General features: G+C 40.2%; 41 protein-coding genes, 2 tRNA genes and 3 pseudogenes. 22 read left to right on the top strand and 24 right to left on the bottom strand.

Features of this window, described 5'->3' with window-relative positions:
• Positions 1 to 139: pseudogene (locus FTT94_RS16540) on the bottom strand (hypothetical protein); the annotation flags it as partial.
• A gap of 132 nt (positions 140 to 271) precedes the next feature.
• Positions 272 to 1,114 (bottom strand): annotated as a pseudogene (locus FTT94_RS00380) (MBL fold metallo-hydrolase); the annotation flags it as partial.
• A gap of 261 nt (positions 1,115 to 1,375) precedes the next feature.
• Here FTT94_RS00380 and FTT94_RS00385 point away from each other — a divergent pair.
• From FTT94_RS00385 to lon, 3 genes are all read left to right on the top strand, one after another.
• On the top strand, positions 1,376 to 1,750 hold the full coding sequence (locus FTT94_RS00385; RefSeq protein WP_168378310.1) for a diacylglycerol kinase: 375 nt from the start codon (positions 1,376 to 1,378) through the stop codon (positions 1,748 to 1,750).
• 305 nt (positions 1,751 to 2,055) lie between these two features.
• Complete coding sequence (locus FTT94_RS00390; protein ID WP_168378311.1) at positions 2,056 to 2,643, top strand: 5-formyltetrahydrofolate cyclo-ligase; 588 nt, start codon at positions 2,056 to 2,058, stop codon at positions 2,641 to 2,643.
• 147 nt (positions 2,644 to 2,790) lie between these two features.
• Entirely contained in the window at positions 2,791 to 5,217 is a 2,427-nt protein-coding gene (lon, locus tag FTT94_RS00395; RefSeq protein ID WP_180170018.1) for an endopeptidase La, read from the top strand.
• A gap of 461 nt (positions 5,218 to 5,678) precedes the next feature.
• On the opposite strand, the gene FTT94_RS00400 is transcribed toward lon, so the two are convergent.
• A complete protein-coding gene (locus FTT94_RS00400) occupies positions 5,679 to 6,641 on the bottom strand; it encodes a M20/M25/M40 family metallo-hydrolase (protein WP_373686005.1) in 963 nt (320 codons plus the stop codon).
• Positions 6,642 to 6,793: 152 nt separating this feature from the next.
• Between FTT94_RS00400 and rlmH the strand changes: the two genes are divergently transcribed.
• From rlmH to FTT94_RS00415, 3 genes are all read left to right on the top strand, one after another.
• Entirely contained in the window at positions 6,794 to 7,276 is a 483-nt protein-coding gene (gene rlmH, locus FTT94_RS00405; RefSeq protein WP_078189858.1) for a 23S rRNA (pseudouridine(1915)-N(3))-methyltransferase RlmH, read from the top strand.
• Positions 7,277 to 7,412: 136 nt separating this feature from the next.
• Complete coding sequence (locus FTT94_RS00410) at positions 7,413 to 8,189, top strand: dioxygenase (protein ID WP_180170019.1); 777 nt, start codon at positions 7,413 to 7,415, stop codon at positions 8,187 to 8,189.
• 168 nt (positions 8,190 to 8,357) lie between these two features.
• Positions 8,358 to 9,134 (top strand): META and DUF4377 domain-containing protein, encoded by a 777-nt coding sequence (locus tag FTT94_RS00415; protein ID WP_180170020.1) that lies wholly within the window; start codon positions 8,358 to 8,360, stop codon positions 9,132 to 9,134.
• A gap of 618 nt (positions 9,135 to 9,752) precedes the next feature.
• Here FTT94_RS00415 and gdhA read toward each other — a convergent pair.
• The gene (gene gdhA, locus FTT94_RS00420; RefSeq protein ID WP_227591817.1) at positions 9,753 to 11,099 is read right to left on the bottom strand and encodes an NADP-specific glutamate dehydrogenase; all 1,347 of its coding nucleotides are present in this window, start codon (positions 11,097 to 11,099) and stop codon (positions 9,753 to 9,755) included.
• Between the two features lie 330 nt (positions 11,100 to 11,429).
• On the opposite strand from gdhA, the gene FTT94_RS00425 reads away from it, so the two are divergent.
• Positions 11,430 to 12,224 carry an RnfABCDGE type electron transport complex subunit B gene (locus FTT94_RS00425; protein ID WP_180073237.1) on the top strand — a complete coding sequence of 265 codons (795 nt, stop codon included), beginning with the start codon at positions 11,430 to 11,432 and terminating at the stop codon, positions 12,222 to 12,224.
• 2 nt (positions 12,225 to 12,226) lie between these two features.
• On the top strand, positions 12,227 to 12,916 hold the full coding sequence (nth, locus tag FTT94_RS00430; RefSeq protein ID WP_180003965.1) for an endonuclease III: 690 nt from the start codon (positions 12,227 to 12,229) through the stop codon (positions 12,914 to 12,916).
• 56 nt (positions 12,917 to 12,972) lie between these two features.
• On the opposite strand, the gene FTT94_RS00435 is transcribed toward nth, so the two are convergent.
• The 5 genes from FTT94_RS00435 to FTT94_RS00455 all read right to left on the bottom strand — a co-directional run bounded on the left by FTT94_RS00435 (position 12,973) and on the right by FTT94_RS00455 (position 17,390).
• Positions 12,973 to 13,170: a hypothetical protein gene (locus tag FTT94_RS00435; protein WP_180164050.1), complete on the bottom strand. Its 198-nt coding sequence runs from the start codon at positions 13,168 to 13,170 to the stop codon at positions 12,973 to 12,975.
• A gap of 86 nt (positions 13,171 to 13,256) precedes the next feature.
• Entirely contained in the window at positions 13,257 to 13,916 is a 660-nt protein-coding gene (gene adk / locus FTT94_RS00440; protein ID WP_078189866.1) for an adenylate kinase, read from the bottom strand.
• Between the two features lie 84 nt (positions 13,917 to 14,000).
• Complete coding sequence (locus FTT94_RS00445) at positions 14,001 to 15,317, bottom strand: hypothetical protein (RefSeq protein ID WP_218953198.1); 1,317 nt, start codon at positions 15,315 to 15,317, stop codon at positions 14,001 to 14,003.
• Positions 15,318 to 15,381: 64 nt separating this feature from the next.
• The gene (locus FTT94_RS00450) at positions 15,382 to 15,900 is read right to left on the bottom strand and encodes a hypothetical protein (protein ID WP_180164052.1); all 519 of its coding nucleotides are present in this window, start codon (positions 15,898 to 15,900) and stop codon (positions 15,382 to 15,384) included.
• Between the two features lie 185 nt (positions 15,901 to 16,085).
• The gene (locus FTT94_RS00455) at positions 16,086 to 17,390 is read right to left on the bottom strand and encodes an RNA-guided endonuclease TnpB family protein (protein ID WP_180164120.1); all 1,305 of its coding nucleotides are present in this window, start codon (positions 17,388 to 17,390) and stop codon (positions 16,086 to 16,088) included.
• A 57-nt stretch (positions 17,391 to 17,447) separates the two neighbouring features.
• On the opposite strand from FTT94_RS00455, the gene tnpA reads away from it, so the two are divergent.
• The 3 genes from tnpA (at position 17,448) to rsmD (ending at position 20,608) form a co-directional block, all read left to right on the top strand.
• Positions 17,448 to 17,846: an IS200/IS605 family transposase gene (tnpA, locus tag FTT94_RS00460; RefSeq protein WP_180164054.1), complete on the top strand. Its 399-nt coding sequence runs from the start codon at positions 17,448 to 17,450 to the stop codon at positions 17,844 to 17,846.
• Positions 17,847 to 18,010: 164 nt separating this feature from the next.
• A complete protein-coding gene (gene mrdA / locus FTT94_RS00465; protein WP_180170021.1) occupies positions 18,011 to 20,053 on the top strand; it encodes a penicillin-binding protein 2 in 2,043 nt (680 codons plus the stop codon).
• 3 nt (positions 20,054 to 20,056) lie between these two features.
• Positions 20,057 to 20,608 (top strand): 16S rRNA (guanine(966)-N(2))-methyltransferase RsmD, encoded by a 552-nt coding sequence (gene rsmD / locus FTT94_RS00470; protein ID WP_180170022.1) that lies wholly within the window; start codon positions 20,057 to 20,059, stop codon positions 20,606 to 20,608.
• A 56-nt stretch (positions 20,609 to 20,664) separates the two neighbouring features.
• On the opposite strand, the gene FTT94_RS00475 is transcribed toward rsmD, so the two are convergent.
• The gene (locus tag FTT94_RS00475; RefSeq protein WP_180170023.1) at positions 20,665 to 21,162 is read right to left on the bottom strand and encodes a hypothetical protein; all 498 of its coding nucleotides are present in this window, start codon (positions 21,160 to 21,162) and stop codon (positions 20,665 to 20,667) included.
• A 199-nt stretch (positions 21,163 to 21,361) separates the two neighbouring features.
• Between FTT94_RS00475 and FTT94_RS00480 the strand changes: the two genes are divergently transcribed.
• On the top strand, positions 21,362 to 22,099 hold the full coding sequence (locus FTT94_RS00480) for a sulfite exporter TauE/SafE family protein (RefSeq protein WP_180170024.1): 738 nt from the start codon (positions 21,362 to 21,364) through the stop codon (positions 22,097 to 22,099).
• Positions 22,100 to 22,289: 190 nt separating this feature from the next.
• Complete coding sequence (locus FTT94_RS00485; RefSeq protein WP_180170025.1) at positions 22,290 to 22,619, top strand: hypothetical protein; 330 nt, start codon at positions 22,290 to 22,292, stop codon at positions 22,617 to 22,619.
• 79 nt (positions 22,620 to 22,698) lie between these two features.
• Here FTT94_RS00485 and FTT94_RS00490 read toward each other — a convergent pair whose 3' ends face one another.
• Positions 22,699 to 23,277: a 1-acyl-sn-glycerol-3-phosphate acyltransferase gene (locus FTT94_RS00490; protein WP_180170026.1), complete on the bottom strand. Its 579-nt coding sequence runs from the start codon at positions 23,275 to 23,277 to the stop codon at positions 22,699 to 22,701.
• A 281-nt stretch (positions 23,278 to 23,558) separates the two neighbouring features.
• Here FTT94_RS00490 and FTT94_RS00495 point away from each other — a divergent pair, with 281 nt between their 5' ends.
• Positions 23,559 to 24,041 carry a copper resistance protein NlpE gene (locus FTT94_RS00495; RefSeq protein ID WP_180170027.1) on the top strand — a complete coding sequence of 161 codons (483 nt, stop codon included), beginning with the start codon at positions 23,559 to 23,561 and terminating at the stop codon, positions 24,039 to 24,041.
• Between the two features lie 94 nt (positions 24,042 to 24,135).
• On the opposite strand, the gene FTT94_RS16545 is transcribed toward FTT94_RS00495, so the two are convergent.
• Entirely contained in the window at positions 24,136 to 26,025 is a 1,890-nt protein-coding gene (locus FTT94_RS16545; RefSeq protein ID WP_257230954.1) for a YadA C-terminal domain-containing protein, read from the bottom strand.
• Between the two features lie 510 nt (positions 26,026 to 26,535).
• Here FTT94_RS16545 and FTT94_RS00505 point away from each other — a divergent pair.
• Positions 26,536 to 26,910 (top strand): hypothetical protein, encoded by a 375-nt coding sequence (locus FTT94_RS00505; protein ID WP_180024135.1) that lies wholly within the window; start codon positions 26,536 to 26,538, stop codon positions 26,908 to 26,910.
• A 427-nt stretch (positions 26,911 to 27,337) separates the two neighbouring features.
• Here the strand turns inward: FTT94_RS00505 and groL are convergent, their stop codons facing one another.
• The 4 genes from groL to FTT94_RS00525 form a co-directional block, all read right to left on the bottom strand.
• Positions 27,338 to 28,972, bottom strand: coding sequence for a chaperonin GroEL (gene groL, locus FTT94_RS00510; RefSeq protein WP_180170028.1), 1,635 nt, complete (start codon positions 28,970 to 28,972; stop codon positions 27,338 to 27,340).
• Between the two features lie 73 nt (positions 28,973 to 29,045).
• Positions 29,046 to 29,336 carry a co-chaperone GroES gene (gene groES / locus FTT94_RS00515; RefSeq protein WP_078192966.1) on the bottom strand — a complete coding sequence of 97 codons (291 nt, stop codon included), beginning with the start codon at positions 29,334 to 29,336 and terminating at the stop codon, positions 29,046 to 29,048.
• A 183-nt stretch (positions 29,337 to 29,519) separates the two neighbouring features.
• Positions 29,520 to 30,305 (bottom strand): metallophosphoesterase, encoded by a 786-nt coding sequence (locus tag FTT94_RS00520; RefSeq protein WP_180170029.1) that lies wholly within the window; start codon positions 30,303 to 30,305, stop codon positions 29,520 to 29,522.
• The gene (locus FTT94_RS00525; RefSeq protein WP_180170030.1) at positions 30,286 to 31,224 is read right to left on the bottom strand and encodes a diacylglycerol kinase family protein; all 939 of its coding nucleotides are present in this window, start codon (positions 31,222 to 31,224) and stop codon (positions 30,286 to 30,288) included. The genes FTT94_RS00520 and FTT94_RS00525 overlap by 20 nt, the downstream gene beginning before the upstream one ends.
• 413 nt (positions 31,225 to 31,637) lie before the next feature.
• Here FTT94_RS00525 and FTT94_RS00530 point away from each other — a divergent pair, with 413 nt between their 5' ends.
• Positions 31,638 to 33,470 (top strand): phosphoenolpyruvate carboxykinase (GTP), encoded by a 1,833-nt coding sequence (locus FTT94_RS00530; protein ID WP_180007483.1) that lies wholly within the window; start codon positions 31,638 to 31,640, stop codon positions 33,468 to 33,470.
• Positions 33,471 to 33,550: 80 nt separating this feature from the next.
• Here FTT94_RS00530 and glpD read toward each other — a convergent pair whose 3' ends face one another.
• Positions 33,551 to 35,068: a glycerol-3-phosphate dehydrogenase gene (glpD, locus tag FTT94_RS00535; RefSeq protein WP_180170031.1), complete on the bottom strand. Its 1,518-nt coding sequence runs from the start codon at positions 35,066 to 35,068 to the stop codon at positions 33,551 to 33,553.
• Positions 35,069 to 35,423: 355 nt separating this feature from the next.
• On the opposite strand from glpD, the pseudogene FTT94_RS00540 reads away from it, so the two are divergent.
• The 3 genes and pseudogenes from FTT94_RS00540 to FTT94_RS00550 form a co-directional block, all read left to right on the top strand.
• Positions 35,424 to 35,600, top strand: a pseudogene (locus tag FTT94_RS00540) (alpha-ketoglutarate permease); the annotation flags it as partial.
• Positions 35,601 to 35,887: 287 nt separating this feature from the next.
• Positions 35,888 to 37,207: an MFS transporter gene (locus FTT94_RS00545; protein WP_078190125.1), complete on the top strand. Its 1,320-nt coding sequence runs from the start codon at positions 35,888 to 35,890 to the stop codon at positions 37,205 to 37,207.
• Between the two features lie 198 nt (positions 37,208 to 37,405).
• Positions 37,406 to 37,834: a hypothetical protein gene (locus FTT94_RS00550; protein ID WP_180170035.1), complete on the top strand. Its 429-nt coding sequence runs from the start codon at positions 37,406 to 37,408 to the stop codon at positions 37,832 to 37,834.
• Between the two features lie 66 nt (positions 37,835 to 37,900).
• Here FTT94_RS00550 and FTT94_RS00555 read toward each other — a convergent pair whose 3' ends face one another.
• The gene (locus FTT94_RS00555; protein WP_078189884.1) at positions 37,901 to 38,569 is read right to left on the bottom strand and encodes a methyltransferase; all 669 of its coding nucleotides are present in this window, start codon (positions 38,567 to 38,569) and stop codon (positions 37,901 to 37,903) included.
• Positions 38,570 to 38,834: 265 nt separating this feature from the next.
• Complete coding sequence (folD, locus tag FTT94_RS00560) at positions 38,835 to 39,683, bottom strand: bifunctional methylenetetrahydrofolate dehydrogenase/methenyltetrahydrofolate cyclohydrolase FolD (RefSeq protein ID WP_078192972.1); 849 nt, start codon at positions 39,681 to 39,683, stop codon at positions 38,835 to 38,837.
• Positions 39,684 to 39,835: 152 nt separating this feature from the next.
• Here folD and FTT94_RS00565 point away from each other — a divergent pair.
• Together FTT94_RS00565 and FTT94_RS00570 are read left to right on the top strand one after the other, a co-directional pair.
• Positions 39,836 to 39,909, top strand: a tRNA-Cys gene (locus FTT94_RS00565).
• 10 nt (positions 39,910 to 39,919) lie between these two features.
• Positions 39,920 to 40,005: transfer RNA gene (locus tag FTT94_RS00570), tRNA-Leu, on the top strand.
• A 155-nt stretch (positions 40,006 to 40,160) separates the two neighbouring features.
• Here the strand turns inward: FTT94_RS00570 and FTT94_RS00575 are convergent.
• Positions 40,161 to 41,153, bottom strand: a complete 993-nt coding sequence (locus FTT94_RS00575) for an NAD(P)H-quinone oxidoreductase (RefSeq protein ID WP_180170032.1) — start codon at positions 41,151 to 41,153, stop codon at positions 40,161 to 40,163.
• A gap of 131 nt (positions 41,154 to 41,284) precedes the next feature.
• On the opposite strand from FTT94_RS00575, the gene FTT94_RS00580 reads away from it, so the two are divergent.
• The gene (locus FTT94_RS00580) at positions 41,285 to 41,635 is read left to right on the top strand and encodes a co-chaperone YbbN (RefSeq protein WP_180020679.1); all 351 of its coding nucleotides are present in this window, start codon (positions 41,285 to 41,287) and stop codon (positions 41,633 to 41,635) included.
• 13 nt (positions 41,636 to 41,648) lie between these two features.
• On the opposite strand, the gene FTT94_RS00585 is transcribed toward FTT94_RS00580, so the two are convergent.
• The 4 genes from FTT94_RS00585 to FTT94_RS00600 form a co-directional block, all read right to left on the bottom strand.
• On the bottom strand, positions 41,649 to 41,909 hold the full coding sequence (locus FTT94_RS00585) for a DUF2798 domain-containing protein (protein ID WP_168378390.1): 261 nt from the start codon (positions 41,907 to 41,909) through the stop codon (positions 41,649 to 41,651).
• Positions 41,902 to 42,243, bottom strand: coding sequence for a DUF3861 domain-containing protein (locus FTT94_RS00590; RefSeq protein ID WP_180123718.1), 342 nt, complete (start codon positions 42,241 to 42,243; stop codon positions 41,902 to 41,904). Before FTT94_RS00590 ends, FTT94_RS00585 begins: the two co-directional genes overlap by 8 nt.
• Positions 42,240 to 42,761, bottom strand: coding sequence for a PadR family transcriptional regulator (locus FTT94_RS00595; protein ID WP_180123717.1), 522 nt, complete (start codon positions 42,759 to 42,761; stop codon positions 42,240 to 42,242). Before FTT94_RS00595 ends, FTT94_RS00590 begins: the two co-directional genes overlap by 4 nt.
• Before the next feature lie 55 nt (positions 42,762 to 42,816).
• A partial coding sequence (locus FTT94_RS00600) for a hypothetical protein (protein WP_218954276.1) occupies positions 42,817 to 43,123 on the bottom strand: 307 nt, incomplete at its 5' end.

Genomic DNA, 43,123 nt, shown 5'->3' on the forward strand with positions numbered 1-43,123 from the left:
GAGCTGTCGGAGCTGTCGGAGCTGTCGGAGCTGTCGGAGCTGTCGGAGCTGTCGGAGCTGTCGGAGCTGTCGGAGCTGTCGGAGCTGTCGGAGCTGTCGGAGCTGTCGGAGCTGTCGGAGCTGTCGGAGCTGTCGGAGCTAAATTTAGCGGGTTCCAACGGAACTGACCATCATTCATTTCACTAATTTTACCAATACCCGGAAATGGTAAATGTGCAAATGCAACGAAGGTTTGCTCTTGAGCAAAACGTTTAAAAATTGCTAAACGAGTTTCACTGGCTTTGACCGGATCGACATCAAAATCGACAGATAACTTTGGTTGTTCAAACTGTAAATGATAGGAATGAACCACATCGCCGAGGATAGCAAAACTTTTAGCTTGTGATTTTAAGATAAAAGAATAATGCCCCGGTGTATGTCCAACACTCGGTAAAACCTCTAAACCATTAATCACCGAACCAACGCTAAAGGTCTTAAAACTCCGCATGGTTTGATATGGCGCAATCGCAGCTTTAATTTTCACAACGGTCGCTAAATAACCTTCACGTTTTTCGGTAGCTAAAGTGTTGACGGTGCTTTCACTTAACCAATACTGACTTTCTTGTTCATTGACGTAGACCGTTGCATTTGGAAACACAGCCTTACCTTGTTTCGCAATGCCACATGCATGATCAGGATGTAAATGAGTTAAGAAAACACTGCGTACACGATTAAGCTTATAGCCGGCCGCCTCAATATTTTGTGCAATAGAACCTAAGTTCGGTCCAAAACAACTGGCTGCACCACTATCAACAAGACTGATACCGCCTTGTCCATCATCAATCAGGTAGGCATTGACACTGGTTTGTATACCTTTGCTCTGATCAACAGCAAGCTTTTGGAATAAAGCGCGAACTTCTTCTGGTGTTAAATTTTGTTTAAATAAATCAGGACTTAATTCGAGTGTCCCATCTTTTAAAGCAATGACTTTATACGCACCCACTTGGAAAGGATAAAATCCCATGGGCTGAGTCACATTAGATTTGATTTCCGTTTGAATAACTGCCGGCTCTGCACTGACAACCTGGCTGGTTAAAAGTGTTGCTGCAAGCACAGCAAAACTAAAGTATTTCATTGTTGACCTATATCACTTTTATTATTTCATGCAATGAAGCAAAGGCTTCAAAATTAAAAAATTTAAACGCCTGTATTGTGCCTGAAATTCAGGCAGATTTTAAGTCTAATAATGAATAAACATAGCACTAACTTGATACAGGCTTATGTAAATCCCCTTAAATTTTTAGGCCCAATAAAATAAAAACTGAATGCAAGAAAACTTTAAGCTTGGCATGCTATATTTTCGCCAGTTTTTAAATCTATACGTCTGTACAGTGCTATGAGTGAAATTTCCCCGTTTAAAGGCAAATCTGGATTTAAACGAATTTTAAATGCAACGCAATATTCCCTCGACGGATTCAAAGCTGCTTATCAAAATGAAGCTGCATTTCGACAAATTGTCTGGATGAATATTGTGCTTATTCCTACCAGTTATTTTCTCGATGTGAGTCGTGCTGAACATGCCCTTATGGTAGTGGTGTGCTTATTTGCCTTGATAGTTGAGTTATTCAATTCTGCCATTGAAGCCGTTGTCGACCGCGTATCTTTAGACAAGCATCCACTTTCTAAAATTGCAAAAGATATGGGGAGTGCCGCTCAATTCGTTGCTTTAGCAATTATCTTTTTTACTTGGTTTATTATCCTTTTGCCTTAAATAAAGGCTGTCTCACTCTATTTGCAGGGTTATGCCCTGCTTTTTTTAATTCCTTATTTCTGTTTTTTAAGTAAAATTTACGCTTCCCTATGCACATCTACTGATCCATCGAAATAAGCCAAAAATTCAAACTATGAAATCATTGGCTTAAACAAGATTAGAGGGGGGAAAATAGATACACATTCATTGAGCAGACCGCTTCTTAAGGACGCTTTTACAAGAAAAGATAAAACCTATTTTTTCGGACTTTTAAGCTTGAACACGTTAAAATGCCTTGAGAATTTTGTGCTACTTTGAAATGAATCATGACTTTGAGCACCACCAGCCTTCGCAAACAACTCCGCAAGCAGCGTCGTAGCCTAAACCTATGGGCCCAACGACAAGCTGAACAACAGGTCCTACAGCGTTTAATCCGACTCAGTCATTTTCAGCGCAGTCAGCATATAGGCGTGTATTTACATGCATTCGGTGAAATTCACACTCAACAGCTCATCCACTACTGTTTTACTCATCAAAAAAAAGTGTATTTACCCATGATTTGCAACATGAATCAGCAACTGGTTTGGGTTGAAATCTCACGACATCAATACATCAACAAACGTTTTTCTCATCACCCACTCGGCATGAAAGAGCCTATGGCGAGTCGTGGGAAGCATGTTTCTCATCTTGACCTTTTAATCATGCCCTTGCTCGCTTGCGACAAGTACGGCACACGTATTGGCATGGGGGGTGGCTTCTACGATAAAACATTAGCAACAGCTCACTCTATACCCTACCGCCTAGGACTTGGTCACGATTTTCAACTCATCCAAGACCCCTTAGTCCGAGAAGCATGGGATCAACCGCTAGATGGCTTTATCAGCCCATCTCAAACTTTAAGTTTCAAACGTTAATTTGATATTTTTGACGCTGAGTTACACTTAAAAATCACATATTTAGTCATTTTTTATACATTTTAATTGGCATGACCCTTGTAATTTAAAAAATACACATCACTATAAAAAACATGGCAACACCGTTGTCACTCATTAGGAGTGCCCATGTCTGAGATTATTATGAATGAAGAAAGCTTGGAAACTACAATTCCGAGCGTATTACCGCTTTTAGCGCTACGAGATGTGGTTGTATATCCTCACATGCAAATTGCACTGTTTGTGGGTCGCGAAAAGTCGATCAATGCAGTCAATGTCGCACGTGACAGTGACAATCTTGTATTCGTAGTTGCACAAAAAGATTCGCTTACAGAAGAAATTGATCACGACAATTTATATCAATACGGTACTGTCGCGAAGATTGTGCAAGTTGTGAATCATGAGAATGATGAAAACTGTATAAAAGTACTGATTGAAGGCTTATATCGTGCCAAGCTAGAAAAAATTATCGATGCCGATGATTACCTGACTGCCGAGCATTCATTAAGCCCAATGACGGTTTCTGTAGACTCAGAAACTCAGAATAACCGTGTCGAAGAATTACGTACCTTATTTGCTCAATATGCAGAAGCAAAACTGCGTAATGCACGTGAATTGATTGCAGCAGCCAATAAAATTGATGATTTACTGCAATTATTATTCTTCGTAGCAACACGCGTGCCTTTGAATATTGATGTCAAACAAAAATTCTTAGAGCATGATGAATTTGAAGCACATTTAGCTGAACTCATGACCTACTTATTACAACAGTCAGAAGAACAGCAAATTGAGCAAACCTTACATGATTCTGTAAAACGCCAAATGGAAAAGAATCAGCGTGAATACTTCTTAAATGAAAAAATGAAGGTCATTCAACGCGAACTTTCTGACATGAATGGCGGTGCTGAAGATGACGTTGCAGAAATTGAAAAACGTCTAGCTGAAGCCGATTTACCTGAACATGTACGTAAAAAAGCTGAAAATGAGTTCCGCAAGCTAAAAGCGATGCAACCTGCTTCAAGCGAAGCTGCTGTCGTGCGTAACTACCTAGAAGTTATTTTAGATACGCCTTGGAACAAAGCCAGCAAAGTCAGCATTAACCTTGCGAAAGCTCAAGATATTCTTGATGCCGATCACTATGGTTTAGACGACGTGAAAGACCGCATCGTGGAATACCTTGCTGTTCAATCACGTGTGAAAAAACTTCGTGGTCCAATCCTGTGCTTAGTTGGTCCTCCAGGTGTTGGTAAAACTTCACTCGGTGAATCTGTTGCCAAAGCGACTGGTCGTGAATTTGTCCGTATGGCGCTTGGCGGCGTGCGTGACGAAGCTGAAATTCGTGGTCACCGTCGTACATATATCGGTGCGATGCCCGGTAAAATTGTGCAGTCTTTGACAAAAGTTGGCGTAAAGAACCCACTGTTCTTACTCGATGAAATCGACAAGATGGCGCAAGACTACCGTGGTGACCCTGCTTCAGCATTGCTTGAAGTCCTCGATCCATCACAAAACAGTAAGTTCAATGATCACTATTTAGATCTTGATCTAGACCTTTCTGAAGTGATGTTCATCTGCACTGCAAACAGCATGAATATTCCAGAAGCTTTGCTTGACCGTATGGAAGTGATTCGTCTACCGGGTTATACCGAAGATGAAAAAGTGAATATTGCTGAACGTTACCTTGTTCCAAAAGCCATCAAGAACAACGGTCTACGTGCGAAAGAATTAACCGTTCACGAAGAAGCCATTCGCGATATCGTACAACGTTATACACGTGAAGCTGGTGTCCGTAGCTTAGAACGTGAAGTGTCTAAAATTGCACGTAAAGTGGTAAAAGAAGCGGTGAGCAAGAAAGCGAAAAATCTTCAAATTGAAGTGAATTCGAAAAATCTTCCTGACTACTTAGGTCCACACAAATTCGACTTCGGTATGGCCGAAGAAGAAGCTGAAGTGGGTCGTGTAAATGGCTTGGCTTGGACATCTGTTGGTGGTGAACTACTAACAATTGAAGTTGCAGCAGTGAAAGGTAAAGGCAAGTTCATTACCACCGGTTCTCTTGGCGATGTCATGAAAGAATCGATCACAGCAGCGATGACCGTTGTACGTACCCGTGCAGATGAACTAGGTATTGAAGCGATTCGCTTTGAAGAAACAGATGTACACGTGCATTTACCAGAAGGTGCAACACCGAAAGATGGTCCATCTGCTGGTTTAGCCCTAACTACCGCTCTTGTTTCAGCTTTTACAGGCATTGCAATTCGTCCAGATATCGCGATGACAGGTGAAACCAGTCTTGGTGGCCGTGCAATGCGCATTGGTGGTTTAAAAGAGAAGCTTCTCGCTGCTCACCGTGGTGGTATCAAGCTTGTCTTTATCCCACAAGACAACGTTCGTGACTTGGCTGAGATTCCAGACAATGTCAAAGAAGGTCTAGAAATTAAACCAGTGAAATCGATTGATGAGATTTTACCTCTAGCCTTGGTTGATATGCCTAAACCTCTTACAAAGACACCGATTGTCAAAGCAACTGAAGGTGGCAAAGCTGCACGTCACTAAGTGCTAGCAACTCGCAATAAATGAAAAAAAGCCCTGTTTCGACAGGGCTTTTTTATATCCATTTTTTTCGTGCTGAATATTCGGAACTTTTCATTCAAATCCTTCGCAACTATTAGACTCAAGACTCAAGACTCAAGACTCAAGACTACAGCTACAGCTACAGCTACAGCTACAGCTACAGTTATTGTGGATCACTATTTCAAAGTCGACATCAAGATCAATAAGAGCCAATAAGAAAGTCTTACAATATTTGCATGCTATTACTTGAAATATCGCCCTCTATCCCACATATATAGTAAAGAGATATACGCGCTGTATGTTTCTTTATTGGTTCCAATCACGTCTAAAAGCGTGATGATCATTGGAACAAGATGGTCATCTACATCTCCAGGTAGATGACCTTTTATCGCAGTCCACAGGCTTTCGGGGCTGCGTTTTTTATGTCATGTTTTTAAGACATGCTATTTCAAATTTAAGATGTTTTTCACCAAACCATCGATCACTTGAGCCATTTTATCTAAGTTTAATTTATCCATAGTATCTTGCTCAGTGTGATAGTGCTTATTACGATAAAATGCCGTATCAGTGATCATCATCGCCGGCATATCAAATTGCCAATAATTCATATGATCTGAAAAATCCACACCCTGAATAAATGAGGGTGAAATCAAGCGTTCACATTGCAACTGCTTCAAAGACTCCATCGCCGCACAATACGATGAGGTTAAGTCACGAGACTGAATGTTCCCCACCGATGCAATAAAATTCGTATGTGATGGATAAATCCACTTCAGCCCAACAGGATATTCTTGGGTGACTTTGGGATCAAAATAACCAATCATTTCTAGAATATACACACCTGAAATTTTATCCTTTTCCTTTGCTACCGATTTTGCATGGATAAAACTGCCCATCGACTCTGTTCTAAAATATGGCGGTTCTTCGAGGGTATAAAATACAAATTCAATATTTTGTTTTAAACGCGCTTTTTCAGCCGAAAGAATCCGAGCAGCTTCGAGTACACCTGCAACGCCAGAAGCATTATCATCAGCGCCATGCTGCTCCTCAAATACATCGTAGTGCGCGCCAATGATCACTCGGTTGCTATGCCCTGCATTTAAGGGACAGACCACATTACGGTATGGTTGGCTGTTCACGGTATAGGTTTGAAAACGACAATTCACACCAAACAAACGCATCTGCTCACGAATCCAAGCAGACACCCGATTTAACTCTTGAATGTTCTTATAGTTACGATATTCAACTTCATTACCAATAATTTGCTCTAAATAGACTTTTAAATTATCCGGTTCAGCGGTTCTAATATTGTTGGCATTCGCCGCAAATGAACACCATGCAAAAATTGAAAGCATTGCTACTTGCTTGAGCAAAAATAACGTACCGTCCTGCCATGTTTTTTTCATTGTTATTATTCCAATTTTCATCTTCGATCTAATCTGCTTATGCTGCGTATTTAAACAGCAAGCAGAACACGATTTCAATTGCAAATTGTGTCTGAACATACAAAGCGCAAGCGAACCGTTATAATGCTCTTTTGTATACTTTCAGGCGCTGTATGAAAATTCGTATTCTGACAATCGGTCAAAAAATGCCAGCATGGGTTCTGACGGGTTTTGAAGATTATTTCAAACGTATTCAGCCTTTTGTTCAAACGCAAATCATTGAACTGCCTATGGCTAAACGTGGCAAGAACGACTCAGAAGCCGACATTTTAAAATACCGTCAAATTGAAGGTGACAGCATTTTAAATGCCATGAAATCGAATGAAGTACTAATCGCCTTAGAAGTTGGTGGTCGTGAGTTCAGTACGGAAAAACTGGCTGAAACCATGAAAGGTTGGATGCTTGAAGGCAATGATGTGGTTTTAGCCATTGGTGGGCCAGATGGACATTCTGAGGCGGTACGTAAAGCAGCAGCATGGCATTGGTCTTTGTCTAAACTAACTTTGCCACACCCAATGGTTCGTGTCATGCTCATCGAACAGCTATACCGTGCAATGAGTATTAACCATAATCACCCTTACCATCGTGCGGGTTAATCTAAACGGACATCCAGCATCAACAGCAAGCAAGCGTTGCAACAATGAAACAAACCGTTGAAATTATCCGAATTGTTACGCTGAATAATTTAGTGCATGATCATCATATTCCTTTAAACAACCAACGGCGACCGCGATGAATTTACAAACACTTCCAGGTTTATTTATTTCCCATGGCTCACCTATGCTTGCCATCAATCCTGAGCAAGTCGGTCCTGCGTTGGAACGTTTAAGCCTGAATCTTCCAAAACCGGAAGCCATTATTATCATGTCCGCACATTGGGAAAGTAACGCACTAGAAGTAAGTACCAGTGCCCGTCCTGAAACTTGGCATGACTTCCGTGGCTTCCCTGCGGAACTTTATGATATTCGTTATCCAGCGCCGGGTAACCCAGAGCTCGCAGAAGAAATTCTCCATTTGCTTGCCAATGCAGGGTTATTGGCACATGCCAACAGCACCCGTCCACGCGATCATGGCGTTTGGATGCCGTTATTGCATATGTATCCTGATGCTGACATTCCTGTGATTGAAATATCACTTCCGATGACCATGTCTGCACAAGAGATCTATAAAATTGGACAAACGCTTGCACCTTTACGTGACAAGCAAATCTTGTTGATTGGATCGGGCAGCATTACTCATAACTTACGTGAATTGGCTTGGGATGGACGTGCAGCAGCCGTGCCTGAATGGGCGTCTACATTCCGTAATTTTGTGGTCAATAAGCTCACTCATCAAGATTTTGATGCAGTTCTCGATTGGCAAAATATCCCATTTGTGCAACGCAACCATCCGACCATTGAACATTTTGCACCCATCTTCTTTGCGATGGGTGCAGGCCCCCGCTTCTCTATTGTTCACAGTAGCTTTAGTATGGGTTCGCTGGGTATGGATATTTATCGTTTTGATTAAACGTGAATAAAACGAGATAGCTTGACTTATTCATAATTTATATTAATAAGTTAACAAATTATTATTTATGGATACATTTTGCTACTTATTTGAGCTGAATGTATTCATATTTTTTTAAAATGAATGGGTTATGCTACAGGCTGAAATTCACTTAGAACAGTTAGCGTAATGAAATTAAAATATTTAGCGATCGCCCTCTTCCCTTTAGCCCTTGCAGCATGTCAATCAAGCGATATCCAAAAAGCTGGAGATTTAGCCGTGAGCGTATTAAAACAACAAAATGCTGATAAAACTTTAGCTTCATATCAATGGAGCACCACCACTGAAAATGCACCAAAACCTTTAGTTTTAAATTTTCTAGAAAATGGCACTTTGGGTATTTCAACCAGCTGTAATAGCATGTCAACCCAATGGAAAGTGGAACACAATACACTTGTAACAGGCAACATTGCATCTACCATGATGGCGTGTCCTGATAATGCGATGAAACAAGAAGGACTTGCATCTTCACTCTTTAGTGACCGTAAAACACCTTTTGTTTTAAATACTACAGATCCACAAAATCCAACGTTAACCATTATCTCTGCAACAGGTGAAAAACTGGTTTTCACTGGAAAATTAACACCTGAAACTCAGTACAACTCACAAGGCGAAACGATTTTCCTAGAAGTCAGCCCTGAAACTAAACAATGTACAGGCGTTGCTCCACAAACTTGTTTGCAAGTGCGTGAAGTGAAGTACGATGAAAAAGGCCTAAAAACACAAGTTGATAAAGACTGGACCTTATTTTACGATCAAATTGAAGGCTTTAAGCACACTCCTGCAGAACGCCAAATTATTCGCGTAAAACGTTTTGAACGTAAAAACCCTGCTGCTGATCAATCAAAATATGCCTATATTTTTGATATGTCAGTCGAACGTGAAGCTGTAAAAGGTACCTTGTAAGTTACAGCCGATAAAAAGCCGAGGTCATCGCCTCGGTTTTTTTATCTTCACGACTGCAAACGCTAATCAGCCGTGCAAAGTTTTCAAATCACGATGTACTGTTCAGCCAATGCTTTAGCGATGTAAATTTAAAGCTACTACAAAAGCAAAATGCCCTGCCTGAATTCATCCTGAAGAATCGCAATCAACAGACCTATATTTTTTAAGCATACAGCGAATTACCCATTGACGCGATTTTGAAGCAGAACAATTAACTCAAAAGAATCGGGTCTCGTAAAGAATAACGCTCCCCCCAAACCACACTCAAATTAACGATGGCAGTATGACATTCTTAGTGGCCGTAATTACATTGGCCACAATTATGATGTAGAAAAGCATACTTTGCGTTTTATAGGAGATGTAGGGAGTACACTGAAGTTCAGCACACAGTTACATCGGTCAGGGCTTCATTTTTAAACGTTTGCTCGACCAACCCTTAAATTTTCACTTCAGTGTTATGGATAGCGAAATCCAACTTACCCTGATGAGCACTAATTAACAATCCAATATATTCCAAACCATTAAGCCATAAAAAAACCGAGGCTTGAGCCTCGGTTTTCAGTTCAACTTACGGAGAACTTAGTAAACGCCTTGAGCAAGCATTGCGTCAGCAACTTTTACGAAGCCTGCAATGTTCGCACCGTTTACATAGTTCACAGTACCATCTTCTTCAGTACCGTATTTCACGCAGTTGCGGTGAATTTCTTTCATGATCGCGTGTAGACGCTCGTCAACTTCTTCGAAAGTCCAACCCAAACGAATTGCGTTTTGAGACATTTCAAGACCAGAAGTTGCAACACCACCCGCATTAGATGCTTTACCTGGTGCATAAAGAATTTTCGCTTCAACGAATTTCTCAACTGCAGCCAAAGTAGATGGCATGTTTGCGCCTTCAGCAACACAGATTACGCCATTAGCAAGAAGAGCTTCAGCATCAGCTTCATCTAATTCATTTTGAGTTGCACATGGCAGCGCGATATCACATTTGATTGACCAAGGGCGTTGACCTTCTAAATATTCAAAACCGTGCTTAGATGCAAATTCAGAAATACGGCCACGCTTAACGTTTTTCAATTCCATTACTTCAGCAAGAAGTTCAGTTGTGAAACCGTCTTTCACGTATACAGTACCAGCTGAGTCAGAAAGTGAAACCACTTTCGCACCTAAGTACATTGCTTTTTCAGCAGCGTATTGTGCAACGTTACCAGAACCCGAAATCGTTACAACTTTATCTTTAAAGCTATCGCCACGAGTTTTTAGCATTTCCTCAGCGAAATACACAGTACCGTAACCAGTTGCTTCAGGACGCGCAAGTGAACCACCGAAAGTTAAACCTTTACCAGTGAACACACATGCTGTGTCATTGCTTAATTTTTTCATCATACCAGCCATGTAGCCAACTTCACGGCCACCTACACCGATGTCACCCGCAGGGATGTCAGTGTTAGAACCAAGATGACGGTATAATTCGATCATTAATGCTTGGCAGAAACGCATGATTTCGCCTTCAGATTTACCTTTAGGGTCAAAATCTGAACCACCTTTACCACCACCCATAGGAAGTGTAGTTAAAGCATTTTTGAAAGTTTGTTCAAAACCTAAGAATTTAAGAATTGAAAGGTTCACTGATGGGTGGAAACGCATACCACCTTTGAATGGACCAATTGCTGAGTTGTATTGAACACGGAAAGCACGGTTAACTTGAGTTTGACCTTTGTCATCTACCCATGAAACACGGAACTGAATTGCACGCTCAGGCTCAACAAGACGTTCTAGCAAACCGTAGTCAGCATATTGTGGGTTCTTTTCGATGAATGGCCAAAGGCTCGTCATCACTTCTTCAACAGCTTGAAGAAATTCAGGTTGATGTTCATCACGTGTTTTAACGTAGTCTAGGAAGTCGTTAAGGCTGTTATATTTCAACACTTAATCCTCAGCAGATGTATGGATCAAAATTGATCACAATTTTGATCAAAGATATATTTTGGCGCAAAATATTAAATATCTTTTGTAACTAATCAGCAATAGTTTTTTTAAAAAATCTTTAAATTCTTTAAAGAACAGCGATTTAAATTGATTACTCAGATATTTTAGTTATAAATATTATTACTTTTAGGAATATTTTAATGAATTATTTTGCTCATTTATGATGCATCTATAGACCCATTTTTGCGCACAGCAATTCATACTGAAACATGCTAGAATTCAACGTCCTCTTTGGTTTTTCTCTGCCTTCATTTGTACTCGCGACTACCCATGACTTCTGAAATTTCCCTCATCCAACAAATTGATGCCCTATTGCCACAAACTCAATGTGGACTTTGTGGACACCGAGACGGCTGCTTACCCTATGCCAAAGCCATCAGTGAAGGAGAAGAAGCCAATAAATGTATACCCGGTGGTCAACCTGTGGCAGATTCACTAGCAGCGTTATTAAATCGTCCACACTTAACAGCAGAAGCCAGCGTTTGGCCAATCCAAAGTGATGGACGCCCGCAACGGGTTAAAGCTGTGATTCGTGAGGATGAATGTATTGGTTGTACCAAATGTATTAGTGCCTGCCCTGTTGATGCCATTATTGGCTCAGGCAAATTGATGCATACCGTCTTGACGGATTTATGTACGGGCTGCGAACTCTGCATTCCACCTTGTCCAGTGGATTGTATCGACCTTGTCGAAGAGCTTGATCAAGTGCCATCTGAAGCCGCTCGAATCGCAGAACAGAATGATTTACGTCGCCGCTACTATGCACATATTCAACGTGAGGAAAAGCGCAGAATTCATCGTAAAGGCCCAGTCGTACGTGCTGAAATTGACACGGAACTTTTTGCCCAATTTTCGACCCAGACAGACTCAGTACCGGTCATTGAAGTCGTGGAAAAACCTGCTACGCCAGTCGTTCAACTCGATGCAAAAACCACCATTGAACTTGCAAAAATTCGTACACAAATTAAGAAATTAGAAAAACAACTGAGTGTTCGAGACGATGCAAAAAAACGTGAGTTACTCCATACGCTCACGCAACAATTAACACAACTGCAAGGGGCTTAATCATGGCGGTTAAAAACATGACTAAGAAGCAAATTCAAACTTTTTTTGAACGCTTACGTGAGCAACGCCCCAACCCGAAAACTGAACTCAATTATAGTAGTCCATTTGAACTTTTAGTGGCTGTTACCCTATCTGCTCAGGCCACAGATGTCAGTGTCAACAAAGCCACAGACAAGCTTTTTCCAGTAGCAAATACTCCTGAAGCTATTTATGCGTTAGGTGTTGACGGACTGAAGGAATATATCAAGACCATTGGCCTGTATAACTCAAAAGCGGAAAATGTCATTAAAGCCTGCAAGATTCTCATTGAGAAGCACAACAGCATCGTTCCGAATAATCGTGCAGATTTGGAAGCCTTACCCGGTGTCGGTCGTAAAACTGCAAATGTGGTGCTGAATACTGCTTTTGGACAACCGACCATGGCAGTCGATACGCATATTTTTCGTTTAGGTAATCGTACAGGATTGGCTGTCGGCAAAAATGTTTTGGAAGTCGAACACCGACTCGTCAAAGTCATCCCCAAAGAGTTTATTGTTGATTCACATCATTGGCTGATTTTACATGGACGCTATTGCTGCATTGCCCGCAAACCCAAATGTGATGAATGTATCGTGTCTGATGTATGTAATTGGCCTGACCGTTTTGACTTTGGCGCATTAAGACCGATTAAAACCACCCAAATTGAGGATTAATCTCTTCAATTTGGGAGTTGATGAAATTTGTAAGAATCAATTGATCGAGTCGATGCTTAATTTTTATCTTGTTTTTTGTGTTTTTTATTAAGCTCTTGCTGCAGCTTTGGATGTAAGCGATATTGCTTCGGGTTCAGTTTAGCTTGCTCTGCTTCTTCCACTTGCACCTTACGCAACATTTTAAAGCTGACAAATAATAAGCCCAATAACACCGCCACAGCGATGATGACCATTATAACCAAAGCAAATTTCATAACAGATTCGCCCTAAAAGCCACATAAAAAAAGAGCCCCACTATGCAGTAGGACTCTTTGATTGTCAAAAATTCAAAAAAGTTGAATTATTTAGACTGATCTAAAATCGCGAACAAATCAGTTTGAACTTGATCGATTGGACGAAGACCATTTAATTTGTCATAAGTCGGTGCGTTTTCGCCAGAAGCTGCACGACCTTGGTAGAAACCAACCAATTGCTCAGTTTCAGCGTGGTAAGAACCTAAACGCTTACGAATTGTTGCTTCTTGGTCATCCGGACGTTGAACAAGGTCTTCACCAGTTTCGTCATCTTTACCTTCCACTTTTGGTGGGTTGTAAACGGTGTGATATACACGACCAGATGCAGGGTGTTGACGACGACCAGATAAACGTTGAACGATTTCTTCGTCAGGTACATCGATTTCAATTACATGATCGATGCTGATCCCTTCGTTTTCAAGCGCTTCAGCTTGTGGAATCGTACGCGGGAAACCGTCAAAAATGCAGCCGTTGACACAGTCAGGTTGAGCAATGCGTTCTTTTACAAGACCAATAATAAGCTCATCAGATACAAGGCCGCCATTATCCATGACGCTTTTAGCTTGTAGACCTAATTCAGTACCTTCACGAATCGCAGCACGGAGCATATCACCGGTTGAAATTTGTGGGATATCGTAGCGCTTACAGATCAACTGAGCTTGTGTCCCTTTACCTGCTCCAGGTGGTCCGAGTAATATAATGCGCATAAAAAAACATCCTCATTTTAAACATTGTATATGACGCTATGTAGTGATCTAAACCCAAGATTCAGATCATCTTCCAGCATCTAATTATAAGAAAGCCACAAACAAATGTATTGTACCCGCGATAAAACCGGTTACACCACCCAAGACAATTAAAATCCATTCGTCTTCCTGAAATGCAGGACGTAATAGATTTTGAAATTCTTTCGGTGTTAGCTCACGAATACGGTCTCTAAACATTTGAAAGATTTTCTGTGCACGGCTCGCATTAAACGCAGGGTCGCATACAGGCACCATCGTAATTTCAATTGAGCGATCGATCAAGTCTGTCTTGAGTTTTGCGTACTCTTTTGGACCTAAAGACAACTGTAATGAGGTACGAACCAGTGGAGATTCCATAATTTCATTAATATGACGTTTCACAATGCGACGGGTCTTATCTTTCTTCCCGCCATACATCATTTCGGTCATGATAGATTTTAACGTAATTAGGTCTTCTGTGACTACACTTGCGAATACATCTGAAACTTCTTCTTGGCGTTTCATAAACGCGCCTTGAACATTGTACGTTCCAATACGTGGAATCACAGGTTTAATCCAAGGGAATTTACGATCTTTAGTTAATTCAAACAATTGTAAATACTTAACGGGGTGCGGCTCAATGGGATTAAATACCATCCAGATGGCAATCCAGTTGGTCAAAAAGCCCCAGATTGCTGCCCAAAATGGAACCGTCCAATGCCAAGGCACCACAAACCAAACAACCATTTGGAAGATACCAAAGAACATCCCAATCAAGGCACTGATATGCCAAATAAAGTTGATTTCTTTTTGGCCAACTTTAAGGAACATACGTACCATCAAGAGACGATCCGCTTCCATTTGGCTCACCACCATTTCACGCATATCAACAAGTGACTCTACGTTCATGGTCAGTTCGGTCACGAGTTCTTTTAAGGTATTTGGCAGCTGTTTGTGTGCTTGGGTATAAATACGACGTTTAATCGAATACGGTAGGTTTTCCCAAAGCACCGCATTTCGGTCTAGCATGACTTCATCAATCAAATGTTCAAGCTCAAAGCCAACTTGTTCACCAATGATGCGCGCCATGTCCTCAGGATCCATTGCTTCCAAAAACTCACGCAAGGAACCCAATTTAGACAATGTATTATCCGTAATAATGCCAGAAATACGTCCAGCTTTTCTTGGCACAATCCCCTGCCATCCCACGGGTAATCGACCTAAATGGAATCCCCAGAAAGTAATCGGGTAAAACACCATTTTCAGTGCCATCCAAACGTGTGCCCAGGTAACGAATGCGGTAACGGGGATAATACTCAGCACAGCCCAAAAATCGGGACGTTGCAAAAAGGTTTGCCACAATTCGTTAACGTACTCAAGCATGCATAACTTCCATATTTAATTTTATTCAGTGAGTGCGGTTATAAAATAAAGTTGATTATTTTCACTACAAACCAAAACTTAAAGTATATGAGATTTGTAGTCTCGGTTCGGTTTCCACAATCACATTACCTGATTTGTCTTCTAATTTTTCACCCGCCCCCAAGCCTACACTAAACGTACTAATACGCTCGGCACTCAACATCACATAAGCAAGATCGATACCACCACCTAAACGCGCTTCATCTTCACCATCTACTTTCTTAGAGTCGATGTGACCCGCATAAGCTCCGATATAATAACCATTTTTATCTTTGCCAGTGAAATGAACTGGGTAACGAAAGCCGACTTGCCCACCAGGTGTTTTATCATCGTTCAAGAAAACACCAGCTTTTGCATAGGCAATGCCATATGGGTTTACCCACTCACCATTCACGTGAATAATTTTTTGAGTAAAACCTGCTCCAACATTCCATGGTTGATAACCCTTACTTGTTAACTTTGCCTCAGGTAAAAATGAATTGTCATTGGCATGTGCGATGCTTCCGAGCATCATAAATGCAAGCAATGGATATAATTTATTCATTGTTTTCACAAACTTCCTTAGTATTATTTTTTGGAATATTCCTTTTTTATACGTTTCGACTTTAGCAGAATAATATGAACTGTTATACACAAAGCCCCATATTTTTCATGTCTGCAAAGTCAAAATTTGACATACTCCCACCACTTTCGACTAGCTCAAGTGGGGGATTCTAAAAGCAAAAGCTTTTAGGTGACTTCCTTGCGGATTTCGCTTGCTTTCTGCTTCAAAGGGCGACCTTTACCGCATCTTCCCTCCACAGACAAAACGGTGTGTCCCACCGCCAAAATGTTACGAGAAGCGTTTATATCCGCATTCTCGCTAAAGCCACACTCAAAACAGCTAAAGTTTGCCTGAGTGAGCCTGTTTTCTTTTGCAACATGACCGCATGAGCTACAAGTCTGACTTGTATATTTGGGGTCAACTTTAACGAGTAAACCACCTCGCCATTGTTGCTTGTAATCCAACATACCCACAAGCATTGACCAACCTTGATCTAGGATTGATTTGTTTAAGCCTGATTTGGCTTTCACATTCTTTCCTTTTTTCTCAATTGTTCCGCTTGCTGACTTCGACATATTGGCTACTTTTAAGTCCTCAACTACGATCATTGCGTGGTTTTTGCTGAGAGTTGTCGTGACTTTGTGCAAGTAGTCATGTCGAATATTGGCGATATGATGGTGTAATTTATTGATCTTTGAGTTAAGTTTTTTCCAATTTTCACTGAATTTAGTTTTCTTCTTCAATTTGCGTTGAAGTCTAGCCAACTTCACTTGATTGGCTTTAAAGCTATTGATCGGGTCGAATACCTGACCTGTTGAGGTTGTCACCAATTTTTTGATGCCAAGATCAACACCAATGGCTGATTTTGATGGGTGGATGGGATGTTCTATTGTGTTCTCAACACCAAAAGAAATATACCACTTACCGACATGCTTTGAGATTGTGACGTTTTTAATCTCACCTGAAATATCTTGTGATTTTCTGAATTTCACAACACCAATATCATTAGGTAATTTTACTTGGTTGCCTTTAACCCAACAATATCGATTAAATTGAACAATACGAATTGAATCATAACCATCTGATTTCTTCTTAAATCGTGGCATAAGTGGTCTAAGTTGAACTTCACTACCATCAGCTAATTTAAAGAATTTTGGTTTTTTAGGCTTAAAAGGCTTTTGTTTTAACTTGGCTTGTTCTTTTTTATCAAAGAATTTACCCCAAGCATCACCAAGATCCCGAACTTTTTGTTGAAGTGAAACACCATTTGAACTGTTTTCTAAAAAAGCACACTCAGGCTTTTTGCGTAGTTCAGGGATTTTATTAACCAAATTAATTTTATTAATGCGTTCATTTTTAGCAAGCATTTCAAATGAAATGGCTAGGATTTGATTCCAAACAAAACGTGCAGAGCCAAGCAACTTGTTTAAAACAAGTTCCTGTTCTGCATTAGGCTCAAGCCTAAATTTGTACGCCTTGTTGATTTTCATAAATGAGTGTGTATGTGGTAATATGTGATATATTATCACCGAATAAGCCATTTAACAATGACAGAAATATACAAAAACCGACATTCAGCCTTTAATTTACATGTACATTTAGTATTTATCACTAAGTACAGAAAAAAGATTTTAGGTGAATCACATCACAAATATTTTAATGAGTGTGTATCTGAAATATGTAAAGATTTTGATGCGGAATTAAAGGAATGTAATGGTGAGGCTGATCATATTCACATGCTTATCCAATACCCACCAACAGTTCAACTGAGTAAGTTGGTGAATAATCTAAAATCAGTAACAAGTAGAAGAATGCGGAATGAATTTTTAGATTTACGTGGTAGCTATGCAAAGCCTATTTTGTGGTCACGCTCATATTTTGCAGGGTCGTGTGGTGGTGCGCCTTTGGACATTATTAAAAAATACATTCAAAACCAACAAGGTTAAAACCGTGAAATTCACCTCCACCCTGACTGTCGGGTGGAGTCCTCTTTCACTTTAAGATAGACTGCAATCACAGCAGAGTCTTTTTTATTTATCAAAAAAATGTCAGTTGCGCTAGAATATGCCTCTTCCGTTATTTTAGCTCTCAGTCTTTAAGTCGATCGCGTATGAAGCAGCATTATCCTTTAAAAAATGTCCAGCAAGAAAAGCGGATTTATCGTAATCGCGTGGTGATTTCGATAGGGATTGTCTCCTTCTTTATGCTGTTGCTTGTGGCACGATATGCATATTTGCAAATCAAAAGTTATGAGACCTTTTCGACTGCTGCCGATCAAAACCGGATTCGATTGCAACCGCTTGCACCTTCTCGTGGTTATATCTATGACCGTAATGGTGTGTTATTAGCCGATAATTATCCGGTTTTCTCAGCAACCATGAGCCGTGCGGATGTTAAAGACATTGATGATACGGTAGAGCGCCTAACGCCTCTGTTAGAACTGACTGATGAAGACATCGAACGTTTCAAAAGTCGGATTAAAACCTCTAAAAAGACTGAACGCGTTTCGATTAAACTGAATTTAAATGAAAATGATATCGCCCGTTTTAGTGAGGTGAAATATCAATTCCCGGGTGTCAATATAGAGACCCAAATGACTCGCTACTATCCACATGGTGAACTGTTTGCCCATGTGATTGGCTACGTAGGTCGTATTAATGACAAAGAACTAAAAACGATTGATAAAGATTTATACGCTGGCTCAAACCTGATCGGTAAAATTGGCGTTGAAAAATCATACGAAGAACTTTTACACGGTATGCCGGGGAATGAGTCGGTTGAAGCCGATGCCTTTGGTAATGTGTTACGTCATCTAGGTCGTAAAGATCCAATTCGTGGTAATGACTTATATTTATCCCTAGATTATGGACTGCAAATGGTCGCTTCAGAGCAGCTTGCAGACCGACGTGGTGCAATTGTGGCGATTGACCCACGTACTGGGGAAATTCTTGCTCTCGTTTCTAGTCCTAGTTTTAACCCAAACTTATTTGTTACCGGGATTAGCAGTAAAGATTATTCTGAACTGCGTGATAGCCTCGATCAGCCATTATATAACCGTGCTGTGCAAGGGGCTTATCCACCGGGTTCAACGATTAAGCCAATGTTTGGTCTAGGTGGTATTCATTATGGTCTAGTGGATTGGAGTACAGCCATTTCCGATCCGGGCTATTTCACGCTTCCGGGTGACAGCCATCGTTTCCGTGACCACAAAAAAACTGGTCATGGCTCAGTTAATTTACACAAAGCTCAAGTCATTTCCTGCGATACCTATTTCTATGTCTTGTCCTATCGTATGGGCATTGAAAAAATGAATACTTGGATGCGTCAGTTTGGCTTCGGTGAAAAAACCGGTGTAGATTTACCAAGTGAAAGTACGGGGCTATATCCAAATCCTGAATGGAAGCTCCGCACACGGAAGTCCAACTGGCTTAAAGGTGAAACGATTTCCGTCAGTATTGGTCAGGGTGCATTTACTGCAACACCATTACAACTGGCGATGGCGACTGCTATTACCGCCAATCAAGGCTCACATGTTACACCTCACGTTTTGCGTGAAAGTAAAGGCGCTAAGGTTCATAAAGTCCATAACGCCCCGAATGGTCGCATTCAATTTAATGGTAAGCCAGATGATTGGATCAAAATGCGTGATGCCATGATTGATGTGGTTCAAACAGGGACAGGTCGTGGTATTCGTACCCCAATGTATCAAATCGCAGGTAAAACAGGGACTGCACAGGTTAAAAGTATTGCTCAAGGTAAACGCTATAACGAGTCCTTATTGACAGAGCGTCAGCTTGACCATGGTTTATTTGTTGGTTTTGCCCCTGCGGAAAAACCTGAAATTGCCATTGCCGTCGTTTGGGAAAATGGTCGTCACGGTGGTTCTGCTGCTCAAATTGCGAAACCGATGTTTGACTACTGGTTATTAACACGTAAAAAGAATCCAATTCGTCCTGCTAGCCATCAAATTAGCGGTGGTCTCATGACTGCGGGTCTAAAACCGAGTGAGTTACCAAGCGGCTCGAATATTTTATCAGCCGACCCAAATGCAAGCCCAACTGCACAGCAGAACAATAGTGCAACTCAACAACCGAATAGTGCAAATACAACACCTCGTGCTGCCAGTGCCGCACATGCAACCGGTGAGGAATAATTCATGAAAAATCAATTAAGAATCATTGGGGGTGAATGGAAACGCCGTCAACTGCCTTTTGCCAATATTGATGGTTTACGTCCTACACCTGACCGTGTGCGCGAGACATTATTTAACTGGCTCATGTGGGATGTTCAAAATGCCAAAGTTCTCGACCTGTGTACAGGTTCAGGTGCTTTGTCGTTTGAAGCACTCTCACGTGGCGCAGCAGAAGCCGTTTTAATTGAACCTGATCGCACCCAAGCGAAGTTTCTCATGGACAATTTAGAACTTTTAAGAGTTAGCAAACAACGTGCGCAACTCAAAAACATGACGGCACAACAAGCCATTCCTAACTTGAAAGACCAATTTGATCTGATTTTCTTAGATCCACCATATAGTCTTGATTTATGGCAAGAACTTGCTGAATTGGTCGATCCGTGCATTGCAGACAATGGTTTAATTTATATCGAAGCTGATCGTGATCTTGCTCAGTTAAAACTGCCGAGCTGTTGGCAGCAAATCAAACAAACCAAAGCAGGTACGGTACGTGCAGGCTTATATAAAAAGGCTTAATGTAAATGCACACAAAAAAGGACGTTAATGCGTCCTTTTTTATTACTTGAAAATCATTAAACCTGTGGTCGAAGTGGACGCTGGCTGTTAAATCCACCCGGGGTTTTAGCTTTATCCACGGGCGTTACTTTAGGACGTTGTTGCTGTGGTTTTTGCTGCTGGGGCTTGCTTGTATTGGGTTTAGCTGGCGTCTGAGGCTTTGCGCTTGGACGATGCACATTTGACGGATGCTGAGATGAAGGATTCTGTACATTCGGTTTATGCGCATTTGGTTTATGCACATTCGGTTTATGAGTATCGTCTGGACGGTTATTCGAATTCGATCGTGGTGAGTTTGGTCGATGATGCGGGCTATTCACTCGACCATATGAACGGTCATAACGCTGACTTGAGTCATAGCGCTGTCCGTATGAACCACCATATTGACCTGAATAACCATATTGATTTGCATAGCCATATTGATTCGATTGGTACCGGCCATCATCAAATGGCGCCACGACACACCCTGTAAATGTAATTGCAACCACAGATAGCAAAGCAACTTGTTTAAGCATGTGTAGCACTCCTCTTTGATGAAGAGCATTTTCACTTATCGAAATGAATTCAATCAGAAGTCTGTGTACATATGCTGTATTTAAACATTCATGTTTTATTCATCATTTGACATCCAATTTTGCTACATTTGCTCAGTCAGCCACATTTATATAGAAAAATTCACTACAATAGCGCCACGTATTACAAAGCTGTAATTTAATGACTTGGCTGATTTTTATTCTTGGTGCCATCTTTGCGGGATTCATACAAGGATTAACAGGGTTTGCATTCGCCCTTATCGCAATGTCATTTTGGGTTTGGATACTCCCCCCACAAATAGCCGCACCCTTGGTGGTCTGCGCTTCAGTTTATAGCCACTTCATTTCATTATCATCAGAACGTAAAAGCATTCCGATCAATAAAAAAATCATTTATCCCTATTTAATTGCAGGAATTTTAGGTGTACCACTCGGTACCTATTTATTAGACAGCATTAATCCAGATACATTTAAATTGGTTTTGGGCGCTTTTTTAATGTTTTGGTGCCCAATTTTATTTTTTAATCCTAAATTTTCATTCATCCAAAAATCAGGGAAATGGGCGGATTCTAGTATTGGATATATTGCTGGAATCTTGGGTGGTCTTGGAGGCTTTTGTGGTGCATTACCCTCTGCATGGCTCATGCTGAAAAATACACCCAAAGCAGAACAACGCTATATTTTGCGACATTTCAATTTAGCCATTCAGCTCGTCACACTCATTAGCTATCTGCTACAAGGGATCATCCATCGTGAACATCTGCCCTATTTAGCCGTGCTTTTGGTGATTATGGCTTTTCCAGTGATTTTTGGTGCCAAACTTTTTTATCGCACTTCAGAACGCCAATTTAAACATATTGTATTAGGTCTTCTATTCTCTTCAGGCTGCTTCTTGGTGACGATGAGTATCTTAACCTGATGACTCAAAACCTAAAGATATTTGTCCAAATTGTTCTAACAAAAAGCCTTTTCAGTTAGACATTCACATCTTGTAACAATGACACAGTTCACATTTAAATAAAAATTAGCCAAATGGTAAAAAAGTGATTAATTTTTTTGACGAAAATTAATAGAATATTGCACCTCATAATTTTGCTTAAAATAAAACCATGAAAAAGTTCATCCTGCTTGCAGGTGTAACTCTGCTTAGCGGCTGTATGTTTGGCACGTCCGGCGAAATTAAAAAAGCTGAAAAACTACTCTCACATTTTCAATGCAATAATATTGAAAGTTCACATATGGCTCATAGCTCGATTACAAGTTTTCACGAAGAAAAACTAGCATCAAGCAAACAAAAAGTCGTGTCTTATATCGATAGCTATAAGCAAGGCGAAAAGTTATTTCGTATCCCGCTCATCGATGTGGTTGATCAGCAATACATTATTTATAAGGCGGCATGTCAAAATCTGGGCGGTATCCATCCCGATTTTCATGATTAAATTCAATATAAAAGTCTAAAAAAATCATCTAAACGTAAAAAGGACAGCCGATGCTGTCCTTTTTTATTGGATTGTTAGATTAATGATAGCGTGTATCGACACTGAATTTTTCAGGAAATTTGGCATGTATTTGCGCGTAAAAATCCATGATTTCAGCCATATCTTTTTCATAATCGCCTGTAGGATAAACAATTTTACCCACACCCGTTTTTTTCTGCGCATAGTCCATATAGGCTAAAGCAATCGGCACACCTGCTTGCATGGCAACATGATAAAAACCGGTTTTCCACTTCTCTTGTTTAGCGCGCGTCCCTTCAGGCGTTACCAACATGACTAATTTCGGATGATGCTTAAATAAGTCAGCCATCAGCTCAACCATACTTTGACGTGCTTCACCATCTTGTTTTGGACGACGATTAATACCAATCCCGCCCATGGCACGTACAAAAGGCCCAAACGGAAATTTCATATAACTGTCTTTAATCGTGATACGAACATTTACCCCTAAAGCTTTCAGCGCAAGGCGTGCATAAAGTGCATCCCAATTACTAGTATGTGGCGCTGCAATCATGACACATTGGTCGATATTTAAATCCCAATGGTTATCAATTTGCCACCCCAATAAGTTCAGACTTTTTTCCGCTGTTTTTTCAAACACAATTTGCACCGACAGTTTTTTCTATGCCGCAGAGTTTAACAACGCAAAATAATTATAAAAGCCTATATTGTTTAGTTATTCACCAATTAATATATAAATGTCCTTTAGCGTTCACTTTTAGGTAAATCACCAATATTTCACTATTTACGAATTTTTAAAAATCAAATGTCTGTTTTGATGTATTAACCAAACACACAATTGTTAACAAGAATAGGCTATTTTTCTTGAGCAATAAAAGCCACGCTTAGCATTATATTGGGTACGTACGGTGTATAAATCTCATGAAAAAACTAATCCTCGCTCTCTGTATGGTCAGTGCAACCCTAACGGCATGTTCAAAGACCAGCAATGAATCTGAAACCGCTATACCACCAGATAATAATGTCATTGCTAATACAGACGCTGCCTCAGAAAGTCCGATTGCCACAGGTGATAACACCGAAAATGCACTTGATTGGGCAGGTGAGTATAAAGGGATTCTACCTTGCCATGATTGCAAAGGGATTGAAACTGAACTTGAACTCAAACTTGATAAGAGCTATGAGCTTAGCCAAGAGTTTTTAGGTAAACCTGCGAACACTGAAAATAAAGTGAAAGGCAGTTTTAAGTTCTTGCCAGATCAACCTGGAATGATTCAACTTGATGCTGAGGGTGACAATCGAATTTATTTTGTAGGTGAAAACTTTATTGAGCTTCGTAGTGATAAAGGTGAAAAACTAGAAATGCCTGAATTAAATTTACAGCTCACTAAAAAGCTTGATTAGCGTTTTATTTAACATTTGTAGTCATATATTAATCATAAAAAATCCCCGCAAAAGCGGGGATTTTTTGTTTAATCCAAATGTATCAACGGGTTAATTATTTTCCGCCAAATACATAAGAAAGACCTACACGACCACCAACTTCGCTACCGCCAGCGAAACCAAGAGCAGCACTTAGAGAAGTACGGCCATCAGCAAATACGCTTGCAACACCTAGAGCACCAGCAGACTCACCTTCATAGTGACCTACACCACCAAATACTGCGAATTGACCTGCACCGATGTTAGGAATTTGTTGTTGAGCAGCTAATGCAATTGCCACACCACGGTAAGCAGTTTTTTCTACGTCATCAACACGTGAATTCAACTGATCTACACGTGAATTTAAGTTAGCTGCAGTAGTGTTGAACTGAGTTAAACGAGCGTCAACTTCAACAATTTTAGTGTCTACTTCAGCAACTTTTGCATCGATTGCTTCTGTAGCACCAGCAACAGCTGTATCAACTGATGATTTGATACCTTCAACAATACTTACACCACCGATTTGATAGTCAGCAGCATTGATTACGCCAGTTGTATTAATACCACCTGCCGTAATTTCTGTTTTTTGAGTACCGTTAGCATCTGTTTTTACAACTTCAGTACCATATTTATTAGAACCGTCTGCATTTTTACCAATTACACCTGTTGAAACAGCTTGCTCAACTTTAATTTGCGGTGCAGTTTTGTCAAAAGTTGTGTCAACGTTTGTTGTAGCGGAACCCGGGGTCGTAATACCAGCTTGTACACGAGTTTGATCCGTTGTAGAAACTGATTCGCTATAAGTTACATTTTTATTAGTAACTGTATTATGTACTTTTGAAATTTCAAATGTACCTGCATCATACTGTGCAGTACCAGTTTTAATATGGGTACCGGCAACAGGGGTTGTACCAGTCCATTCAACTAAGCCAGTACCATTACCTGTAATTTCGTAATAAGTCGAAGCTAATTCACGACCTTCATCGTTGTTATAAACTTCAAGAACACGCTTACCATCTACCTCATATTCACGAGTTTTTTGAGTACCGCTTACTTGTGATTTAACTAATACTGAACTTGCAACACTTCCGTCAGTTTGTAGAGTTCCTTTATTAGAAAGATCAGCTAAAGCAATACCATTACCAGTTAACATTGTTACATTTGCATTATCACGTGCACTTAAGCCATAAATATTTTTTGATGGATCTGTGACAGGACCAGTACCAGTATTTGCTAAAATACCAGTTTGAACATAACGAATATCATCAGAAGCTACTTGTTGTTGACCTAAAGTACCTTGTAAATATTCTTCTGTAGAAGAACCTTCAGGAGCAACAATTGTCCCTTCTACTGAGCCAGCATTAACAGAAGTACCACCTTGATAACCATAAATTACATGTTCACCATTCACTTGGCGATGTTCATAACCAGTTGTTAAAGTACTACCAGTAAGCCCAGAAATCTGACCACCTTTTGCTAGAGTATTAACATCGATTGGCGATGAACCTGAATATGCAGCTAAGTTACCAGAAGCATCAGCTACATAAGTTCCAGGAATTTTCGCTCCTGTTAATGGGTTCTCAAACTGGTATACAGTTGTACCATCTAAAGTTTTATATTTGAAAACATCATACTTAACATCAGAACCTGGTTGAGCAACTTGGTTAACATCACGAGTGCCTAAATCAATTCCGTAATCATGAGTACCGTTGTTTAAAATTCCAATTTCAGGCAAAAAATCAATATCAAAATCTAAGTTAGGTGTATTAGTTGCATGAATACCATGCACAGGAGCTTCTACTTGGCCTAACTGGTTCACACCATTACCACCATAGATCTGATTTAAATTAACCAAATTTTCAGTTACTTGTACAGGTTTTGCCTCTTGTGTTACTACTGCTGCATTAACTGTTGAAGCTGCTACTACTGCCAAGCTTGCTGCTAGAAGTGTTTTCTGAAATTTCATACAAATTCCTTCAATTTTTATAAAAAGACTGGTAGACCCTAGGATGATGTTTACCAGCGAAACTTTTACGAATGCGTACTTATCGTCTGGAGAATCCGCAATTCATAGCCAACCGCCCCTGCGGTTCTGTGGCAATAATATACAAAATGAAACATTAATATCAATCAAAATTTGATTTATTTTTAAATAAAAAATACTTCAATTCTTTTTTTTATACAAAAAATACTATAATTTATTGTTTTTTTTATATTTTTATATAATACAATTAATACTAAAGAATTATATTTCCTTTAACTTTTACTCTTTAATCAATCAATATTTGATTGCTCGTAAACACGTATCGTTTATCCTCCTTACAAAAAATTACTCTTATTTATCAATAATTAAACGAAAAATGATTGTTATTTATTTGGCTATTTCCTACAATCAACATTTAAAATTTACCGAACTATTATCGACATTCTGTTACATTTGAGAGTCCTTAATTATTGTAAGCAGAATCAATGAAATATGAGTAATCTACAAGAAAAGTTAGCTTTTAGTGAACGCTTGAAACAGGCACTAATAGATTCAAATCACCCTATTAGCCCAACTTATTTGTCAAAAGAGTTTAATCATAGATATGATGGCGCTCCTGTTTCAGTACAATCGGCAAATAATTGGTTATTAGGTAAAGCGATTCCAAATCAAGATAAACTGGCTATTCTTTCTATTTGGCTCAATGTCACTAGCCAGTGGTTACGCTTTGGCGACAACACATTAGGATCATCCAATCTTGAGTCAAATGATCAATCAGAACTTGATTATTTTTTAAAATTTCGGACATTGAATGCGAGTCAAAAACAAATCATTAAAGATTTAATTGACCAATTCATTCAGAGATAGAACTATCCTTATTCAACAATTTTAAATATTTTTTATTTTCAAGCTCGTATAAATTCATTCTCTCTTCATAGTCACGTATTGTCTTATAAAGCATCTGTAACTCTTTTTTACTCACGAGAATTTTTTCACAATTGGGATCGAATACTTTTGAATGTTTATTCATACATTTTATTCGCTTACCGTCTTGATTTATCATTGCTATTCTTATAAAGAACATATTGATAAAATCATAAATTAAAATTTTAAATATTCCAATATATAAATCATACAAATCAATAACAATTTCTTATTCTCAATATAAAGAATAAAAATGATCACATGTTTTATATTAATTTACCTCATATTATTCAGATTAACACAAAATTACAACATACATCACAAAAAAAACCCTGCAAAATGCAGGGTTTTTTATTTAGTAGTAATTAGCTTACATCATACCGCCCATGCCACCCATACCGCCCATATCAGGCATAGCAGGTTTGTCTTCTGGGATTTCAGTAATCATACATTCAGTTGTAAGCATTAAGCCCGCAACAGATGCAGCATGCTCAAGCGCAGAACGTGTTACTTTCGCTGGGTCAAGAATACCCATTTCTAACATATCGCCATACTCTGAAGTTGCAGCGTTATAACCGAAGTTACCTTCACCGTTTTTCACAGCATTGATTACAACTGATGGCTCATCACCAGAGTTCGCAACGATTTGACGAAGCGGTGCTTCAATTGCACGACGTAAAATGTTGATACCAACATTTTGGTCATCGTTAGCACCAGACACACCTTCAAGTGCTTTTGCAGCACGTACAAGTGCAACACCACCACCTGCTACAACACCTTCTTCAACTGCAGCACGAGTTGCATGAAGTGCATCGTCAACGCGATCTTTCTTCTCTTTCATTTCAACTTCAGTTGCAGCGCCGATTTTGATTACAGCAACACCGCCTGCCAATTTAGCAACGCGTTCTTGAAGTTTTTCTTTGTCGTATTCTGAAGTAGATTCTTCAATTTGAGCACGGATTTGAGTTACACGTTCAGCGATTTGAGCTGCATTACCAGCACCGTCCACAATCACTGTGTTTTCTTTAGAAACAGTCACTTTATGCGCTGTACCTAAGTGCTCGAGTGTAGTTTGGTCTAAAGACATACCAACCTCTTCAGAAACTACAGTCGCGCCAGTTAAAATCGCGATGTCTTGAAGCATCGCTTTACGACGATCACCAAAACCAGGTGCTTTAACAGCACAAACTTTGATAATGCCACGCATGTTGTTTACAACAAGAGTTGCAAGTGCTTCACCTTCAACATCTTCAGCAATGATAAGAAGCGGTTTACCTGTTTTAGCAACAGCTTCAAGTACAGCAATTAATTCGCGGATGTTGCTGATTTTTTTATCAACAAGAAGAATGTATGGGTTTTCAAGTTCAGCTGTTAGTGTATCTTGTTTGTTTGCAAAGTACGGGCTGATGTAACCACGGTCAAACTGCATACCCTCTACAACATCTAGAGAATCTTCAAAGCCTGAACCCTCTTCAACTGTAATTACACCCTCTTTACCGACTTTTTCCATTGCTTGAGCAATAAGTTTACCAACAGTGGTGTCAGAGTTCGCAGAGATCGAACCTACTTGTTCAATGGCTTTAGAGTCAGAAGCAGGTTTAGCAGTCGCTTTAATTTCAGCAACAACAGCTTTAACCGCGATGTCGATACCGCGTTTAAGATCCATTGGGTTCATACCAGCAGTAACTGATTTGATCCCTTCATTTAGGATTGCTTGAGCAAGTACAGTTGCAGTCGTTGTACCATCACCCGCGATGTCATTTGTTTTTGAAGAAACTTCACGAACAAGTTGAGCACCCATGTTTTCAAACTTGTCTTTTAAAGAAATTTCTTTAGCAACAGTTACACCATCTTTAGTGATGTGAGGTGCACCGAAAGAACGGTCGATGACAACGTTACGGCCTTTAGGACCTAAAGTCACTTTTACAGCATCTGCAAGTACATTTACACCCGCGATCATTTTTGAACGCGCTGAATCACCAAATTTTACGTCTTTAGCTGACATGTCTAACTCCGAATCTTTTTAAAATTTTTAACAATTTATGATGAATAAAAGGGTCTAAATGCGTGTACGAAACTTAAGCTTCAAGTACCGCTAAGATGTCAGACTCTTTCATAATAAGAAGCTCTTCGCCTGCTACTTTTACTTTTGTACCGGCATAAGTGCCAAACAATACGTTGTCACCAACTTTAACGTCTAATGCACGTACGCCATTGTCAGTTACTTTGCCATTACCTACAGCGATTACTTCGCCTTGAGCAGGTTGTTCAGCTGCTGAAGTACTTAAAATAAGACCACCAGCAGTTTTAGTTTCCTTTTCAACACGGCGAATCACAACGTTGTCATGCAAAGGACGAATATTGCTCATAGTTAACTCCAGACTAAGTCTATTTACTAGATAAAAGACGATGACATTTTGATTTCCGTAAGCCATCGACAAAAAATAATTTAGATGACACTTTTGTGGGGATGGAAAAAAACCCTTCAAGGGCAAAATTTAATTTTTTTCATTTTTTTGTATTTTTTTTCTTCAAAATTTAAATTTAAAGGATTAAAGCTCATCCAAAATATGAGTACTAAGATTTTCTTCGAATATTTTTAACTTTGAATGATAAAAATAATGCTGCACATTCATCTGCTCATCAATGACATTAAAACTGTTGGCAAGGTTATCGTGTAGGCGATATGATGTTGCAGTTCCAGCATGAATATCCCAAACTGGATGCGCAGCACCTAAAGTATAAATCTGATTGAGGTCATAGCTGGCTGGAACATGTAAATGTCCATGCAATAAACCATTTAAACCGTGTTGACTCCACTGTTCGAGTGCCAAACGCCCTTGAACAGGACAATCTTTCACACCATGCGGGTCATTGGGCGGCGTATAAAAAGGTTGATGCGCTATGATTAATTTCACTTTATTGGGCGGCGCATGTTTAAGTAATTCCTCGACATGATGTATTTGCTCGAGCGATACATGCCCTCGCGTATGGTAACGACGGCGAATACTATTGATCCCAATTAAATAAAAATGCTCGGTTTCCAGTACATTTTCCATGGCACCAAAAAAAAGTTGATAACGTGCAAAAGGGCTAAAAACACGGTTCCATAAATGATATAGCGGAATATCGTGATTCCCTGGTACAACGATATATGGCAACTTTAAGCTTTCTAAAAATTGCTTACATGCATAAAACTGACGATAACGCGCACGTTGGGTCAAGTCTCCACTGGCAACCACGGCCTCGATACGCTGTTCGTGACAAAATTGTTGAATCGCGCGCATACACTCTGGCTTTTCAGTGCCAAAATGCAGATCAGACAGATGCAGTATCATGTGGCACCCGTATCTTTAAGGCTTGTTTTTGCACTCGAATTTTCAACGGCGGTTTCATTTCTACAATCTCACCATCCACAGCAACGGTCATTTTTTTTCGTTGGGTATGTATGGTGACTTCATCAGCGGCAAAACTATACACATCTGGTGCATTGTCGATATTGCCACGGATCAACTGCCATAAAATTTTAAATAACGTTTTCTTATCACTTTTTGCGACCACCACACCTGCAACTTTACCTGCCTCTGCATCCTTAGCAATTTGCAAGTTTAAATCGGCCAATTGCAATTGATTATTGCCAAAAAAGATCAAGGGCGTTTTGACTGGATAAATATGATGATCCACTTCGATTTCCAGTTTCAGCTCTTTGCGATCTCGAATCAGCACATCCAAACCTGAGGTATAAGCATGCAATGGGAAACGCCCAAACTTTTGATTATAAAACTCTCTTTTTTGTATAAATAATGGATACAAGCCTAAACTGGCATTGTTTAAATAGATATGTTCGTTGATTTGCGCCACATGCACCTGTCGATTATTGCCTGTCGCAATCACCTGTGCCGCTTGAATTAAATCGAGAGGAATATTGAGTACCCGCGCCACATAATTAAATGTGCCTAAAGGTAAGATCCCCATAGGAATATCGGTATGCATCAACTGATGAGCAACAGCATTTAAGGTTCCATCACCACCTGCAGCAACGACAACGCCCAAATTATCTGGGTCTTGGTGGCGTGCAAACACCTTGCTCATTAAAGTATCAAAACTGGCTTCCTGCCCAAGCTCAAAAGACTGTATTTCGAAATCATGATCGGATAATATCCGCACAAGTTCCTCGTAGACTTCATCTTTGTTTGCAGCATGAAATCCTGATTTTTTATTATAAATAATAGATAAAGGCTTGGCTTGTTTAATCACTTTTTATACATCTTGGCCGCTTAGTTTTGTATTTTGTCGAATTTAACAGCAAATAATAGCGCCTTTATGTAAAAATCGAATTACCACCATTTATTTAATCAATAATAATTCTCAAATATCAATTACATGCAACTTTTTGTTTTTATTAAAAATAACTATATAAAATATTGTCCATCACATTAATAAATAAAGTTAAAACCCATCATAAAATATTCTAACATATTGTATTTTATACATATTTAACATAAATAGCATTAACTACCAAAAAAAATCTACCACTTCTTTAGTCTTATTTTTTTTATGATTTTATGCTTTAATACAGCCACTTTTTTTTCATCTTTTATCTGCATGATGTATCCCATGATGCAGATTATACTTTGTACGGTTAGTACATTTTTGAGATAGGCCTCACCATGACCCAAGTGAACGCACCAGAATTCGTTCGTCACCCTAAGCTCATTGCTTGGGTGGAAGAAATTGCCAAATTAACCAAACCAGCAAAAATCGAATGGTGTGACGGTAGCGCAGAAGAATATCAACGTTATATCGACTTGATGATCGCTAACGGCACTATGCAAGAACTTAACCAAGAAAAACATCCTGGTTCTTACCTTGCTAATTCTGATCCTTCTGACGTTGCTCGTGTTGAAGGTCGTACTTACATCTGTTCTGAAAAACAAGAAGATGCAGGCGCAACAAACAACTGGGAAGCTCCAGCTGAAATGCGTGCTCGTCTGAATGGTTTATTTGACGGTTCAATGAAAGGCCGTACTTTGTACGTAGTTCCTTTCTCTATGGGTCCTTTAGGTTCTCATATTGCTCACATCGGTATCGAACTTACTGATTCTCCTTACGTTGCTGTAAGCATGTCTAAAATGGCTCGTATGGGTAAAGCTGTTTATGACGTACTTGGTACTGACGGTGACTTCATTCCTTGCGTACACACTGTTGGTGCTCCGCTTGAAGAAGGTCAAAAAGACGTTGCTTGGCCTTGCAACCCTGAAAAATACATCGTTCATTATCCAGAAACTCGTGAAATCTGGTCTTACGGTTCTGGTTACGGCGGTAACGCATTGTTGGGTAAAAAATGCCTAGCTTTACGTATTGCATCTTCTATGGGTCGTCAACAAGGCTGGTTAGCTGAACACATGCTCATCCTTGGCGTGACTAACCCACAAGGCGAAAAACACTACATCGCAGCTGCATTCCCTTCTGCTTGTGGTAAAACAAACTTCGCGATGTTGATTCCACCAGCGGGTTACGAAGGTTGGAAAATTGAAACTGTAGGTGACGATATTGCTTGGATCAAACCAGGTGAAGATGGTCGTTTATATGCAATCAACCCTGAAGCTGGTTTCTTCGGTGTAGCACCTGGTACAAATACCAAAACGAATCCGAACTGTATGGCGACTCTTCATAAAGACGTAATCTATACCAACGTTGCTGTAACTGACGAAGGTGAAGTATGGTGGGAAGGTCTGACTAAAGAAGCGCCTGCTAACTTGACTAACTGGAAAGGTCAACCACACACCGGCGAAGAAAAAGCAGCTCATCCAAATGCTCGTTTCACTGTTTCAGCTGGTCAATGTCCTTCTATTGATGCCGACTGGGAAAATCCAGCAGGTGTTCCAATTTCTGCGTTCATCTTCGGTGGTCGTCGTGCAGACACAGTGCCTCTAATTTCAGAAGCATTTGACTGGGTTGACGGTGTTTACAAAGCTGCAACTATGGGCTCTGAAACAACTGCTGCTGCTGTTGGTCAACAAGGTATCGTTCGTCGTGACCCATTCGCAATGCTTCCATTTGCGGGTTACAACATGGCTGACTACTTCTCTCACTGGTTAGAACTTGGTGAAGAAGTTGCTGCTAAAGCTAAAGCTGCTGGCAATAAACTTCCTGGTATCTACAACGTGAACTGGTTCCGTCGTGATGCTGAAGGTAACTTTGTATGGCCTGGTTTCGGTCAAAACATGCGTGTTCTTGAGTGGATCATTGACCGTTGTGAAGGTCGTGCAGACGCTGTTGAAACACCTATCGGCCTTGTTCCAACATACGAACAATTGAACTGGACTGGTTCAGACTTCACTAAAGAGCAATTCGAGCTTGTAACTTCTCAAGATAAAGATCAATGGATCAAAGAACTTGAAAGCCACACTGAATTGTTCAACAAACTTGGTGATCGCTTACCAAAAGCACTTAAAGTACGTCAAGACGAACTTTTAGAAGCTGTAAAAAAATCTGCTTAATCGACCTTTAATTTCCCTCCTTTAAAAGAGGGATTAAGAAAGATTTAAAAGACCGCCTTGTGCGGTCTTTTTTATATCCACTAAGCCACATCTTGAGCTTTTTGTTTTATGCGAATTGCCATTAAATATTCATCCAAAACATCAACTTCAGCTGCGCTGAATTGCAAATATAACTTTGTCCGTCTTTGCAAAATATCTTCAGAACTTCTCGCCCACTCCTGCTCGACCAAATAATCCACTTCTTGAGCATACAATCCATGTCCAAAGTTTTGACCCAATTCATCAATCGAAGTTAAATGATTCAGCAAAATCCAGACACGGGTTCCATAAGCATGCGCCCAACGACTGGCTAGACTGATCGAAACCCCTCGCACTTTTTGTTGGATTTCAACCATCAACTGCTCTACCGATTCTAAATTTTCCGCACCAGGCAATGTTGCATCAGCAGTCCAAGGTTTGGATCGATGATGAAAAACCGTTTTAAGCTGATCTAATGCCGCTTCTGCTAGTTTTCGGTAAGTGGTAAGTTTGCCACCAAAGATTGAAAGTAATGCAGCCCCTTCTACATCGGTCAGTGCCAAGGTGTAATCTCGCGTGACTGCGGCTGGATTATCTGACTCATCATCACACAGCGGACGCACACCTGAATAAGTTGAAATGATGTCCGTTTGCGTCAATTGAGTTTTAAAGTGATCATTTGACACATCAAGCAAGTAATCGATTTCTTCCTGGCTTATCTTTACTCGATTTGGGTCTGCGTGATATTCACGATCTGTCGTGCCGATCAAGGTATATTGTTCTAAATAAGGGATCGCAAAGACAATGCGATGATCATCATTTTGCATAATAAAAGCTTTATCACCCTCAAAAAGTTTTGGAACAATGATATGACTACCCTGTATCAGCCGTATACCATAAGGTGACTCTTGCTTTAACCCCTGTTTTATAAAGTCAGCGACCCAAGGACCTGCCGCATTCACCAAGACTTTAGCCTGCACATTTTGCAATCCCTTGGCATTTTTTAGACATACCTGCCAAATTCCACCTTTACTATATGCATTTAAACATTCTATTCGAGTCAGAATCTGTGCACCATGTTCTCGTGCTTGTATTGCATTGAGTACAACTAAGCGTGCGTCATCTACTGCACAATCGGAATATTCGAACCCTCGGGTAAATTTGGATGCTAAAGGACTAGCTTCCACATCAAATTCAATTCCATTTGAACCTGCAAGCTGTTCACGTTTACCCAAATAATCATAAAAGAATAATCCAGTACGAATCAGCCAAGCCGGACGTAAGTGCGGTTCATGTGGCATGATAAAACGCATCGGTCGAATAATATGAGGGGCTTTTTTAAGGAGAACTTCGCGTTCTGCGAGTGCTTCACGTACCAAACGAAATTCTTTATGTTCTAAATAGCGCAGACCACCATGAATTAATTTGCTACTTGCAGATGAAGTGTGGCTCGCGAGATCGTCTTTTTCACAGAGCAAAACACTTAAACCCCGCCCCGCTGCATCACAGGCAATACCAACACCATTTATTCCACCACCAATGACCACCATGTCATATATTGATTGTTGTTGTGTATTCATCGCTCCCTCCCGCTATGTCTTTTTATTCAACAATGCTTCGTTTTCTTTGCTTTATTATTTTTCTCATTGATCATGCTTTTTTGATCAAGTACCTATTTTGATCAAGATATCTGTACGCTGAGTTTTTTATATCCTTCAATAAATGAGAAGTTATATTTTAAATGTACGTTTAAAAGCTTGCTGGCTCAAGCATGAAATCAATCATTTTAAAGTCAGAACCTATATTCAAAGCAAACATAATTACAAGCAGTTGATTTGTATTTTTTTTCAACCTAATCTTTTTTAAAATTTTATTTCAAGCTTTTATATATTGCATGTTCAGCTGCAGAAGCCTTCAGTTTTGATGTACCCCGTTTATGCACTTGCAAATACCATCTTTGGTGGTACGGCAGAATTCTTTGCGCTAAGTTTTAAAGAAGCGGGTCACGAGTCATGGTTTTTCATCTATGTAACCATCATGATTTTTATTTCGTTATTGGTCTACGTCTTTATGAAAGACACCAAACACCACTCCAAAATTCAGGAGCATTGATCAGAATTATTTGATGATGACTTATTGATCAAGCTGATCAAAAACAGCATGTTTTCCCCATCAAAGCCTCAATCTATGAGGCTTTGTTGTTTTCATTTAGTCGTGAAAAATGTATCTGGTCAAAAATATCGCATTTTATAGACTAAAGTCGCATGATTTTCTGCGACAACAGGAGTATAAATTAAATAAATATAGTTCCATCTCCCATTTCGACAAAATATATTGATTTAAACTTTTCCCAAAGAGTTTAAATGGATATGTTTTGCATTCATTCCTTGGAGAATGATGTGTCAAACTCATCTGAGCCAGTTGTTCCTGAACAATTGGATAGAAAAACTCGTGTCAAATCTATCCTCGGCGGATCTGCCGGCAACCTCGTTGAATGGTACGACTGGTATGTCTACGCTGCCTTTACCCTTTACTTTGCACCGCAATTTTTCCCTGATGGTGACAATACTGTAAAACTCTTACAAGCGGCTGCAGTCTTTGCACTCGGTTTCTTAATGCGTCCAATCGGCGCATGGGTCATGGGTATTTATGCTGACCGTAAAGGTCGTAAAGCAGGTTTAACGCTGTCTGTATCGTTGATGTGTGTCGGCTCACTGATGATCGCATGTGCACCAACCTACGATTCTGTAGGGATGCTCGCACCCGCTATTCTACTTTTAGCGCGTTTACTCCAAGGCTTAAGTGTTGGTGGTGAATATGGCTCTAGTGCGACCTATTTGACTGAAATGGCAGGTAAAAACCATCGCGGTTTCTTCTCAAGTTTCCAATATGTCACACTGATTTCAGGTCAGCTATTGGCTCTTTGCGTTTTAATTATCCTACAACGCAATTTCTCCGAACAAGCTTTAACTGAATGGGGCTGGCGTGTTCCATTCTTCATCGGTGCGTTGCTCGCTATTGTGGTGTTTTGGATTCGTCGCGGTTTAGTTGAAACTCAATCCTCTAAAGAAGCCCAAGAACAGGCTAAAAATGGTGGTCCAAAATCAGGTGCTTTAGCGTTATTTACCAAATATCCTAAACAAGCCTTCACTGTGATCATGTTAACTGCCGGTGGTACTTTAGCGTTCAACACCTTTACCACTTATTTGCAAAAATATTTGGTCAACACGTCTGGCTTTGAGAAAACCACAGCTACCGAAATTACCACTGCTGCGATTTTCATCTTTATGCTTTTACAACCTGCTGTCGGTGCGCTTTCAGACAAAATTGGTCGTAAGCCAATTATGATCGCCTTTGGTGTGCTTGGTGTACTCTTCACCATTCCAATTTTCAACGGTATCGGTTCTACGACTAGCCCAACCACAGCATTTATGCTTTGCATGAGTGGTATGGTAATTGTCACTGGTTATACTGCGATTAATGCTGTAGTGAAAGCAGAGTTGTTCCCTGCACATATCCGTGCCTTAGGTGTTGCATTACCTTATGCCATTGCAAATACACTCTTTGGTGGTACCGCAGAACTTGTGGCTTTGAGCTTCAAAAATGCAGGCCATGAAAACTACTTCTTCTACTATATTACATTCATGATTGGTTTATCTTTAATTACCTATGTCTTCATGAAAGATACGAAAAAACATAGCATGATCACTGACGATTAATTCGCTCAGCCCTGCTATTCCACTTAAGCTCATCAAAGCCTATTTTGATGAGCTTTTTTTATCTCCATTTCCATCTATTCACCGTTTCGGCTGCATCAAAGAGTTAATCAAACTTCTTTGGCTTTCTTGGTTTTCGCCATCGAGTCGACAGACGGACTATGGCATACTGAGCGTACAAATACACACGGCGAATGAATGATGAAAAATATTTACAAAGTTTTAAGTTTGGGTATTGTTGCAATGTCGATGGCTGCTTGCCAAAGCACTCCACGTGCTTTTAATGGTCAAACGGGCTTTCAAATAGAGTCTAAATCTGCAAATAGCGCAACACTTGCATATACTTTAGCGGGTCGCCAAAACCAACAACTGGATGCCAATAAATTACAACGTGCTTGCCAAAAAGCATTAAATACGCAAAAGACCTATAAATTACAAATCTTAAGCGTGAACGAAATTGCAAATCCTGCTTTGGAAAATACCCAGTACGGCCGTCAAATTGGTAATACACGTGCGAACTTTGGACTGTCAAACACCCCAGACCTACGTAACTCTGAAAACTTAGGCGCACGTGATGCACTCGATGCTCGCCCTGCAACCTTACGTGTGGTTCGCTATACCTGTTCTTAATCAAATTTGCAGTTCAAAAGACAAAAAAGAAGACGCTTAAAGCGTCTTTTTTTATGGGTTCAATAATTATAGGGTTTTATAAAAACTCACATTACGAAACTCAGGTGATTCATCCAAATCAGGCCATGTCGTCGCGCTTCGTTCATCGAGTTTTTCATATTTAGGATGACTAAAGTTTTTCACACGACTGTCTGCCACCCACACTTCAGGAGCAAACTTTAAAAACTCATCCAAAAAGAAACGATTGCATTGGTCATACAGCACATCGGCAGCCAATAAAATATCGACTTGCTCCGCTTTATACAGATCATCTAAATATTCGAGTTCAACATTGTTTAGCTCTGCATTGGCACGGCATGCATCTAGGCTCACTTGGTCGATGTCACAGCAGATCACGCGTTTCGCCCCTGCCATTTTCGCGGCAATCGCCACCACGCCTGAACCTGCACCAAAGTCCAACACGACTTTATCTTTGACATGATGCGGCTCTGCCAACAACCACTGCGCCATTGCAAGCCCTGAAGCCCAACAAAAGATCCAATACGGCGTATCATTCCATATACGACGAATGACTTCATCATCCAATTTATCGGTTGGAAATACAGGCGGTATCAACCATAAAGAAATGGGGGTTTCAGGCAACTGTTGTGCATGTAATTCACAATGCGGAATGACTTCATGCAGTGCTTTCAGTAAATGTTCAGGGGCTTTGGGAAATTGGAAAGTACAGCTCATATTAAGCCTTAGAGATGATTTTATTTGAATTTATAAACGTATCAGATACGCGACATCGTCATCTGCTGCTGTGCGAGACAGACCTTAATCGAATGAACACTGTTTCTGCGACACCATTAATCAAAAGGCTGATTATGTCGAGTTCAGCAGATGACAAATGGTTTTGGTTACTTTTGCCGAAACAAAAGTAACATACGAGCTTCTTACATTTATAAGTCACAACGGTAAGACTCCGTTGTGACTTTAAGATCTTTTTATTAAAAGATTAACCCAACGCTTTTTCAGCAGCTTCAACAGTTTGACGAATCAACGTTGTAATGGTCATAGGGCCTACACCACCCGGAACAGGTGTATACGCAGAAGCAACTTCTTCAATACCCACCAATTGGATATCACCTACACCGCCGCCATCACGTGGATGGAAGCCAGCGTCAACAACCACTGCACCCGGTTTGATCCAATCTTTTTGAATCAATTCAGCTTTACCTACCGCACCCACAATAATGTCAGCTTGCTTAACAAAGTCAGCTAAGTTTTGAGTACGTGAGTGGCAAGTAGTCACTGTTGCATTCGCTTCAAGCAGCATTGCAGACATTGGTTTACCTAAAATTGCAGAACGACCCACAACAACCGCATGTTTACCTGCGATTTCAATGTTGTTTTCTTTTAGAATGGTCATGATACCTGCAGGAGTCGCAGAACCATACGCAGCTTCACCCATCGCCATACGACCAAAACCTAAGCAAGTCACGCCATCTACGTCTTTTTCAAGAGAGATCGCATCGAAACATGCACGCTCATCAATTTGAGCAGGTACGGGGTGTTGTAACAAAATACCGTGAACATCTGGATTTGCATTCAATTTTTCAATTTCAGCAAGCAATTGCTCAGTTGTGGTTTCTTTAGGAAGCTCAACTTTTAATGAATCCATACCAACACGGCGGCAAGCATTCCCTTTCATACGTACATAAGTTGCAGATGCACCATCGTCACCTACCAAAATAGTCGCAAGAATTGGGGTACGACCAGTTTTCTCTTTTAGCGCTTCTACGCGAGTCAACAAGTCAGCTTCAATTTTCTTCGCCAATGCACGACCATCTAAAACTAATGCCACGGCACTTCTCCAAGTGATGATATGAATCAATTTTGCACATAATACATGATTATTTTAAATTTTTTACCTTGTATGCTGCTTTTATGCTCATACAGATGAATCTGCTATTGTTTTTTTTTCAGAGCTTGCTAATATACGCATCAACAAGACATGGCGGGGTGGCAGAGTGGTCATGCAGCGGACTGCAACTCCGTGTACGCCGGTTCGATTCCGACCTCCGCCTCCAATCTTGTTAAGCCCGAGTGGTGAAATCGGTAGACACAGGGGATTTAAAATCCCCCGCCCACAAAGCGTGCCAGTTCGAGTCTGGCCTCGGGCACCATTTTTCTACTACTGAAGATGGTGTAATAAAGAACCCGGCGATAAGCTGGTTTTTTTATGCCTAAAATTTAGTAAGACAATAAAAAAGAGGGACATTGCCCTCTTTTATTATTTTAAAACACCCTACCAAATACAGCGTGTTTTAAAAAGAAAACTTTAGATCACTTCAACCACAATCTTACCTACATGGTCACCCGTATCCATGGCTGCATGTGCTTCTTGAATTTGATCAAACTTAAATGTTTTGTAAATCATTGGCAGGCATTCACCTTTAGACCATAACGGAACAACATTTTCCTGAATTCCTTTGGCAATCTCTGCTTTTTCTGCAGTATTACGCGCGCGCATGGTTGAGCCTGTAATGGTCAAACGCTTCATCATGATTTGACCCAGTTTCACCTCTTTGGCTTTTGAACCACCTAAAAATGCGATATAGACCAAACGACCATCACGACGTAATAAATTGAGGTTCTGCGCCAAATACGGTGCTCCAACAATATCTAAAATGACATCTACACCTTGCTCATTGGTCGCTTCATTAATCACTTGCTCAAAGTCTTGAGTCTTGTAGTTAATCGCATGCGTGATATCAGAGATCGCTGCCACTTTTTCATCTGAACCGACTGTTGCAAAGGTTTTCATGCCCAACGCATTACACAGCATGATTGCCGTAGTTCCAATACCACTGGTTCCACCATGAATCAGCACCGTTTCACCTGCTTTGGCTTTGCCCATTTGGAATACATTCGCCCAAACGGTAAAGAATGTTTCAGGAATCGCTGCAGCTTGAGTAAAGCTGACGCCTTCAGGAATCGCAATGGTTTGGCTTTCAGGCACCACGCAATATTCTGCATAACCGCCGCCATTGGTCAGACCGCAAACCTTATCACCTACTTGAAATAAAGTAACCTCTGCACCCACAGCAACCACTTCACCCGCAACCTCTAAACCTGGTACTGGCGTTACGCCTTTCGGCATTGGGTATAAACCTTGACGCTGTAAAATGTCTGGACGGTTGATGCCAAAGGCATGCACTTTAACCAACACTTCATCTGCTTTCGCTTCTGGGATGGCAACACTTTCATAGGCCAGTTTATCTACACCGCCCGGCTCAGTAATAATGACCTGCTGCATGCTTTGCTGTGACATTGTTTTCCCTTTTCAATTATTGAATATTCATCTATCTCTGCACTATTTGAACATAGAAATGGCGCAGAATGAATAAACATGGACTTATGTATAATTTGTAGTGTATTTCGTAAATGAATAATAGGCCAAGCATGTCTCAGATCGTTGAATACAATGAAGATAACGCCAGTGACTATGAATGGTTTGATGGTTTTGCCGTGATTCGCTTCTATGCAGACTGGTGCGCGCCCTGTGTACAGAACTTCCCAGTATTTGAGCAGTGCGCAAGTCAAATGTCAGCGCAGCATACACGGCTTAAATTTGGCAAAGTGAATATTGATTCCTCACCGATACTGACATTGCGTTATAACGTTTATGGACTACCCTCTACCTTGCTGTTTTATCGCGGGAAAGTGATTCAACGTATTGCAGGTGTCAAATCACTGACTGAATTAACAGCCATCATTCAAGATGCGATGCAGTCACACTCAACTCATGACTAAATAGATGTACCTTTTATTTGGATGCAGGCTCATTTGGTAGGCGTACAAACTTCATTAGCGTATTACGCACCAATGGCAACACGATCAAAATGAGCGGAAAAGCCATCATCCACGATAGGCTCCAAGCATCTAACCAAATCCCTAAAAAGCCCTCAACCGCACCGACTTTTAAATAAATATTAAAGCAAGAAATTGAACCACTCATAATGCCAGATAGAATCAAAGGCATTAACCACGTGAGATGCTTCGGATGAAATTTGGGGAGACTATTCATGGCTTTCACCTTGTTCTATCGTTGCTGATTGTGCATTTTTAGTTTTCACGGTTTGTTTCAGTGTTTTCATAAACTGACCAAAATGCGGCATGAAATCTTTAAATAAAGGATGATCTTTATTTTCCAGCAAGGTTTCACCAAACAGTTTCAGACCTACGACAAAGGCTTTGGTCTTTTCATCATCTAACAATTGCGCTTTGCTCAAATGCTCCAGCACCTTAAACATGTCATCATGGTTGTAGGCATTAAACTGCAAAGCTTCGGTATAGGTCGATGGATTGCCCTGCGCATCAGCAATGTGTTTGAGCGTAATTTCATATTGATGCTGTTTCATTGCGTCACCTCCATACGGCTGATTTCGACAGCCGCCTGATCGATTTTTTCTGCAATGGCATACACCTGTTCAGGTGTCAGTTCACAGTGCTGAATTTTGATGCGCAGTGATGCTTTTAGGTTTTCCATCGCGCGTTTAATGTCGACATATTGTTCATTGTTATGAATTTGCTTGCGGGTATCAAAACGGCAGAGGATTTTCTCTACTGTGGCTTTTTCTGCATCTAGGTGTTGTATGCCTGACTGCGTAACGCTGTATTGTTTACGGTCTTCGGCATTCAGTTCTGCGTGTATGTATTGCTGTTCTTCGAGGTAATTCAGCGTTGGGTAAATTGTCCCTGTGCTTGGACTGTAACCGCCGCCAACGATTGCGCCGACATCTTTAATGATGTCGTAACTAAACTTAGGCGCTTGGGAAATAAGATGCAGCACCAATAGTTTCATGTGCCCTGCTTCAAACAGACGTTTTCGGGTTTTAACTAGACTATCGCTACCGTCGAGAAGGTCTGAATTTGACATCGCAAAGATACACCTTAAGATTAATTAAGATATATCTTAATACAATTGAATTATATTAACCTACTTTTTTAATTCTTATTTTGTTTGGAGCTTCAATTAAAATATTAACTACTTCCATCGGTTTACAATTTTCACTAAACCAGAATTGTAATTTTTTACCCTTAAATGGCCTTATCCTAACTGATCCATTTTTATTAGCATTTCGATCTATTTTAGCTATATCTAGCGGAATAGCACCATCACCAACATAAATATCCATTTGACTTTCATGCGTACCTAAGTAGCTAGAATATGAAATTCCAAAGTTAATACAGCTCCAATTAAAATACGTATCATGCAAAGTCAACTTATATATTGGCATT

Source organism: Acinetobacter sp. YH12027 (assembly GCF_013420085.1).
Lineage (GTDB): Bacteria > Pseudomonadota > Gammaproteobacteria > Pseudomonadales > Moraxellaceae > Acinetobacter > Acinetobacter amyesii.

What these genes read in the sequence shown, in the direction of transcription:
- FTT94_RS00385 (WP_168378310.1), top strand. Translation starts at nt 1,376, where the DNA reads ATGAGTGAAATTTCCCCGTTTAAAGGCAAATCTGGATTTAAACGAATT.
- FTT94_RS00390 (WP_168378311.1), top strand. Translation starts at nt 2,056, where the DNA reads ATGACTTTGAGCACCACCAGCCTTCGCAAACAACTCCGCAAGCAGCGT.
- lon (WP_180170018.1), top strand. Translation starts at nt 2,791, where the DNA reads ATGTCTGAGATTATTATGAATGAAGAAAGCTTGGAAACTACAATTCCG.
- FTT94_RS00400 (WP_373686005.1), bottom strand. Translation starts at nt 6,641, where the DNA reads ATGAAAAAAACATGGCAGGACGGTACGTTATTTTTGCTCAAGCAAGTA.
- rlmH (WP_078189858.1), top strand. Translation starts at nt 6,794, where the DNA reads ATGAAAATTCGTATTCTGACAATCGGTCAAAAAATGCCAGCATGGGTT.
- FTT94_RS00410 (WP_180170019.1), top strand. Translation starts at nt 7,413, where the DNA reads ATGAATTTACAAACACTTCCAGGTTTATTTATTTCCCATGGCTCACCT.
- FTT94_RS00415 (WP_180170020.1), top strand. Translation starts at nt 8,358, where the DNA reads ATGAAATTAAAATATTTAGCGATCGCCCTCTTCCCTTTAGCCCTTGCA.
- FTT94_RS00425 (WP_180073237.1), top strand. Translation starts at nt 11,430, where the DNA reads ATGACTTCTGAAATTTCCCTCATCCAACAAATTGATGCCCTATTGCCA.
- nth (WP_180003965.1), top strand. Translation starts at nt 12,227, where the DNA reads ATGGCGGTTAAAAACATGACTAAGAAGCAAATTCAAACTTTTTTTGAA.
- FTT94_RS00435 (WP_180164050.1), bottom strand. Translation starts at nt 13,170, where the DNA reads ATGAAATTTGCTTTGGTTATAATGGTCATCATCGCTGTGGCGGTGTTA.
- adk (WP_078189866.1), bottom strand. Translation starts at nt 13,916, where the DNA reads ATGCGCATTATATTACTCGGACCACCTGGAGCAGGTAAAGGGACACAA.
- FTT94_RS00445 (WP_218953198.1), bottom strand. Translation starts at nt 15,317, where the DNA reads ATGCTTGAGTACGTTAACGAATTGTGGCAAACCTTTTTGCAACGTCCC.
- FTT94_RS00450 (WP_180164052.1), bottom strand. Translation starts at nt 15,900, where the DNA reads ATGAATAAATTATATCCATTGCTTGCATTTATGATGCTCGGAAGCATC.
- FTT94_RS00455 (WP_180164120.1), bottom strand. Translation starts at nt 17,390, where the DNA reads ATGAAAATCAACAAGGCGTACAAATTTAGGCTTGAGCCTAATGCAGAA.
- tnpA (WP_180164054.1), top strand. Translation starts at nt 17,448, where the DNA reads ATGACAGAAATATACAAAAACCGACATTCAGCCTTTAATTTACATGTA.
- mrdA (WP_180170021.1), top strand. Translation starts at nt 18,011, where the DNA reads ATGAAGCAGCATTATCCTTTAAAAAATGTCCAGCAAGAAAAGCGGATT.
- rsmD (WP_180170022.1), top strand. Translation starts at nt 20,057, where the DNA reads ATGAAAAATCAATTAAGAATCATTGGGGGTGAATGGAAACGCCGTCAA.
- FTT94_RS00475 (WP_180170023.1), bottom strand. Translation starts at nt 21,162, where the DNA reads ATGCTTAAACAAGTTGCTTTGCTATCTGTGGTTGCAATTACATTTACA.
- FTT94_RS00480 (WP_180170024.1), top strand. Translation starts at nt 21,362, where the DNA reads ATGACTTGGCTGATTTTTATTCTTGGTGCCATCTTTGCGGGATTCATA.
- FTT94_RS00485 (WP_180170025.1), top strand. Translation starts at nt 22,290, where the DNA reads ATGAAAAAGTTCATCCTGCTTGCAGGTGTAACTCTGCTTAGCGGCTGT.
- FTT94_RS00495 (WP_180170027.1), top strand. Translation starts at nt 23,559, where the DNA reads ATGAAAAAACTAATCCTCGCTCTCTGTATGGTCAGTGCAACCCTAACG.
- FTT94_RS16545 (WP_257230954.1), bottom strand. Translation starts at nt 26,025, where the DNA reads ATGAAATTTCAGAAAACACTTCTAGCAGCAAGCTTGGCAGTAGTAGCA.
- FTT94_RS00505 (WP_180024135.1), top strand. Translation starts at nt 26,536, where the DNA reads ATGAGTAATCTACAAGAAAAGTTAGCTTTTAGTGAACGCTTGAAACAG.
- groL (WP_180170028.1), bottom strand. Translation starts at nt 28,972, where the DNA reads ATGTCAGCTAAAGACGTAAAATTTGGTGATTCAGCGCGTTCAAAAATG.
- groES (WP_078192966.1), bottom strand. Translation starts at nt 29,336, where the DNA reads ATGAGCAATATTCGTCCTTTGCATGACAACGTTGTGATTCGCCGTGTT.
- FTT94_RS00520 (WP_180170029.1), bottom strand. Translation starts at nt 30,305, where the DNA reads ATGATACTGCATCTGTCTGATCTGCATTTTGGCACTGAAAAGCCAGAG.
- FTT94_RS00530 (WP_180007483.1), top strand. Translation starts at nt 31,638, where the DNA reads ATGACCCAAGTGAACGCACCAGAATTCGTTCGTCACCCTAAGCTCATT.
- glpD (WP_180170031.1), bottom strand. Translation starts at nt 35,068, where the DNA reads ATGAATACACAACAACAATCAATATATGACATGGTGGTCATTGGTGGT.
- FTT94_RS00550 (WP_180170035.1), top strand. Translation starts at nt 37,406, where the DNA reads ATGAAAAATATTTACAAAGTTTTAAGTTTGGGTATTGTTGCAATGTCG.
- FTT94_RS00555 (WP_078189884.1), bottom strand. Translation starts at nt 38,569, where the DNA reads ATGAGCTGTACTTTCCAATTTCCCAAAGCCCCTGAACATTTACTGAAA.
- FTT94_RS00575 (WP_180170032.1), bottom strand. Translation starts at nt 41,153, where the DNA reads ATGTCACAGCAAAGCATGCAGCAGGTCATTATTACTGAGCCGGGCGGT.
- FTT94_RS00580 (WP_180020679.1), top strand. Translation starts at nt 41,285, where the DNA reads ATGTCTCAGATCGTTGAATACAATGAAGATAACGCCAGTGACTATGAA.
- FTT94_RS00585 (WP_168378390.1), bottom strand. Translation starts at nt 41,909, where the DNA reads ATGAATAGTCTCCCCAAATTTCATCCGAAGCATCTCACGTGGTTAATG.
- FTT94_RS00590 (WP_180123718.1), bottom strand. Translation starts at nt 42,243, where the DNA reads ATGAAACAGCATCAATATGAAATTACGCTCAAACACATTGCTGATGCG.
- FTT94_RS00595 (WP_180123717.1), bottom strand. Translation starts at nt 42,761, where the DNA reads ATGTCAAATTCAGACCTTCTCGACGGTAGCGATAGTCTAGTTAAAACC.